General features: G+C 46.7%; 52 protein-coding genes, 1 tRNA gene, 2 pseudogenes and 1 riboswitch (2 of these 56 cut by a window edge). Of the genes and pseudogenes, 24 read left to right on the top strand and 31 right to left on the bottom strand.

Translation table 11 applies throughout. From position 1 onward, the window contains the following. On the top strand, positions 1-1,248 hold the 3' portion of the coding sequence (locus JCM14374_RS02785) for a butyryl-CoA:acetate CoA-transferase (protein WP_054693206.1). The gene continues 117 nt to the left of window position 1, outside the view; 1,248 of the gene's 1,365 nt are visible here — the last part of the coding sequence; its start codon lies off the left edge, out of view; it ends in the stop codon at positions 1,246-1,248. Positions 1,249-1,347: 99 nt separating this feature from the next. After that, positions 1,348-3,180, top strand: coding sequence for an acyl-CoA dehydrogenase family protein (locus JCM14374_RS02780; RefSeq protein WP_054693203.1), 1,833 nt, complete (start codon positions 1,348-1,350; stop codon positions 3,178-3,180). A 43-nt stretch (positions 3,181-3,223) separates the two neighbouring features. On the opposite strand, the gene JCM14374_RS13350 is transcribed toward JCM14374_RS02780, so the two are convergent. From JCM14374_RS13350 to JCM14374_RS02765, 4 genes are all read right to left on the bottom strand, one after another. Next, complete coding sequence (locus JCM14374_RS13350) at positions 3,224-3,373, bottom strand: hypothetical protein (protein WP_157048925.1); 150 nt, start codon at positions 3,371-3,373, stop codon at positions 3,224-3,226. 41 nt (positions 3,374-3,414) lie between these two features. Then, complete coding sequence (locus JCM14374_RS02775; protein ID WP_054693200.1) at positions 3,415-5,667, bottom strand: sigma 54-interacting transcriptional regulator; 2,253 nt, start codon at positions 5,665-5,667, stop codon at positions 3,415-3,417. Positions 5,668-5,831: 164 nt separating this feature from the next. Then, positions 5,832-8,465, bottom strand: coding sequence for an FAD-dependent oxidoreductase (locus JCM14374_RS15105; RefSeq protein WP_054693197.1), 2,634 nt, complete (start codon positions 8,463-8,465; stop codon positions 5,832-5,834). A 281-nt stretch (positions 8,466-8,746) separates the two neighbouring features. Further along, the gene (locus JCM14374_RS02765) at positions 8,747-10,351 is read right to left on the bottom strand and encodes an aldehyde dehydrogenase family protein (protein WP_054693194.1); all 1,605 of its coding nucleotides are present in this window, start codon (positions 10,349-10,351) and stop codon (positions 8,747-8,749) included. Between the two features lie 224 nt (positions 10,352-10,575). On the opposite strand from JCM14374_RS02765, the gene JCM14374_RS02760 reads away from it, so the two are divergent. Beyond that, positions 10,576-10,845 carry a type II toxin-antitoxin system Phd/YefM family antitoxin gene (locus JCM14374_RS02760; RefSeq protein ID WP_054693191.1) on the top strand — a complete coding sequence of 90 codons (270 nt, stop codon included), beginning with the start codon at positions 10,576-10,578 and terminating at the stop codon, positions 10,843-10,845. Beyond that, positions 10,832-11,137: a type II toxin-antitoxin system RelE/ParE family toxin gene (locus JCM14374_RS02755; RefSeq protein WP_054693188.1), complete on the top strand. Its 306-nt coding sequence runs from the start codon at positions 10,832-10,834 to the stop codon at positions 11,135-11,137. The genes JCM14374_RS02760 and JCM14374_RS02755 overlap by 14 nt, the downstream gene beginning before the upstream one ends. A gap of 174 nt (positions 11,138-11,311) precedes the next feature. On the opposite strand, the gene JCM14374_RS02750 is transcribed toward JCM14374_RS02755, so the two are convergent. Next, positions 11,312-11,902: a hypothetical protein gene (locus JCM14374_RS02750; protein WP_054693184.1), complete on the bottom strand. Its 591-nt coding sequence runs from the start codon at positions 11,900-11,902 to the stop codon at positions 11,312-11,314. After that, complete coding sequence (locus JCM14374_RS02745; protein ID WP_054693182.1) at positions 11,878-13,287, bottom strand: endonuclease MutS2; 1,410 nt, start codon at positions 13,285-13,287, stop codon at positions 11,878-11,880. The genes JCM14374_RS02750 and JCM14374_RS02745 overlap by 25 nt, the downstream gene beginning before the upstream one ends. 760 nt (positions 13,288-14,047) lie before the next feature. On the opposite strand from JCM14374_RS02745, the gene JCM14374_RS02740 reads away from it, so the two are divergent. The 4 genes from JCM14374_RS02740 (at position 14,048) to hydE (ending at position 17,441) form a co-directional block, all read left to right on the top strand. Then, positions 14,048-14,299 carry a TM1266 family iron-only hydrogenase system putative regulator gene (locus tag JCM14374_RS02740; protein WP_054693179.1) on the top strand — a complete coding sequence of 84 codons (252 nt, stop codon included), beginning with the start codon at positions 14,048-14,050 and terminating at the stop codon, positions 14,297-14,299. Between the two features lie 199 nt (positions 14,300-14,498). Further along, positions 14,499-15,992 (top strand): [FeFe] hydrogenase H-cluster radical SAM maturase HydG, encoded by a 1,494-nt coding sequence (gene hydG / locus JCM14374_RS02735; protein WP_157048924.1) that lies wholly within the window; start codon positions 14,499-14,501, stop codon positions 15,990-15,992. Positions 15,993-16,048: 56 nt separating this feature from the next. Then, a complete protein-coding gene (locus JCM14374_RS02730) occupies positions 16,049-16,354 on the top strand; it encodes a hypothetical protein (protein WP_054693175.1) in 306 nt (101 codons plus the stop codon). Beyond that, positions 16,338-17,441, top strand: a complete 1,104-nt coding sequence (hydE, locus tag JCM14374_RS02725) for a [FeFe] hydrogenase H-cluster radical SAM maturase HydE (RefSeq protein ID WP_054693172.1) — start codon at positions 16,338-16,340, stop codon at positions 17,439-17,441. Before JCM14374_RS02730 ends, hydE begins: the two co-directional genes overlap by 17 nt. Positions 17,442-17,446: 5 nt before the next feature. On the opposite strand, the gene JCM14374_RS02720 is transcribed toward hydE, so the two are convergent. The 18 genes and pseudogenes from JCM14374_RS02720 to JCM14374_RS02640 form a co-directional block, all read right to left on the bottom strand. After that, positions 17,447-17,944 (bottom strand): macro domain-containing protein, encoded by a 498-nt coding sequence (locus tag JCM14374_RS02720; RefSeq protein ID WP_054693169.1) that lies wholly within the window; start codon positions 17,942-17,944, stop codon positions 17,447-17,449. 311 nt (positions 17,945-18,255) lie between these two features. Next, positions 18,256-21,675: a bacterial Ig-like domain-containing protein gene (locus JCM14374_RS02715; RefSeq protein ID WP_054693166.1), complete on the bottom strand. Its 3,420-nt coding sequence runs from the start codon at positions 21,673-21,675 to the stop codon at positions 18,256-18,258. 5 nt (positions 21,676-21,680) lie between these two features. Then, entirely contained in the window at positions 21,681-22,592 is a 912-nt protein-coding gene (locus tag JCM14374_RS02710; RefSeq protein WP_054693163.1) for an S-layer homology domain-containing protein, read from the bottom strand. 292 nt (positions 22,593-22,884) lie between these two features. Then, a tRNA-Pro gene (locus tag JCM14374_RS02705) sits at positions 22,885-22,961 on the bottom strand. Between the two features lie 55 nt (positions 22,962-23,016). After that, positions 23,017-23,927: pseudogene (ligD, locus tag JCM14374_RS02700) on the bottom strand (non-homologous end-joining DNA ligase). 13 nt (positions 23,928-23,940) lie between these two features. Continuing rightward, complete coding sequence (gene ligD, locus JCM14374_RS02695; RefSeq protein ID WP_054693160.1) at positions 23,941-24,879, bottom strand: non-homologous end-joining DNA ligase; 939 nt, start codon at positions 24,877-24,879, stop codon at positions 23,941-23,943. Next, positions 24,879-25,337 carry a Ku protein gene (locus JCM14374_RS15100; RefSeq protein WP_278279220.1) on the bottom strand — a complete coding sequence of 153 codons (459 nt, stop codon included), beginning with the start codon at positions 25,335-25,337 and terminating at the stop codon, positions 24,879-24,881. Before JCM14374_RS15100 ends, ligD (JCM14374_RS02695) begins: the two co-directional genes overlap by 1 nt. A gap of 5 nt (positions 25,338-25,342) precedes the next feature. Then, positions 25,343-25,720 carry a non-homologous end joining protein Ku gene (ku, locus tag JCM14374_RS15095; RefSeq protein ID WP_278279219.1) on the bottom strand — a complete coding sequence of 126 codons (378 nt, stop codon included), beginning with the start codon at positions 25,718-25,720 and terminating at the stop codon, positions 25,343-25,345. A 21-nt stretch (positions 25,721-25,741) separates the two neighbouring features. Beyond that, positions 25,742-26,374: a DUF4013 domain-containing protein gene (locus JCM14374_RS02685; RefSeq protein WP_054693156.1), complete on the bottom strand. Its 633-nt coding sequence runs from the start codon at positions 26,372-26,374 to the stop codon at positions 25,742-25,744. A gap of 103 nt (positions 26,375-26,477) precedes the next feature. Then, positions 26,478-26,753, bottom strand: coding sequence for a hypothetical protein (locus JCM14374_RS02680; RefSeq protein WP_054693153.1), 276 nt, complete (start codon positions 26,751-26,753; stop codon positions 26,478-26,480). A gap of 37 nt (positions 26,754-26,790) precedes the next feature. After that, positions 26,791-27,078, bottom strand: a complete 288-nt coding sequence (locus tag JCM14374_RS02675; RefSeq protein WP_054693150.1) for a GIY-YIG nuclease family protein — start codon at positions 27,076-27,078, stop codon at positions 26,791-26,793. A gap of 133 nt (positions 27,079-27,211) precedes the next feature. Beyond that, positions 27,212-28,039, bottom strand: coding sequence for a pyruvate, water dikinase regulatory protein (locus JCM14374_RS02670; RefSeq protein ID WP_054693147.1), 828 nt, complete (start codon positions 28,037-28,039; stop codon positions 27,212-27,214). A gap of 632 nt (positions 28,040-28,671) precedes the next feature. Then, a complete protein-coding gene (locus JCM14374_RS02665) occupies positions 28,672-29,550 on the bottom strand; it encodes a B12-binding domain-containing radical SAM protein (RefSeq protein WP_054693144.1) in 879 nt (292 codons plus the stop codon). Positions 29,551-29,650: 100 nt separating this feature from the next. Then, positions 29,651-31,708 (bottom strand): transglycosylase domain-containing protein, encoded by a 2,058-nt coding sequence (locus tag JCM14374_RS02660; protein WP_054693139.1) that lies wholly within the window; start codon positions 31,706-31,708, stop codon positions 29,651-29,653. Between the two features lie 306 nt (positions 31,709-32,014). Further along, positions 32,015-32,254 carry a hypothetical protein gene (locus JCM14374_RS02655; RefSeq protein ID WP_054693136.1) on the bottom strand — a complete coding sequence of 80 codons (240 nt, stop codon included), beginning with the start codon at positions 32,252-32,254 and terminating at the stop codon, positions 32,015-32,017. 61 nt (positions 32,255-32,315) lie between these two features. After that, positions 32,316-33,014 carry a prenyltransferase/squalene oxidase repeat-containing protein gene (locus tag JCM14374_RS02650; protein ID WP_054693133.1) on the bottom strand — a complete coding sequence of 233 codons (699 nt, stop codon included), beginning with the start codon at positions 33,012-33,014 and terminating at the stop codon, positions 32,316-32,318. 16 nt (positions 33,015-33,030) lie between these two features. Further along, positions 33,031-34,116: a DUF4430 domain-containing protein gene (locus JCM14374_RS02645; protein ID WP_054693130.1), complete on the bottom strand. Its 1,086-nt coding sequence runs from the start codon at positions 34,114-34,116 to the stop codon at positions 33,031-33,033. Continuing rightward, the gene (locus JCM14374_RS02640) at positions 34,109-36,571 is read right to left on the bottom strand and encodes an S-layer homology domain-containing protein (RefSeq protein WP_054693127.1); all 2,463 of its coding nucleotides are present in this window, start codon (positions 36,569-36,571) and stop codon (positions 34,109-34,111) included. Before JCM14374_RS02640 ends, JCM14374_RS02645 begins: the two co-directional genes overlap by 8 nt. Positions 36,572-36,851: 280 nt before the next feature. Next, a riboswitch (cobalamin riboswitch) is annotated at positions 36,852-37,054 on the bottom strand. A 298-nt stretch (positions 37,055-37,352) separates the two neighbouring features. Between JCM14374_RS02640 and minD the strand changes: the two genes are divergently transcribed. The 6 genes from minD to JCM14374_RS15080 all read left to right on the top strand — a co-directional run bounded on the left by minD (position 37,353) and on the right by JCM14374_RS15080 (position 41,094). Then, positions 37,353-38,165: a septum site-determining protein MinD gene (minD, locus tag JCM14374_RS02635; protein ID WP_054693124.1), complete on the top strand. Its 813-nt coding sequence runs from the start codon at positions 37,353-37,355 to the stop codon at positions 38,163-38,165. A 14-nt stretch (positions 38,166-38,179) separates the two neighbouring features. Continuing rightward, positions 38,180-38,428: a cell division topological specificity factor MinE gene (minE, locus tag JCM14374_RS02630; RefSeq protein WP_054693121.1), complete on the top strand. Its 249-nt coding sequence runs from the start codon at positions 38,180-38,182 to the stop codon at positions 38,426-38,428. A gap of 8 nt (positions 38,429-38,436) precedes the next feature. Beyond that, positions 38,437-38,853, top strand: coding sequence for a septum site-determining protein MinC (locus JCM14374_RS15090; RefSeq protein ID WP_054693118.1), 417 nt, complete (start codon positions 38,437-38,439; stop codon positions 38,851-38,853). Positions 38,854-38,885: 32 nt separating this feature from the next. Next, positions 38,886-39,047 carry a hypothetical protein gene (locus JCM14374_RS15085; RefSeq protein ID WP_172674131.1) on the top strand — a complete coding sequence of 54 codons (162 nt, stop codon included), beginning with the start codon at positions 38,886-38,888 and terminating at the stop codon, positions 39,045-39,047. A 143-nt stretch (positions 39,048-39,190) separates the two neighbouring features. Continuing rightward, complete coding sequence (locus tag JCM14374_RS02620; RefSeq protein ID WP_278279218.1) at positions 39,191-40,717, top strand: CHASE2 domain-containing protein; 1,527 nt, start codon at positions 39,191-39,193, stop codon at positions 40,715-40,717. Continuing rightward, the gene (locus tag JCM14374_RS15080) at positions 40,690-41,094 is read left to right on the top strand and encodes an adenylate/guanylate cyclase domain-containing protein (protein ID WP_278279217.1); all 405 of its coding nucleotides are present in this window, start codon (positions 40,690-40,692) and stop codon (positions 41,092-41,094) included. The genes JCM14374_RS02620 and JCM14374_RS15080 overlap by 28 nt, the downstream gene beginning before the upstream one ends. Before the next feature lie 373 nt (positions 41,095-41,467). On the opposite strand, the gene JCM14374_RS02615 is transcribed toward JCM14374_RS15080, so the two are convergent. From JCM14374_RS02615 to JCM14374_RS16025, 4 genes are all read right to left on the bottom strand, one after another. Further along, positions 41,468-42,649 (bottom strand): hypothetical protein, encoded by a 1,182-nt coding sequence (locus JCM14374_RS02615; protein WP_054693115.1) that lies wholly within the window; start codon positions 42,647-42,649, stop codon positions 41,468-41,470. Continuing rightward, positions 42,622-44,967: an S-layer homology domain-containing protein gene (locus JCM14374_RS02610; RefSeq protein WP_054693112.1), complete on the bottom strand. Its 2,346-nt coding sequence runs from the start codon at positions 44,965-44,967 to the stop codon at positions 42,622-42,624. Before JCM14374_RS02610 ends, JCM14374_RS02615 begins: the two co-directional genes overlap by 28 nt. Positions 44,968-45,194: 227 nt before the next feature. Then, on the bottom strand, positions 45,195-46,247 hold the full coding sequence (locus JCM14374_RS16030; protein WP_172674130.1) for an AarF/UbiB family protein: 1,053 nt from the start codon (positions 46,245-46,247) through the stop codon (positions 45,195-45,197). Further along, positions 46,151-46,897: an AarF/UbiB family protein gene (locus JCM14374_RS16025; RefSeq protein ID WP_054693107.1), complete on the bottom strand. Its 747-nt coding sequence runs from the start codon at positions 46,895-46,897 to the stop codon at positions 46,151-46,153. Before JCM14374_RS16025 ends, JCM14374_RS16030 begins: the two co-directional genes overlap by 97 nt. A 237-nt stretch (positions 46,898-47,134) precedes the next feature. Here JCM14374_RS16025 and JCM14374_RS13945 point away from each other — a divergent pair, with 237 nt between their 5' ends. From JCM14374_RS13945 to JCM14374_RS02585, 4 genes are all read left to right on the top strand, one after another. Beyond that, the gene (locus JCM14374_RS13945) at positions 47,135-47,587 is read left to right on the top strand and encodes a hypothetical protein (RefSeq protein ID WP_207641567.1); all 453 of its coding nucleotides are present in this window, start codon (positions 47,135-47,137) and stop codon (positions 47,585-47,587) included. Next, positions 47,482-48,090 (top strand): ABC transporter substrate-binding protein, encoded by a 609-nt coding sequence (locus JCM14374_RS13940; RefSeq protein WP_207641566.1) that lies wholly within the window; start codon positions 47,482-47,484, stop codon positions 48,088-48,090. Before JCM14374_RS13945 ends, JCM14374_RS13940 begins: the two co-directional genes overlap by 106 nt. 149 nt (positions 48,091-48,239) lie before the next feature. Further along, on the top strand, positions 48,240-48,752 hold the full coding sequence (locus JCM14374_RS02590) for an ABC transporter permease (RefSeq protein WP_054693105.1): 513 nt from the start codon (positions 48,240-48,242) through the stop codon (positions 48,750-48,752). Between the two features lie 97 nt (positions 48,753-48,849). Further along, positions 48,850-49,539, top strand: a complete 690-nt coding sequence (locus JCM14374_RS02585) for an ABC transporter ATP-binding protein (protein ID WP_054693102.1) — start codon at positions 48,850-48,852, stop codon at positions 49,537-49,539. Here JCM14374_RS02585 and JCM14374_RS02580 read toward each other — a convergent pair. Beyond that, positions 49,528-50,166: a LysE family transporter gene (locus tag JCM14374_RS02580; RefSeq protein WP_054693099.1), complete on the bottom strand. Its 639-nt coding sequence runs from the start codon at positions 50,164-50,166 to the stop codon at positions 49,528-49,530. The two genes, JCM14374_RS02585 and JCM14374_RS02580, sit on opposite strands and share 12 nt — an antisense overlap. A gap of 140 nt (positions 50,167-50,306) precedes the next feature. Here JCM14374_RS02580 and JCM14374_RS02575 point away from each other — a divergent pair, with 140 nt between their 5' ends. From JCM14374_RS02575 to JCM14374_RS02565, 4 genes and pseudogenes are all read left to right on the top strand, one after another. Next, positions 50,307-51,023, top strand: a complete 717-nt coding sequence (locus JCM14374_RS02575; protein ID WP_054693096.1) for a PAS domain-containing protein — start codon at positions 50,307-50,309, stop codon at positions 51,021-51,023. After that, positions 50,975-51,106: pseudogene (locus JCM14374_RS15565) on the top strand (PAS domain-containing protein); the annotation flags it as partial. The gene JCM14374_RS02575 and the pseudogene JCM14374_RS15565, both read left to right, overlap by 49 nt. 48 nt (positions 51,107-51,154) lie before the next feature. Further along, positions 51,155-52,567: a diguanylate cyclase gene (locus JCM14374_RS02570; RefSeq protein WP_054693093.1), complete on the top strand. Its 1,413-nt coding sequence runs from the start codon at positions 51,155-51,157 to the stop codon at positions 52,565-52,567. Between the two features lie 28 nt (positions 52,568-52,595). Further along, positions 52,596-54,119, top strand: a complete 1,524-nt coding sequence (locus JCM14374_RS02565; RefSeq protein ID WP_054693090.1) for an oxygen-binding di-iron domain-containing protein — start codon at positions 52,596-52,598, stop codon at positions 54,117-54,119. A gap of 72 nt (positions 54,120-54,191) precedes the next feature. Here the strand turns inward: JCM14374_RS02565 and cax are convergent, their stop codons facing one another. Both cax and JCM14374_RS02555 read right to left on the bottom strand, forming a co-directional pair. After that, positions 54,192-55,190: a calcium/proton exchanger gene (gene cax / locus JCM14374_RS02560; protein ID WP_242848787.1), complete on the bottom strand. Its 999-nt coding sequence runs from the start codon at positions 55,188-55,190 to the stop codon at positions 54,192-54,194. A 65-nt stretch (positions 55,191-55,255) separates the two neighbouring features. Further along, entirely contained in the window at positions 55,256-55,858 is a 603-nt protein-coding gene (locus JCM14374_RS02555; protein WP_054693087.1) for a carbonic anhydrase, read from the bottom strand. Between the two features lie 207 nt (positions 55,859-56,065). On the opposite strand from JCM14374_RS02555, the gene JCM14374_RS02550 reads away from it, so the two are divergent. Together JCM14374_RS02550 and JCM14374_RS02545 are read left to right on the top strand one after the other, a co-directional pair. Next, the gene (locus JCM14374_RS02550; RefSeq protein ID WP_054693085.1) at positions 56,066-57,196 is read left to right on the top strand and encodes a [Fe-Fe] hydrogenase large subunit C-terminal domain-containing protein; all 1,131 of its coding nucleotides are present in this window, start codon (positions 56,066-56,068) and stop codon (positions 57,194-57,196) included. Continuing rightward, positions 57,124-57,671, top strand: the 5' portion of a protein-coding gene (locus tag JCM14374_RS02545) for a sensor histidine kinase (RefSeq protein WP_054693082.1). Its footprint extends 493 nt past the window's final position; the window shows 548 of its 1,041 coding nt (coding positions 1-548); its start codon is at positions 57,124-57,126; its stop codon lies beyond the right edge, outside the window. Before JCM14374_RS02550 ends, JCM14374_RS02545 begins: the two co-directional genes overlap by 73 nt.

Genomic DNA, 57,671 nt, shown 5'->3' with positions numbered 1-57,671 from the left:
GACGTAGATAAGGCTCTGGCTGCCAGAGCTGAAGAATTAGTGGATGTAAAGGTTAGAGGCGGTGTAACTCTATGGATGCCGGAAATTTTTAAGATCGAAAATCCCGGCGCACATTTTACCTGGAATTCATGGCATTGTACTGGTGTTGACCGTAAAATTCTCGATATGGGATGTGGATTTTACTCTCCTATCCGGTATTCAGAAGTCCCCAGGTATTATCGTGAAAACGTTGACCGTATTTCGGTAGCGTATTTCCAGGTTGCCCCCATGGATAAACATGGTTATTTTAACTATGGTCCCCAGGCCTCGCATCAAACCGCAGTATGTGAAAAATCCGATTATGTAGTAGTAGAAGTAAATGAAAAAATGCCAAGATGCCTGGGAGGTTATGAAGATTCCATTCATATATCACAGGTTGATTTTATTGTTGAAGGTTCCAATGCTGATCTGCCTCAGCTTGGATCAGCGCCTCCCACCGAGGTTGATTCAAAGGTGGCGCAATTAATTGTGGAAGAAATTCCTAATGGAGCATGTTTGCAGCTGGGAATCGGCGGGATGCCCAATGCAGTAGGTATGATGATCGCAGAATCAGATCTGAAGGATCTGGGTGTGCATACCGAGATGTATGTAGACGCGTTTGTTGATATATATAACGCTGGAAAAATAACCGGCGCGAGAAAATCGATAGATCGTTTCCGTCAATCCTTCGCGTTAGGCGCAGGCACTAACAAGTTATATGACTTTATAAATGATAATCCCGCTGTAGCTAGTTATCCGGTTGATTATACCAATGATCCCTATACAGTAGGCCGTATTGACAATTTTATGTCTATTAATAATGCGGTTGAAGTTGACCTTTTTGGGCAGGTTTGCGCGGAATCATCGGGTATTAAGCATATCAGCGGTACCGGTGGTCAGTTAGATTTTGTTATGGGCGCTTATCTTTCCAAAGGCGGCAAGAGCTTTATTTGTTTATCCTCAACCTATAACAAAGGCGGCCAGCCAGCATCCAGAATTGTGCCCACTTTAAAAAATGGCAGTATTGTAACTGACTCCCGCACCACAGCTCATTATATTGTAACTGAATACGGCAAGGTCTGTCTGAAAGGCAAGAGCACCTGGGAAAGGGCCGAAGGATTGATCGATATTGCTGATCCTCAATTCAGAGATGAATTGGTTAAACAGGCTGAAGCTATGAAAATCTGGAGAAGAACCAATAAACAGGATGCACAGAAGATAGCTTTGTAAAATTAGTCCTAATTGTTGTGTTTGGTGTCAATAGAGGATTTTCTTGACACTATGTCGTATTATCATTGATTAACAGATTAAGAAATGGAGGGAATAGTATTGCCGCATAATAATTATCTCTATCAGATGAGAGACATCAAATTCCAGATGAAAGAATGGCTGGACATGGAAAAACTTTTGTCCTGCGATGGTTACAAGGATTATTATGGAATTGATGATCTGGACGGTTTTCTGGATGTAAACTATAAGATTTGCCGAGATGTAATCTGCCCGGCCAATAAAGAAGCCGATGAAATTGGTTTCAAGCATGTCGGCGGCAACGAGCATGCCGTAGTCAGCCCTGATGTTTTCAAGACTGTTTATAATACGGTTTGCGAAGCTGGTCTTGGCCCGCAGTTCGGCGATCGTGAAGTTGAAGGCCGTATGCCTTTGGCCTGGTATGCTCCTATTTTAGAAATGCAGTCCGGGGCATCTCCGGCTATGGTTATGTTGTGGTGCCTGACTCAGGGCGCTACTACTGTTATCCAGTACAACGCTGCACAGAAGTTCAAGGATCTATACCTGCCCAAGATGTACTCTGGTGAATGGGGCGGTTCCATGTGCCTGACCGAACCCGGCGCAGGCTCCGAAGTCGGAGCGGTTTCCACCAAGTGCTTCCCCACCGATACCCCCGGCCTCTACAAAGTTAAAGGCCAGAAATGCTTTATCACCACTGGTGACAGTGACTGCGTTTCTAACATCATTCACCTGGTATTAGCCAAAACTCCGGACGGCAAACCCGGCACCGCCGGCATTAACTGCTTAATGGTTCCCAAATTCTGGGTTGATGATGACGGCAATATTACCAAATGGAATGATGTCACTACCGTAGGTATCGAACACAAGCTGGGCATTCACGGTTCCGCCACCTGCACCCTGGCATTTGGCGAAAATAACGACTGCTATGGCTGGATGATCGGCGAAGGTCCGGTAGACGGCCGCGGCAAAGGTATGGCTCAGATGTTCCAAATGATGAACGAAGAACGCATTAACACCGGTATCTTCTCCCTGGGTTGTATCGGGGCAGCTTACTATGCGGCTCTGGATTATGCCAAAGCGCGCGTACAGAGCCCGCACTCTTCCAATCCCAAGGGACCGAGCGTTAGGATCATCGAACATGAAGACGTCCGCCGCATGCTGATGCTGCAAAAGTCTATGATGGAAGCCTGCCGGGCGATGATCTACACCTCCTATTACTATATCGATATGTCCAAAGAAGCTTCCACGGAAGAAGAAAGAGAAGAAGCCGAAGACTTCTTCATGATCCAGAATCCGTTATGTAAAGCTTTTATATCCGATATGGCATGGCAGATGACAGCTGAAGCTATTCAGGTGCACGGAGGGTACGGTTTCATGGAAGAATACGCCCCCGCATCCCTGGCCCGCGACTGCAAGATCTACTCCTTGTGGGAAGGCACCAACTTTATCCAATCACAGGACTTCACCGGCCGCAAGTTCACTATGAAGAAGGGTGAACCTTTCGCCAAATGGATGGCTCAAATCGGCGATTTCATCGCTAACGAGAAGACTCCGGAATTCGCGGCTCAATTCGATTTGATGGCTGAAGCCTTTGCGGCTTTCAAAGAAATAGTCGATATGACCAATGGCTGGAGAGGCGATCAGCAAAAGCTGGTTCAATTATTTGCCACTCGCACAATGTATGCGGGCGCTATGACCCTGGGCGGCAAGCTTATCCTGTCGCAGGGCGTCCTAGCTGCCAAGAAGTTAGCTGAACTGGGCGAAGATCATTATGACGCCAATTTCTATAAGAGCAAAATTGCTACCGCCAAGTTCTTTGTCATGAATGTGGTTCCCAATATATTTGGAATTCTGAAGGCCATGAAGCTTGCCGACACCAGTGCGGTCGATATGCCTGAAGAATGCTTTATGTAAACTAATAAAAAACAGCCGGGTTAACAACCCGGCTGTTTTTTTATTATTGGAATTTAAGCCCGTATTTAGCCGCCTTACGAACTATGGTGGATTGGTTTACTTCTAATACCCTTGCAACCTGGTACGTAGAGTGATAACGGTTAAAGGCATTTTCTAATAATTCTCGTTCGGTAGTTTCCACCGCCTGCTTCAAAGGAACCAGTTCGCCAGGGTAAGCTGAAAAATCTACATTACTTAAGTAGGTTGCAGATCTCGCAAACTAATTATATTGTTAACACTTGTTATAACCAATCTTTCTATGAGGTTTTCCAGTTCCCTGACATTACCGGGCCAGGAGTAATCTAATAGTTTTTCCATTACACTATTATCTATTCTTTTATCCAAAGCATATTTATTATTATAAAAATTCAAAAAATAGTTTGCCAACATCGGGATATCCTCCAAACGTTCCCGTAAAGGAGGCACATTAATAGGTATTACATTCAAACGATAAAAAAGATCCAATCTAAATTGTTTATTGTCAATCATTTCCGCCAGGTTGCGATTGGTTCCGGCCAATATACGTATATCTACTTTAATAGGGGTCACTCCGCCTACCCGTACGATTTCCCTATCCTGCAAGGCCCTTAACAATTTAACCTGTAAGTTGAGCGGCAGCTCTCCGATTTCATCCAGGAATAAAACCCCGCCTTCAGCCAGCTCGAAAAATCCCATCTTGCCATCTTTATGCGCTCCGGTAAAAGCCCCGGCTTCATAACCAAATAGTTCGCTTTCCAGAAGGTTTTCAGGGATGGCGCCACAGTTTACCTTAATAAAGGGTCCGTTTTTCCTGTTGCTGCTGGAATGTATAAGACCGGCTATGAGTTCTTTGCCTACACCTGATTCCCCCTGTATAAGGACGGTTGAATCAACATTAGCTATTCTTAAAGCCAGGTTTACGACCTCTTTCATTTTGTCAGAATTAACCACCATATTATGTGAAGTGGCCAGTTTTAACTGCTGTAATTCCGTTTCATAAAACTGGCGCAGGCTTTCCATATGCTCCAGGCGGCGCTGCAAATCATTTAATTCCGTAATATCACGCACATTGGTAACCACCATTATAATATTACCCTCTTCATCAAAAATAGGGTTGCTGGTAACCAGGGCTTCTTTACCCGTTTTTGAAACCAGGGTTATGGTTACCGGTTCACGCTTCTGCAAAGCCAGCAGCGTGCCGGAACGAGAAAATATACCGTTAGCTACTAATTCCTCCATATTCTTCCCCACGCACTCGGCGGCATTAACACCCATAATACGTTCAAACCCTTTATTTAATCTGAGGGTGTTGGCTTCGCCATCGGTTACATAAAGACCGTCAAAAGAGGATTCTATAACCGCCTCCATTTCCCGTTCGCGCAACCCTTCCATCTGATCTAATTTGCGCTGCAGTTCATTTAACTCCGTTATATCACGCACATTGGTAACTACTAGGATGACATTGCCTTCTTCATCAAATATAGGTGTGCTTGTAACCAGGGCTTCCTTTCCGGTGCTGGCGACCAGACTGATGGTAACCCTCTCTTTCTTTTCCAATGCCAGCAGTGTACCGGAACGGGAAAAAACACCGTCCTCAACCAGTTCCGCCATATTTCGTCCTACACATTGTTCTTTATAAATACCCATTATTCGTTCAAAGCCCTTATTAAGTCTCAGGGTATTGGCAAAGCCGTCAGTAACATAAAGGCCGTCAAAAGAGGACTCAATAATAGCTTCCAACTCCCGGTTGAGCTGGCTGATATATTCTGATTCCCGCAGAACTTGTTCTAACTCAGATACGTCACGTAAAACCAGAACACGACCTACGATTTCCTGGTCTTTAACAACGTTCTTACAAAACGGCACAAAGGTAGATTCGCCCAACATTATTTTACTGGCGGTTATTAGTTCCGGGCTGTATAGAATTTCTACTATTTCGTGATTATTTATCACCTCGTCTATTTTTTGCCCTAACGCTTCCCCGGCATTTATCTTTAGAAAACGGCTGGCCCATTTATTAAACAGATTAATTATTCCATCTTTGTCAATGGCGATTACAGGTGTGGAAACCGCATCGATAATAGCAAAGGTTTCAGCCGTTCTATGTCTTTCCCGCATGGCATAACGCGCGTTAATTTCACCCCGGTCTATTAATCCGGCGATAGCACCGTCTTTAACGACTACCGATATAGTGTTTTGGTTATCTTCTGAATACGGAATATCTTGGTTGTAATCCATCATCTGCAGCGGGGGATAAAGCAGCTCGCCAAGTTTGGTTTGGGCGGAAAGCCCCTCCGCTAAAGCCACCATCAGCAGATCTTTGTTTACAATACCCAAAATATGACCGGAGTCATCAAGCAAAAGGGCTGCGTTTACTCTCTGGTCTAACAGAATCCGAGCCGCCTGACCGATAGTCTGGTCGCTGCGGAAGAGCAAAGGCATAGGATTCATAACTTCATGTGCCTTCATCCGCCTCACTCACCCCAAATTGATTTTTATTATATATTAACACAATTTTTCTCACTATTTCGACTATTATCATCAAACAGAAGGGGCTGTATATATTGCAAAAAGCACAATATAAACCGCCCCAGAATAAAGGTAATCCCTATTGTGTCATTACGAGCCGCAAGTTAATCAACCGGGTCGAACATGTCTTTGGGAGCACCGCACACCGGGCATTCGTCGGGAGGTTCGGGCCCTTCGTGAATATATCCGCACACCCGGCATTTCCAGCGTTTATAATGCTTTTTACCGCTTTTATCGCGGCCCAAATTACGCATAGATTCGCTGGCATCGACTTTAGGAGCTATAATTATTTCCCCTGTCAAAACACCGTCCTTAATGTAGCTGCGTTTGAAATATTTCTCTACGGGGTCATTCACCTCTACTACCCGGCACTGATCCAAAGGCAGGTTGACATCTCCTATGGAGAATATCTCCATGTCGAAGGCCACTAACATCGTAGACAAGACCGGAGGCTTATATTCCGCCCAGTCACCTGCGGCGGCTGCCCCCGCCGTGCGCCCCATCTCCAGTGAAACCGGCCATAACCCGATAAGGCGTTCACCAAACTGTGCGCCATCGCCTGCAGCAAAAATATTAGGGATGTTGGTGCGCATACTGCTGTCAACCACCACGCCCTGAGCAACTTCCAGACCCGCTTCCTTAGCCAGTTCAATATTGGGCTTAACCCCGGTAGAGAGAAGAACCAAGTCAGCAGGCAGTACTTCTCCACTGCTGAGTTTTACTCCCTCCACCTTTCCATTTCCTATAATCTCCTCGGTATCAACGCCCAGGCAGAGCTTGACTCCTTTATCTTCCATGAGCCGCTGCAAACGCAACGAAGCTGCTTCATCCAGTTGGCGGGGCATGATGCGGTTATTATGTTCAACCACCGCTGCGTTTACCCCGCAAGATACCATTTCCCATACAGCTTCTAAGCCTAAAACCCCGCCGCCGATAACTACCGCATTTTTCGCCTGTTTGATAGCTTCTTTCAATTGCAGCGCATCCTCCAGGCTGCGCAGGCTGAATACTCCCAGGTTTTCCGCGCCCTTGAAGGGCGGAATGTTGCTGCGGGCTCCTGCAGCCACGATCAGTTTGCTGTAGGGTATCAACTCACCCTGCTCGGTTTGAACCAGTTTAGCATCTTTATCTATCTTAACTGCTTTGGCATTGGTTTTAAGTTCTATCTTGTTTTCCGCATACCAGGATTCGTTAAAAACGTAGAGCCGCTGGTCCGGCAGATCCTCACTTAAAAAATCGGATAAGGCGGGACGGTAATAGGGGCGATACGCTTCTTCGGTCAGCATGATGATACTGCCGCTACGGTTGCGCTTGCGGATGGCCTGAGCCGCTGATAGTGCAGCAATTCCCCCTCCGATAATCACAAAACTATCATTAGTATCGTTTATGAATTCATCTTCCATGGACTCCCGTACAAAGTTCTCCCTGCCGACACCGCAAGCCGGACAAACGGCAGGCGGCTCAGACCCTATATGTATATGCCCGCAAATCAGACAGCGCCAGCGGGTTTGTGATTTATCGGCTTTCTTTTCCAATATAGCGCGGGCAAAATCCATTCCCAGGTTAAAAGCATCTTCCAGATTACGTTCTGAGGGTTTGAAATTAACCCGGTATCCGGGCATAACCTGCATACGCAAAGCCCGCAGGCGGTTTTCTATACCCGGTACCGCTTCACCGCTCCATCCATAGGAACCAAAAGCAAGCGCTACCTTGTCACCATGGGTAATCGGGGAAAGACGGTTCAACAGTTGCCATATGGGGGAAAGAGCGTCTCCATTAACCGTATTTGAACCTACCAGAAAACCGCTGGCGTCTATCAGGTCTTGCGCAACCCTATCCAGCAAATCGGGATCATCCAGCTTGTCCTCAATCAGTTTATAAGTCCTGACATCAAAATCGCCAATGCTCAGGATACCGTCAACCATAGCATCAGCCAATTTCTTAGTAAAACCATAAATGCTTAAATAGGCCAGGACAATCTTAGGTTTATCCGCCGCAGGCGCCGAACGTGCTGACCATTGCCGGTACAAATCCAAATAACGATCAATGTCCTGGCGAAGAACCGGGCCGTGACCGGGAGCCACCATATCCAGCGGCAGATCCTTTATTTTATCAAGAGCCTCCAGGACATAAGGCTTAAAAGGGCCGATGATTGCATCAAAATATTCTTTGTAATGCCCTGTAAAATTGCTTTCCATCAGGTCGTTAAAAAGCCTTTCATCAGGATAGTGGCTGCCAAATGAATCACAGGAGAATAATATCTTATCTTCCTGCAGATATGTATAGATAGTGTCAGGCCAGTGCAAAAACGGTGCGTTAATGAATCTCAGCGTTTTCCCGCCCAGATCCAATTCATCGCCGTCCTTAAGTTCCTGTGCATTAAACTTCCTGTTAGTGATTTCACGCAGAAATCCCAGGGCGGTAGGACTGGCTAAAATCGTTATATCCGGGGCCATTTCCAGGAGTTTGCCTACAGCTTCTGAATGATCAGGTTCAGTATGATTCATGATCAGATAATCGATCTCGGACAGATTGACCAGGCTTTTCACATTTTCAATATACTCATTAAAAAACTTGTCTTCACATACTTCAATCAAGGTGGTTTTTTGGCTGCCTTTTACGAGGTACGCATTATAACTGGTTCCATGCTCCGCAGTCATTACCAGGTCGAATATGCGCAGTTCAGGGTCGCGCACCCCTACCCAGTAAACCCCTTCCTTCATAGGAATTACTGCCATAGTATACCTCCTCTGCCATAGTTATTTTGCTTACGTAATGCAATGATATGCCAGAGATGGATAAATAACAAGCAGGAAATATTAAACTTTGTTCAATTAATTTGTTAAATTCATGCCCAGGAGGATAGGGCTGCCGCTTGAAATATCGAAGCCCGTATATTGGATAGAGAATTCAGCAGGAATATTTGATGTTAAGATATGGTAGTAATCTTCAAAATCTTGGTTTGCCTCACAGTTGAAAATATGTAATAGCCAGTACTAATCTCCGGCTATTTTTTTATTTATATCCTTAGAAATTTGGAGCGTCCGCTTTCCAGGGTGCGGAAAAAGACCTCTTTGCCCTGGTCGTTTACGACCACCAGCGAGCGGATGGAAAAAGACCGCAGGGCATCAGTTACGGAAAGGGTTCCTTCCGCAGAATTCTTGCGCCCGGTGAACGGCAGCTCGTCAGGACTGCGTCTGCACTGGGCATTCAGATTAATTCGCGATACATGATTAACTAATATATCTATTAAAGGCGCGGCATAATCCGGCGAAGAAGTGAAAACACTCGCCTGCTGCCCGTAATCGGAACTCACCAGGTAATCAACCACTTCTTCCATGCCTTTAAACGGGCTTACCGGTATTAAAGGACCAAATTGTTCAACCTGGTGGATTTTCATTTCTTTGTTTACCGGGTAGAGAACCGCGGGGTGGAATAGGTTATCCTGTACCCGGCCCCCGCCGGGATTAACGACTTTGGCTCCTTTCTGCAGGGCATCCTCTGCCAGTTCTGAAAGCCATTTGCATTTATCGGTTTCGGGCAAGGGAGTAATCCTTACCCCATCTTCCCAGGGCATGCCGCATTTCAGCTTATCAATTTCACCTGTGAATAAATCAAGGAACCTGTCCGCGAGAGATTCATGCACCCATATATGCTTTAAGGCCGTACATCTCTGGCCGTTAAATTCCAAAGCCCCGTCCGCACACTCCCGGGCCGCCAGTTCCAGGTCGGCATCCGGAAATATAAAGGCCGGATTCTTGGCTTCCAGCCCCAGGATCGTGCGCAGGCGGTGGCTGCCCTCATAGCTATCCGTTAAAATCCTGGCTACCCGGCTGCTGCCGGTAAAACCCAGGATGGTTACTTTCCCGCTGTCCATAATAGGACCTATGATAGTTTCGCCATCGCCATTTATTACATTTACCACTCCGGGAGGAAATGATTCTGAGAAGGCCTCCAGAAAAGGTATCAAACAGAGCGCTCCGTAGCGGGGCGGTTTTAATATAACAGTGTTACCCATCAGCAAGGCGGGAATTAGCATGGCGAAGGTTTCATTGAGCGGATAATTAAACGGCCCCATGCACAAACATATGCCCAATGGGCATCTTCTCACCTGGTATATGAAGTTTTCCGCGCGGGAAACGGCGCTGCTCTCCTGGTCCAGCTCCCTTAGTCTTTCTATGCTGTCCTGCAGGTATTTAAGGGTGCGCTTGAATTCATCCAGACACAATCTGAAGGGTTTGGCGATTTCCCACATTTCCAGCAAGGCGTATTTTCTTTCCATGGCCCGCATGCGCCAGGCAAAGGATTTTAGGGCTTCGATTCTTTCTTCAACCCTCATCTGCGGCCACTCGCCCATGCCGTTGCCATAGGCTCTTTCGGCAGCCGCCAATGCCTGCAAAGCCTCATCTTTCCCCAGCTCTGGATACCTGCCAATGGTAACGCCCCAGGCTTTTTCACCTTCTCTAAGGATGATTGGTGATACAACCTCGATGCCATTGCCCGGATAGGTTTTTATCTCCCCGGCAATCAGGTAATTCATGCCTTGCGGGTAAGGTTGGATTGCATATTCAGCCGGCACCAGATTAAGACCCGAATTTGTATTCTGAACCTTTGATAAAGCCATCGAAAAACTCCTCACTGGCAGTTTTTATGATTAGTATGTATAAGATGATATTATTTTATTTTAATTACCCAGGCAAGAAGCAGGTTAAACTATAACCATTTATGATGATGAACAACCATATATTAAGATAGATATATTTAAGTTGTGTATTTAAAATATCTGTGCTAAAAATAATATACAATAAGATCATATTTAAATCATAATTTTGCACAGGAGTGATAACAATGATAATTAAACCCACATCCGCATTAAGGACCGAACTGGGCGAGATAACCAAAATATGCAAAGAAAGGTCTGAGCCCGTTTATTTAACCAAAAATGGCGAGGGCGAGTTGGTCGTGATGAGTATTGCCGCTTTCGAAAGGAAAGAGGCCATGCTAAACCTGAGAGCTAAATTGCTGGATGCTGAACAGCAACGGTTAAGCGGCGCACCAACCTGTACTACTGATGATCTCAGAAAATTCGTCAAGGATTTGCACCATGAGCAAGTATAAAATAAGGGTATTGCAAATTGCTCGTGAGGATTTGGGTGAAATCTATTTTTACATCGCAAGCGATAATCCTCAGGCAGCCCTGAGCATGACCAACAAGATTATTGACAAAATTGATACTTTGGCAGAACTTCCGTTTCTAGGGAAAACCGTACCGGATAGCGAACTGGCCAAACGTGAATTCCGCATGCTTATTGTGGATAGCTACATCGTTTTTTATAAGGTTATTGACGAAGAAATTATTGTATACCGGGTGCTGCACGGTACGAGGGATTATTCCGACTTATTGAAATAATCCCTGTATGAGTAAGGGGTCTGTGGTTCTGAACACGCTTTAGTGTGATTGAATAATTATCTATAAATTCTGTGCAGCATAAACAGGGCAACACGGAGCGACCTCACGCTTGCTACCGCTTATACGGTGAAACGGCAGGCTTATTGTTTTCTGTTTTTCATTTTCCCCTGTTTGCTAGTCGCCTCTTTCTATATCCTCTTTCGGTTTTTCTACCCGCAGACCCTCCACATGCCTTTTGCTCATTATCTTGCGCTTTTTGCGGGTGTCCTTGCTTTCCAGGACAATATCCATATCGTAGTTTTCCGGGTACAGGTCCTCGCGGTCAACCTTTAACGTGAGGCGTTTGCTGTTGACGACATATTTCTTATCCATAACCAGGACCACCACATCGCCGCGCCCGTTTTCTTCTTCACAGACGATTCCGGTCCGCTGCATGGTGCTAATATAAACGCAGTCGCCTACTTTAAGATCTTTGGGTACGTATTTTTTGCGGCGTTCATAACGGGCCTTAACCTGCTGGTTCTGCTGGCTCTGCTGCTGTTCTTCTTGGTGAACTTTTATTTCTTCCTCATCCCGTAATGAAAATACAGACTGCGCAGATTCCAGGTCATAATTCTTATGCTGGCCATAGCTTATTTGATGGGCTCGTTCGATAATGTGCCGGTCCATACCCAGGCGCAGGGCAATAAGAAAGGCATTGCTTTCACCCGCTGTCCCAATCTGCAATCTGTACAGAGGTCTCAGGCTCTCCACATCAAAAGCCATCGACCATTTTCAAAACCGGGTGTGTGAGCGGCAAACTCCTTGATTTCTCCAAAGTGAGTCGTAGCCGCTATAGTCGCGCCTTTGGAGAAAACCTCTTCCAGGACCGCTATGGCAAAGCCCTTGCCTTCCGCCGGGTCGGTCCCCGCTCCCATTTCATCCATTACCACCAGGGTGTGCGGCCCGGCAAGTTCGATGATGCTCAGTATATTTTTGAGGTGAGCGGAAAAAGTGCTCAAGGATTGTTCTATGCTCTGGCCATCGCCGATGTCGGCCAATATGTCGTTGAAAACTGCGAACTCACTGTCTGTCTCAACGGGAACATGCAGGCCGCACTGTACCATCAAAGTCAATAAAGCTATGGTTTTCAAGGCCACGGTTTTGCCGCCGGTGTTGGGACCGGTAATTATTAAGGCGCGGTAGTCGGCTCCGATCTGAAAATCAAGCGGCACTGCGCTGCTTCCCAGCAGCGGGTGCCGGGCTTGTTTGATTATAATCCTGCCTTCATTATTTAAACGCACTGGTTTCATGTCCCGGCTGCGGCTGTATTTGGCTTTGGCGAACACAAAATCATAGTGGGCCATGGCCTGCATGTTAATTAAGATTTCCCGGCTGTACTCCCCCAACCTGGTACTGAGATAACTTAATATCCGGTAAACCTCATTGGCTTCTTCCATCTGCAGGATGTTTATCTCATCCTGCAGCCCGGCGATACTGTTCGGTTCCATAAAAACCGTGGAACCGGTGGAGGATGTGTCCAAAACCCGCCCAGGAAAAGATTTATGGTACTGTCTCTTCACCGGCACTACGTATCTGCCGTTTCGTGTGCTTATCACCGGGTCCTGCAAGATGCTGCCGTAGGTGCTGGAACGCAGAATATCGCCTAATTTCTGTTTGATGCGCTCCTCCTGAATTAAGAGTTGCCTTCTTATCCGGGCCAATTCATGGCTGGCGTGATCATCTACCTGTCCGTTTATAATGCTTTTCGCTATCTCGTCTCTTAATTCAGACAGTTCAAACATGGACCAGGCATAAGACGCTAGTTCGGGCAAAGAATTCTCCGTCTTGCTCATATAGCTGCGCAGTCGTTTGACAGAATCCAGGAAATTCTGGCAGGAAGTGAGTTCCTGCGGGGTTAAGACCATGGATTTTTCAGCCTTAATCATAATTTCATCCATTCCTTCCATGGAACTCAGCGGAATACTGGAGTTAATGTCCAGCATGGCACAGGCCTGGGTGGTTTCGCGCATCCAAGCATTAATGACATCCATATCAATAACCGGCTTAAGTTGCTCTAATTTCAGCCTGGCCTGTTCGCTCATAGCATATTTTTTTATTTCATCAATGACGGCTCCAAATTCGAGTATATTCATAGTATTCTGGTTCAACTTACTCCCTCCTAAAATATAACAAATACGCCCTCCGGACGACCTGCGTTATCAGTTAGATTGCCGCATCGCTAACGCTCCTCGCAATGACAAATCCGCGGTTTGTAATCCTTTATTGTGTCATTGCGAGCGCAGCGAAGCAATCTTTCCCCGTTTTCGCAGCAACAATAAGGCGTTGGCATTGCCGTTCAACGGTGATATCTAACACCCTGCCCGCGCTTCCGGACAGACTTATCCACAGCCATTCGGAAAGCATGCTTTCCTATACAAATAAATAAGCCGGGAAAGAACCTCTCCGGTAGTTTCCCAGCTAAAATAAGCTTAAGGCAAGGCACAAAATATATGCCCTACCATATATTCATACTATTTAAGGATAATCCGGTGTCGTTCCGAGTCTCAGCCCACAGCAAACCAGGCCTGCCGCCAAAGGATACGCCTGCTGCGGTTTTATAACTATAAAATTAAGGTCAGTTATTGAACAACCCCGGACATAAATACATCCTTTATCGTTTGATATGAATATTGTACTTCAAACCAAATGTAATATCAAGGCAGCCGGCGGGAAAACGCTTGCATACTATCTCAAAATGGTTTTATAATAATTTAAACTACTGGCCGGAAGGATAACTCTGACCGTCCAGATTTTAAAACCGTTACCCTGACAAATCGGGTCATCCTTATTTAAAGGGGCAAGGACATAGTGTACGATTATGATGCTTGCTCCAGGGAGTAAGCGTTTTTATTGGGAAGGAGGCTGGCAGTGGAAGAAAAAAGACTGGGTGTTATCGGTATCGTGATAGAGAACCGGGAAGCCGTCCCCAGGGTAAACCAGATACTCAGTGAATATGCCCATATGATAATCGGCCGGATGGGCCTCCCCTACAGGGAAAAAGAAGTGTCGGTCATTTCCCTTATCGTTGACGGAACAACCGATGAACTGGGGGCATTAACGGGGAAACTGGGCAAAATCCGCAGTGTAACCGTAAAAAGCGCTTTGACCAAATCGTTGTAAGAGGACGATTAGATGATTAGACACATATAGCCGCCGATTCGAATTGAATATTGGCCCTGATAATGAGGTGTTTTACTGAGTTAAAGGGGAGCAGGTATAAATGTATTTATGAGCCGCTTGCTCCTATTCAGGGCAGGCGGCTTATTTATTCCGGTACATAAAACTATTTTAAAAGTTATATTTAAGGAGGACGATTCTAATGGAAAATCTGGCGGTACAACAATGGATTGACAATGTAATCAAACCCGAGCAGATCGAAAGGTATTTGAACCACGGCAAGGACTTTATTGATGAGCCTTTTATTCAGGAGACCCTCTTGCAAACTCGCAACCCTGATAAAAATCGGGTGCGTGAAATTATGGCCAAATCTCTGGAATTAGAGCGTCTAAATCCTGATGAAACCGCTACCCTCTTGAACTGTACGGATGAAGACCTGTGGCAGGAGATGTATGCAACCGGCCTTAAAATCAAGCATAAGGTTTATGGGCGGCGCATCGTCTTTTTTGCCCCGCTTTATGTAAGCAATAACTGTGTAAACAGCTGTGTTTACTGCGGTTACCGCAAGGAGAATAAAGAGTCTGTCCGCCATCGCTTAAGCCCTGCGGAACTGGAAGAGGAAATCAAAGCCCTGGTATCCAAAGGTCACAAACGGTTGATTATGGTCTACGGCGAGCATCCCGATTCCGATGTTCATTATATAGCCGACACCCTGCGTATAGCTTATAACACCAAGGTTGGCAACGGGGAAATCCGCCGCGTCAATGTCAATGCCGCTCCGATGTCGATTGAGGATCTGAAAATCCTGCGCGATGTAGGCATCGGCACCTTCCAGGTGTTCCAGGAAACCTACCATCATGCCACCTATAAGAAGATGCATCCCCGCGGTCTGAAAGCCAATATGGGGTGGCGGCTCTACGCTTCGCACCGGGCTATGGAAGCGGGAGTGGACGATGTGGGTATAGGCGCATTGTTTGGCCTGGCTGACTGGAAATTCGAGGTTATGGGGCTTCTGGCCCATACCATTGACCTGGAACAGAAATTTGGCGGGGTGGGACCGCATACCATTTCTTTCCCGCGTATGCAGCCGGCGGTCAATACCCCCTTTGCGGAAAAGAGTCCCAACCTGGTAGACAATGACACTTTTAAAAAACTGGTTACCGTAATCCGCCTTTCAGTTCCTTATACGGGTATGATTTTAACCGCCCGGGAAAGCGCGGAAGTGCGCAACGATGTTATCAATGTAGGCTGCAGTCAGATCGATGCTGATTCAAACATAGGCGTAGGGGCCTATAGCAAAGATAAGGTAGAAGTCAACACCCAGCAGTTTGTATTGGGCGACCAGCGCAGCCTGGATGAAGCCATTCGGGATATGGCTAGAATGGGCTATATCACTTCCTTCTGCACGGCTGACTACCGCTGCGGACGCACCGGGGGCTGTTTTATGGGCATAGCCAAGAAGGGCAAGATTCACAACCTGTGCCAGCCCAACGCCATTCTCACTTTTAAAGAATACCTCCTGGATTACGCCAGCGAAGAGACCAGACAGGCCGCTTCCTATTTGATAGATAAAGAGTTTGAAGCCCTGCCCAATGACAACATTAAGCAAACGGTAAAATCATGCTGGAGCGTATTGAAGCCGGGGAACGGGATTTGTTTTTGTAAAAAAACAGCCGGATTAACACAGAATAAATAATGTAGCACTGCATCATAACTGGCTTATGATGAAAACAGTCAATGGGAGCGAAGGATATGGATAGTATAGCAACAATCTGCAGAGAACAGCAGGGTCTGGGTATGGAAGCAGTAATCAAATCATGTCACCAGGCTTTGATAGATAAGTACCCGGGGCTGCAGCTGCGCTGGTCCCGGGTGTATGGCAAGCGCTGGTCGCATGTTTACGGTGAAGGCAACGCATCATCCCTCAACAAGCAGCGCGTAGAATTAGGACCAAACTGGGGTTTGTATATTGATAATCCTGAAGCTGTTAACGAAACTGAACTGAATTCCATTATCCAGGCCTTGAAAGCGGGGTGGCCCGGTGAGTGCAGCCGTTAATACCATTTCGTTGTCAGATAATGGCGGAAACCTTTCATGGCCGCCTTTACAGGCTGAACGTGAAGCTCTAAGCAATGTTCTGGCCAGTCAGGATGAAGATCTGTTTGCAGTTCTTCTGGACAAAGCCGAAGAATGCCGGGCAACGGTTTTGGGGAATAAGGTTTACCCGCGCGGTTTAATTGAATTCAGCAACCTGTGCCAATGTGACTGTTATTATTGCGGTTTGCGCCATTCCAATACCAGGCTGGGCCGCTACCGGCTTACGGCTGACGAAATAGTTGCTCTGGCGCGGGAAGCCTGGGAAAAGGGGTACCAGTCACTGGCCTTGCAATCTGGGGAATTAAAGAGCAGCCGGGAGGTTAAGTTCGTCAGCGAGGTCATAAAACGGATTAAGGATATAACCGCCCATGATGGCTCGCAGGGTCTGGGAATCACCTTGAGCATCGGCGAGCTTGCCTATCAACAGTACCAGCAGCTTTTTGACGCCGGTGCGCACCGCTACCTGCTGCGTATTGAGACCTCTGATCCCAAACTATTTAACCAGCTGCATCCCCCGGGACAGAGCTTTCAAAAACGGTTGGAATGTTTGCAGGCTCTAAAGGATATAGGCTACCAGGTCGGAACCGGGGTGATGGTCGGCTTGCCGGGGCAGACTTACGAGCAGTTGGCTGCTGATCTGCTGTTTTTTGTGGAGAGGGATATAGATATGCTGGGCCTCGGGCCTTATATCCCCCACCCTGACACACCGCTGGCTTCAGGTCCGGAAACAGTTATCGCAAATCCTTATAAAACCACTTTAAAGATGATGGCCCTGGCGCGGTTGCTGATGCCTTATATAAACATGGTTTGTTCTACTGCCTTACAGACCATAAGTGCAGACGGCCTGGCCATGGGGATAAAGGCAGGGGCCAATGTGGTTATGCCGGTAATGACCCCGGAAGAAAACCGCTCAGATTATTCCCTCTACGCGGCCAAGAAATATTCCAGTTTTGAACAGCTCCGGCATGAAATAAATGCTGCCGGGTATGAACTGGTCCTGGGCGAATGGGGTGATTCTCCGCATTATTTCCGGCGGCGTCAGCTTTAATGTTATTATTCAGGCAGCTTTTCAGAAAGCGCAAACGTCTCTTTGTCGAATACAACAAGGAAGACAGTCATATCGCTGTTCATTAAAAAGCTGCTGATGGTTGAGACAGCTATCGCCAGGGCTTCAGCCTTGGGATAACCATATATTCCGCTTGAAATCAGAGGAAACGCAATGGACTTGCATCCGTTTTGCTGTGCAAGAATCAGCGAGTTAATGTAGCACAAACGGAGCAGTTCCGCTTCACCATGTTTTCCATCTTTATAAACCGGCCCGGCAGTATGGATAACATATTGGGCAGGCAGGTTAAAACCGCCCGTTATGACGGCTTCTCCGGTCTTTATCGGCCCTAGTTCATCACAGGCTTGTTGCAGTTGAGCAGCCCCTGCGGCTTTAAAAATCGCGCCGCAAACTCCGCCGCCCATTTGCAGAGCAGTATTAGCGGCATTCACAATAACGTCAACCTGCATTTTGGTAATGTCATTCCTGATTATCTCCAACGGCATATTTGCACCACCCTAAACCTATTATACTTAAGTTTATTCAGCCTCAAAATCTATAAATAAAAAAGCCCCCGATATTCAAGGGCTTGACATTTCATTATATTTTATTTAAGGTCATGTCAGATGCTACCTGACCACGACTCTCCGTTGATTGAGTGGGAACTTAGTGTTGGTGCCTCCGGCTCTGTCCCGGAGGTCTTCTCTTTTTCTGATAGGGTTCATATATCAAAATAGCAGGCTTTTCACCCGCTATTAACCTATAGTCATGCTTGTTCGTATCCTTTTGGAGAAAAACAGTTTTTAGGCGCATTTTGCTAAGGCATACGCGAATATTCAATAGCCATATCTACAAGCTTGGAATTTTCAAAGAAGTCTGCGTAAATAACTTGAATATGGTTGCTGCCGGAAGTGTCCTGAAATTGACTCTTAAGAACGCTTCCCATATCCGGGTTTACTCTGTTGCTAAGATCTTTTGTGCTTCGGTAATCAATCAGGTGATTAGTAATATATCTCTGTATGACATCTGTTGTCATCTCCCTGATTTTCCCCTTCACGTCGAAGCCTACAGTCTTGGCGGCATCGAATACCCAGCCGGGGACATTCTTTAGTAGCTCATCGGTTAAAATTACCGGTAATTTCTCATGCAATCTGGTTGGTATTATTTTCGCAACATCGCCCCCATTAGTGGTCAATGTATACCATAAAGTGAACGGTTTGTTTACAGCTGCAGCTGCATTGTAGTTTCTAACCTGATCGGTTATCATCGTGTCTTTATCAGTCGAATTTGAATATTGAAAACCTTCTTTGTCATTCTGGGAATACATACCTAATTCATTATATGTCCAGAAATATTTATTATCGTCGTTGGACATTTCATTGGCATCTTTACCCATCAAAAGAATCACCTTGGATGACGGATTATCGCCCACTACTTGTTGATAGGTTTTATTAAATGGATTACCTGACTCCGGTTTGTAGGCATAACTACCAAGCTTTGTCTTAACAGCATCGGCAAAGGAATCCCAATCGTAACCGGCAAAGTGAGACATCTCAACAACGACAACTTCCCCATTTGTGGTGGCGCAGAAATTTGCTATCGAGTCCAGTACTTCGTTCATATTCACCCCGACAAGGAAATGGTGAGTACAAGCGCCGCCCGCTTTCAGATATACGCGCAAGTCGAACCAGCGGATGCCGGCATTGAGCTGCTGGGTGATATTATAGTCTTGGCACCTGGACAAATCTTTAATCTCATCGAATAAGAAATTTACCATTGGGTCCTTTATGCTTGAATCGACCCCGATCGTATAACTTTTATTCACAATTGGAATGTGAATTGTAAAATTACAATTCTCAACAATTGAGTCAAATGCGTCTTGTGCTGTGGCGTAAATAATGTTAATCGCATCACTACGCAATTTTCCAATCGGATCGTATTTAATAATATCAAGATCAACGGGGGCAAATTCGTTTTTAAAATCCCAGGTTCCGGTATCGTGGGTGGCGGGGAAAGTAATCCCGCGCAGAGTCTTGGTTTTCAATTCAGGTGTGCTGGACATCCAGTTGCGGTAGAATTCTTTTTTGAACAAATACCATCTTTCCCATTCACCTGCGTTGGTCAAATGTATGACCGCGGCTTCATCCCCTGAACCCCTGGCTGATAGGTAACTTCCCCAAGCCGATTTTACTAGTATTGCGTCGGTTGCCTTTACCGGCGCTGTTGAGGTTGGGTCTGCCGGGTTGATAATTTTCCATCTTTCCCAGGGACCGAGGCTTCTCATTGTCTGGATAGCGGCGCCTTGTCCCCATGGGTCCCGCGCTGAAAGATAGTTATTCCAGTATAAGGAACAAAATGCCACCGTATCGTTATATTTAACTACACCGCCGGCACCAAGGTGCAAAGGATTTACAATCTCCCAGTTTTCCCATTCCCCCAAATCACTCATCAGCTTTACGTCTCGCTTATCATTTCCGCTGCGTCCCGAAAGGTAGTTATAAAAATTACCGGATTTCAAGCTGATGATGTCGCCAAAATGTATTTCGGAGCTGCTGCAGATCGGGCGCCCGTATCCCTCGGGTGCTACCAACCATCTTTCCCACATATCAGTATTGCCTATCAACTCGACATGTGAATAGTCATCCCTGCCGCTGGCCGAGAGGCATTTTGCAAAATCCACTGATTTAAACAAAGCTACGGCCCCAGGCTTGACCATAGCGGTAGAACCGGTATTATCGGGATCAATAATTATGAATCTCTCCCACGGCCCGGCATCGCTCATTACCTGGACATTGACGGTATAGTCCCGGCCTGAGATGTAATTACCCCAATACTTCGATTTCAGCAGCACCGTATCGTTATATTTCACTTCCCCGCGGTAATCCCGGTCGTCATTTTTAATGATTTGCCATACTTCCCATTGCCCAATATTTTTCATTAATTCTACGTTAGTCTTATTACTACCACTTCGCCCTGAGATGTAATTGCGCCAGTGGGCTGATTGCATGGTTATGTAATCACCGTAGCGGATGTTTTGCACAGTGGGTGTGTCCCCGGGAAGCCCGACGGGCTCTTCAATGGAAACTGTGTATGTTGTCGTTTTTCCTCCGACAGTGATGGTTAATACCTGGTCATATGCTGTTTCCGAGCTATTAAAGCCGGTTATGTTTGCTTCGGTTATTGGTAGTATGACTGTTGTGTTAGTATCGCTGTACGTCCCGGTTACCTGTAAACCGGTGATATCCAGGCTATCTCCTGCCGAATAAAGAAGTTTGTTTGCCGGAACGGTTATTGCTATGCTATCAGGTACCGGCAAAACTGTGATATTATATGCTGCTGTTTTTCCTCCGGCAGTGATTGTCAATACCTGATCAACAGCTGGTTTTAAGCTGTCAAAACCGGTTATGTTGTCTTCACTGATTGGTAATATTGCTGTACAATTAGTATCATTGTAAGTCCCGGTTACCTGTAAACCGGTGATATCCAAGCTATCTCCAACCAAATAAAATATTTTTGTTGCCGGAGTTGTTATTGCTATACTATCAGGTGCCGGCATAACTGTAATGTTATATGTTGCTGTTTTTCCTCCAACTGTGATTGTTAATACCTGATCAACTGCTGGTTTTGAACTATCAAATCCGGTTATGTTAGCTTCAGTAATTGGTAGTATGGTTATAGCATTAGCATTACTGTAAGTTCCGGTTACTTGTAAACCTGTGATATCCAGGTGATCACCTACCGAGTAAATGAGTTTAGCTGCCGGAATGGTTATAGTTATGCTAGCAAATACTGAATGCGTTTCTTCTGATGTGGTGTGAGTCCCCTTACCGGGCGTAACCGTCGATGTATCCAATATCTTACCCGCAATAGACGCAGTAACTCCGTGTCCTAGAACAAGCTCGGCAACCTGTTGTTGGATAGCTACACCGGCAGCATTTACCTCTGCTTTACTAACTTTGCCTTCACCATTGACTTGGGCAGAAGCACCTGCAATGAAGTTTACAATTGTAGCTTCTTTTAGCACATTAATCATAGTACCGGCAGCTTGAGCAGATGTTTCCAGGGTGATATTTCCGTTCACCAATTCAATATCTGCTTTTGCATCAACGTACACTTTAAAATCGCCGGCAAATTGCAGTGCCGAATTGCCAGTAAACGTGGGAGATATTTGAACAACATCAAAGCCTTTGCCTGACAGGTTATTTTCTTCCAACCTGGCATCAGATTCAAGGGTCACCTTTCCTACACGGATGTACCTTCAGCTATGATTCTAGGGGCCTCACCAAAATCTTTATCAACCAGCACTTCATTCAGATTGGAATTATGTATAATTACCGAATTGGCACCGCCGCCTCTTATTAATGTCCTGCCGGTAACGTTTACGTTGTCAAGTTGGACATTACCATCCCCTACTCCGGCTGTAAGTATAAGATTGCCTTCAATTTTGGCATTTCTGATATTCACACCCGGAGAACTTACAGTCACGTTTCCCTTAATAGATGCTGAATCCTTTTCAGGTCCATAAGTACCTGCAACATTATATACTGTACCGAGCGCCTGATATAAAACCGTTACAGCTTCTGCCCTGCTAATATTACTCAGAGGCCGAATAGTATTGTCGGGATATCCTTGAAAGCAATTTTCTGTAACTGCCGAATTGAGATATTCCTTCCCCCATAGTGGTATATTGTCCGCATCTTGGTATCCATTGATTTTTGCAACAGCTTCATAATTTTTTAACTTCAGTACCGAGGAAAGTATTTTTGCTACCTCTATCCTGGTTATGGGGTTATCAGGTTTAAAGGTGCCATCTTCGTAACCTGATATATAACCGGCTGTTGTTGCTTTTTCTACATCACCTGCATACCATGCCTGTGAAGAAACATCTGAAAAAGCAGTTGCATTCTTAGCAGTCAATCCCAGTGCCAGGTTTAGTACCGCAACAAATTCGGCTCTGGTAATTTTATTATCCGGCTTAAAGGTAGCGTCTTCATAACCACGTATAAAACCTTTTTCCAACCATTTGTTCACCTGCGCGGCAGCCCAATGCCCTGTAATATCTGATGTTTGAGCAAAAACCGGCATAGCAATCGAAATCAGCATTAATATTACCACTAGCAAAATATTTACCAGGGTATTTTTTCTTGCCTTCAAGTTAACCCTCCTAATAGTTATCTCTCCGTAAGAAACCTTTCTTTTATTTTATATGCTTTTAACCCATAATTGATAGTCATCGTACTATATTAGCTAGTTATTTTGTCGAATTTAATCCAAATTCTGCGGTTAAGAAACCCTTCGTTTTGCTTTTGGGTCTAATTCTCCTTCTATCGCTATTTTGTAACTATGTCGGTTTCTCAAATATTGTTTTCCAGAAAACGGGAAGAGGCTGTCCCAAATCCGAAAATGAATTTAAGGTCAGCCTCTTAAAAAGTTCAAAAGAAATAACTGGTCGGGATGACAGGATTTGAACCTGCGGCCTCCTGGTCCCGAACCAGGCGCTCTACCAAGCTGAGCCACATCCCGACACGCACATAATATTTTAGCATCGACCGGGCTTGAAAGCAATAGGCTGTTCTTGCTATCTGCATAATCCTAATGTTTTGAAGGCACCTTCCAAATCCTGAGGTTCGTTTAGAACCTGGGCGAATAAATCCCCTGTCTTATCCAGCCTGGCAAATATGTTGCTGATAGTGAAATCCGTTGGTTTGATTTTATCGATTTCTTCCCAATTTATAGGTGCAGAAACCGGAGCACCGGCCCGGGGCCGTACACTGTAAGGGGCGCACAGGGTTTTGCCCAGCACGTTCTGCATGAAATCCACGTAAACCTTAGACCCGCGTTTTTTAACATTACGTTCGATTGTAGCGATTTTAGGCAATAACAGGCATGCCATTCCGGCAATTTTGCCGGAAAACTCCCGCAGTTCTGCATAAGTGTACTGATTAACCAAAGGCAGGTAAATATGCAAGCCCTCGGCTCCCGATGTCTTCAAGTATGATTTCAGTTTCAACTCATCCAGGATTTGTTTTAGCAGTTTGGCGATAGCAACTACTTGTTCAAAGGTGCTGCCTTCGGATGGGTCGAGGTCGAAAACGACATAATCCGGGCAGTCAATAGTGCCGGGGCGGGAAAACCAGGGGTGGATTTCAATCACCGCCTGGTTAGCCAGCATACCAGATCAGCTTTATGCCGAACCATGATAAGATGCTTTTCGGCGCCTTCTTCAAATTTCCATGGCATGGTTTTAATCCACTCCGGCATATATTCGGGGGCATTCTTTTGGTAAAATGATTTGCCCTTTATTCCGTCAGGATAGCGGGTAAAAACCAGGGGCCGGTCATGCAGGTGAGGCAGTATATACGGAGCTATCCTGGCATAATAATCGATGAGATCACCTTTGGTATAGTCATCATCAGGCCATAAGATCTTATCCAAATTGCTTATCGCAAGCTGTTTTCCTTCTATATTTACCCGGGTATGAGTTGCCATAATATTTTTCCTCCTAGATAGTGCATTCTGCGGGAGTAAGAACTGCAAATTCTTTAATTACCGGCGACCTTAGACTCATTTCCTCGGTCCATTCCTGAAACTCTATCCTTGCCCCCAAGCGAGGTTCAACGAAATAGCCGCCGGCAGGAGGGCGGGTAAGGTTGTCAAAAGGTGATTTATCGCAGCGCAGGGGAGGAAGCCCTGAACTTAATATTTCCTGTTGTTCAGAGTTCAAACCGCTGCCGGCCCTGCCGACAAAAATGAACCGGTCATCCTGGTAAACCCCGAGCAGGAGTGCATTCACCACCTGGCCGCGCAGGGTATAGCCTCCAATAAGGCAATTCTGTTTAAGCCGGCATTTGATTTTCAGCCAGTCCCGGTGCTTTTTCCCGGCTATGTAGCGGCTTTGCCTGTGTTTGGCCACAATCCCTTCCAGCCCCATGGCGCAAACGCTGTTAAATAAGGCTACACCCTGTGGAAAATCTTCTACGAGCTGCAAAAAATCCTGATTCGTTACTTTTTGCCGCAATTTTTCCTGGCGGTATTCCAAAGGTCTGTCCAGCAGCAATTCATTGTCTATGCTTAGAAGGTCGAAAACCATGTAATTTACAGGCAACATATACTGCAGATGTTCTATGGTTTTAGCCTGACTGGCCTGGTCACGGCGCATCACGGTCGGGAAACTGGGGCGTCCTCCTTTAAGAACCACAATTTCACCATCCAATATTGCCTGCCTGGCTTTTACCAGCTGCGGCAGTTTCTGCAGTTCCGGGTATTGCAGAGTACGTTCATGCCCGCGTTTGTTAATCAGTTTAACGCTATCCCCTTCTAAAACCGCCAGCATACGCACGCCATCCCATTTAAACTGATAGAGGAAATCCGCATTGTCAAATGCCGCAGGATGACTAACCGGTTCCATTACCTGGAGCAGCTTCTCTGATGCTGATATCATCAACCCACCCCGGCCTTGGCCTTTTTACGCCGCGCGCCTTTCTTGCTTTCTGGTCCTTTTCCGGCCCGGTTTTCTTCGGCTAATTGCACGCTGGCCCTCAAGGCTTCCATTAAATCCACTACTTTGCCCGGCTCTTCGGCTCTAACCGGCGAAACCAGTTCCTGACCGCTGACCTTGGCCTCGATCAATTCCCATAAAGCTTTGCGATATTCATCTTCATAACGCGAGGGGTCAAAATCAACGGAAAGGTTTTGGATCAGGCTCACCGCCATCTTGATTTCATTCTCATGCAGCTTTTCCGGGGCCAGTCCGGCATTAAGCCCGGCGGGAGAGCGTATTTCATCCGGATAAAATATGGTTTCCATGAGCAGGCGGCGTTCTTTTACTCTGAGTGCCGCCAGCGACTGGCGGCTGCGAATCATAACCCGGGCAATGGCAATTTTTCCGGTCTGCCGCATAGCCTCTACAATGAGAGCATAGGCTTTTTCACCCCCCGGCGCCGTTCAAGATAGTATGATTTGTCAAAGTAAACCGGATCAACCTGAGCCAAATCCACAAAATCGAGGATGTCTATGGTTTTGGTATTTTCTGCGGGGATGCGGGCCAAATCCTCATCGTCGATCACTACATAACTGCCTTTTTGATATTCGTACCCGCGCACGATTTCTTCGTTTTTGACTTCGCGCTGGCAGTTGCTGCAAAACTTATGATAATTAATAGGGTTCATACATTCCCGGTGCAGGTAGTGAAATTTTAAATCCTTATTTTCTGCAGCCACGTACATGCTGACCGGTATATTAACCAGCCCGAAACTTACCGCGCCTTTCCACAGGGTTTTCATAAGCTTTTCCCCTTTCCGCATTTATTTATAGCTTCCATTCTCGGCGGGGAAAATATTCAGGCTGGTTATAGAGCATTTGCTACCGCAAAATGTGGCCCAGAATATTAAAAAAACCAGGGTGGAATAAAAAATCAGAAAGGCGCCAATGAAAGCGAGATATGGAAGGGCTAAAATAATGGCCAGGCCGATTGACAGGGCCAGTATCTCACAAACATAAACTACCAGATAAGATTCTATTATCCGGCCCAGCTGCTTGAGCAGTTCGTTTATGCGAAAGGCATCCGCGGCTTCATGATGCGCGGCATATGCGGCCAGGGATAAGGGCGCTATTAATCCCACTATCAGGGCAATTATAGCCGTCAGAATAGTGCCTAAAACGGGGATAACGCCCAGGGCTATGCCAAGACCGATCGGAACCAGCATGTAAATCAGAAGAATAGCAAATGCGGATAAACCTTCGAAGAGATAATCCCGCCAGTCATGCCAATCGGGAAGTGAATTCCATCCCCGCATTCCACTACGCAGGCACGCTATCCCATATCCTAAAACCAGCAGGTTCATACCCGGTATCAAACATATCAATGATCCTATAAGCATTTTTTGCACCCAGTTATGGTCTTGAAACGGGTATTGTAAATGTTGTTTCAGATCCATAAAGTTAATCCCTCCCCCGTTATATAAATATTGCGGCTGGGAAGGGATTATATCTTTAAAATATGCTTGTTTATAACATTGTATTTTGTTTTACTTATTACCTCTAGCTTCGGCTGTAATTCCCCGAGTCATGTTTTACTCCATGTTGTCTTTGAATATCTGCCGCCTGTGCATGCCAGATTTGAAGCCTATCTCTAACCTGGCTGGAATCAGCATGGTCAACTATCAAGACTTCATTTTCACTCAGCTGCACCCCGATGTTATAATCACCGGTGCGGGGGTCGGCGCTGGCTAAAACACCTTCATATTGCTCCTTGCTGTAAAGCCCGCCTTTGAGAAAATCACTTTTGCTAACTATGCTGCCTTTGCGATTGTCCACGTTCTTTCCTCCTTATTAAAATGTTGTTGCCTTATTCTTACCCTGAATCAGCTCTCTTTATGTAAGAACCTGGCGCTGCTTTAATAGAGGAAGCTATGATTTCTTCTTTTTGCGGCCGTTTTAATTTTTTTATTTCACTTTCTCTTTTCATGGCTTCGCTTAAGGTGGGCCATTCTTCAAGATATATGATCTGCACCGGGAGACGGGCTCTGGTATACCGGGCAGCTTTGCCCTGCTGGTGTTCTTTCAGTCTGCGTTCCCAATCCAGGGTGGCGCCGGTATAATATGTTCCATCACCGCAGAGCAGTATGTAAGTGTAGGCCATCAGGTTTTACCTCCTGGTTTTTTCCTCAAAAATCGATGGCTGCGCTCGCTTGCAATCGTCACATTTAATCCGCCCAAGGTTCTTATCTCATAAATAAAGGGGAGGCTTAGCCTCCCCTTTAAAACCAATTTGGTTAGAAGCGATGGTGAGTAACCCTTAAAGGAAGATTAAACTTGTGGGTAATCGTGTTGCCCACCTCTTCAATACCATCCAGGGTCACATCAATGACCAGACATTTTAAGCGGGCATAAATACGATAGGCGTTATCCAGTTCTTCCGCCACCATCTCGTCCAGGCTGCTGATATTTTTCGGCAGATCGAAGCTGCGATACCTTTCCTTACGCAGTTCTAAAAGTGTCTCCATGTCAATAGTCAGCCCCACCATGGAAACCTTTTCTTTAAGATCCAATATCTCTTGTGGGATTTCGGTATCAATATTTATGGGATAATTGGCCACCTTAATACCCAGGTTGGCTAAATGCATAGAAAGCGGCGTTTTGGAAGTACTGGGCAGTCCCAATATAATTAGATCAGCTTCATGAATCGTGTCCAGGTTTTGACCATTGTCGTGTTCTATAGTGAACTCGATAGCTTTCATGCGATTGAAATACTGGTCGTCCAATTGATGAGTCAAGCCAGCGATGTTTTCAGGGTGCAAGCCAGTCTTGGTTTCGATGGCCGCAAAAAGCGGCTGCATCACATTAATAGCCATAACATTATTTTCGCGGGCCAGTTGATCGAGGAGAGTACACAGCTCCGGTTTTACGATAGTGTAAATTACGATAGCGTCCTCTTCGATAGCCTGATCTATTATTTTCCTAACCTGTTCCTCCTTGGTTACCCGGGAAAACCTGGTGATGCTACGTTCTACCCTAAATTGCAATACTGATGCAACCGCAATCTTCTCAGCGGTCTCACCTACTGAATCCGATACTGCGAAAATGTGCAGCTTTTCTGTCATGAAATCATCCCCCTCTCTTCTGCACTGCGATAAGGTCCCGTGCATCCATGTTTATTGACCTTTATGCTTAATTCTATTCTACAAGTCCCTGGGATTTTCCTCTTTTAAATTTAATAACAACTTTCGCTGCATGCGCTTTATTTATTATACAAGGCAAAATGCAGCTGGACTTAAGGCAAAGATAACGCTTGATTCCGCCGTATATCAACTATAGGAATTTAACCGTATATATGGTTTTTAATCATAACGCTTTAAGCTCGCCTTGCCTTCATGGCTTGAAAAAGCGTTAATCTTAACGTTAAATGAAGGCCATTAAAATGTAATATAAAATATCCTTTAGGTATAAAATATATAACAGTATTTATCAGCCGAGTAAACTGCAGCAAAAAATATTACCCTTGCTATATAAATATGATATTATTAGTTAGGGGATATTTTGAGGTGATAGTATGGATACAGGAACCGTTTTTATTCTGATTCTAATCATCTGTTTGGGTGTAGCGCTGGTGGCCGCTATTATAGGTGTATTTGTTTTTAACGGCTTCCACTGGTGGGATAAATTATAAAAACCGCTTCACTAAACACCATGCCGCTTGAGGTATGGTGTTTTTTATTTAACAGAAATAGTATGTTTATAACCCTCGCATCTGTTCACTTCTCAAATAACGGCGGTCTCGGCTCGCTAAAACCTCTTCTACCGCGGCCAGCATCTTTTCCCGGTCTTTTTGCAGGGTGCCGGTTACCGGCAGGTAATTGGAGGCATGAGAACCTACAAATTTTAGATTATCTATGGTTATATTTTCAAAAATCCACTTCATCTCTTCCAGGGTTTCAAATGCATCTAAGATTTCGAACTCGCCATGCTTAACTTTTCTATAAAGAGCGGTACCAGGTACGGGAGTCACGGTAAGTGCAGCCAGATACTGAGGTTTCATTTCATTAATAATATGAGCCGTAGCCAGGGCATGCTCATATGATCGCTCCCCTTTTCCGGCCAGACCCAGCAAAACCATGGCGGAAAGGTTTATGCCCACATTGACCAGGTTTTGCCCGGCCTGCAGCATCTCCTCATATCCAACCCCTTTATTAACCTCATGCAGCAGCCGGTCATCTCCGGTTTCCACGCCCAGATAGGCCTTGGTTAATCCCGCCGCGCGCAGGGCTCCTAATTCAGACATGCTTTTACTCAAGGTGCTTTTTGGACCCACATAGCTGCCCACATGCCTTAATGAAGGAAAGGCGCCGTAAAGCAAGGCCAGGATTTCGAGTAAGATGTCGGTATCTATTGCGATGGCGTCCCCATCACAGAGAAAAACCTTTTCCAGATCACCATAATACTTTTTGGCCATCGTAATATCAGTTTTTATCTCTTCCAGGCTGCGCACCCGGTATTTTTTATCTTTATACATGCCGCAAAACGTGCAGCCATTATGGGAACAACCTATGGTAACCTGTAAAAGATAGCTTTTAGCTTCACTGAAAGGACGAAAAATATTGCCCTCATATCTCACCTGGTTCAACTCCTCAAGTAATGTTTTTCTCAAGTTTAACCCAGTAAGTTAAGGGCGTAAATTTCTTTTTAATCATCACGATTTATTTGGCATGTATTATTTAAAAGCCCTGGGGACCTTTTTGATCCGGGGTCGTTTTGGGTTCCAAACCCTGGTTGGGGTGCGGCCCGCTCATATTGCCCGCCGGTGTTAAATACATATTTTCATTTTTTACATCAGCCTGGGGTTCCAGGGGGGGGACAGCCGCATTTTCCTCGTTGTCTGTATCTGGTGTTTGATCCGGCCCTTCTTCAGGAACGGTTTTTTCTTCTTCTTCGTTTTCTGCCGGGGTTTCTTCCACAACCGGAGCCGGTTTTTCCTCAAATACGTAATTATAGAACAGGGAGTTCATGTAATCGCGCCAAACCGGAGCGGAAACGCTCCCCCCATAAGTCGACCATCCTGTAACTACAGCTCCGCTGCTGTTGCCCGCCCAAACCGCAGTGCATAATTCCCGAGTATAGCCCACGTACCACAGGTCACGGCTGTCAGAAGTAGTACCGGTTTTGCCTCCGCTGGGCAGAGCTATGCGTGCGGCCGTCCCGGTGCCGTACTTAACCACCGACTGAAGGATATCATCCATTACCCGGTTGGCATCATCACTTAAAACTCGCCAGGTTTTGGTATTCTTCATCCAAATGTTCTTTCCCGAAGCGTCTTCTATCTTTTCGATAGCATAATACTGGTGATACCACCCTCCGTCAGCAAAGACCGCGAACGCTGCCGCCATCTGCAGGGGTGATATACCTTCACTCATACCGCCCAGGGCTAAAGCCAGGTGCTTATCCTCCGGCTTAACGGTGGTAATGCCGAAACTCTCCAAATAAGATACGGCCGTATCCAGACCCAAAAGGTTCAAGATCTCCACAGAGGCTACATTGTACGAGTTTACAAGCGCCTCCCAAACTGAAACCTGCGCCGGGGCGGGTTTCAGGTTTTTGGGGGTATAATTTCCGAAGTTGCGGGGTTTGTTGTTAATTTCCGTATCGGCTTCAATGATCCCCTTATCTATAGCCGCCGCATAATAGAGGGGTTTAATGGCACTGCCGGGCTGGCGGGCAAGTACCGCCATATTAAGCTGGTTCTTGGAAAAATCTACGCCTCCCACCATGGCTCTAATCGCACCTGTGGATGGTTCAATCGATACCAGGGCCATGTCTTGCGCGGTTATACCCTGTTTGGCCAGCGAGCGCGCATGGTTTGCTACGGCAGCTTCCGCTCTTTCCTGCATGCGGCTGTCGACCGTGCTGTATATCTTCAAACCCGCCTGGTACAATGCTTTTTTCCCCAGCATCTCTTCAAGCTGATTGCGTAAATAGATTGTAAAATAGGGATGTACATCGGTGTCAGGATCATATGGTTTGATATTCAAAGGCTGCTTTTTAATGTTTTCGCCTTCAGCAGCCCCTATTATCCCCTGTTCCACCAGCACATCGACAACCGTTTCCTGCCGTTCTTTCATACCAGTATAGTTTCGTTCCGGAGCATAGTATTCAGGAGACTGAATCAGCCCAACCAGCATGCATATCTCAGCCTGGTTCAAGTTGATTACATCCTTGCCAAAATACGATTGCGCCGCACAGGGTAATCCCGAGCATCCCCGCCCCATATATATTTCATTCATATACATATTTAGAATAGCATCCTTGCCATACTTTTCCTCAATAGCCGTAGCCAGAAAAACCTCCTTAATTTTACGGGTATAGGTTTTCTCCTGGCTGAGAAACAGCGTGCGCGCCAGCTGCTGGGTGATAGTGCTGCCGCCTTCTGCTTTATTGCCTGCCTGCAGGTTTTTAATAATGGCGCGTCCTATACCGCGCGCGTCCAAACCGGAGTGTTCATAAAATCGTTTATCTTCTACGGCTACGACGGCCTGCTCCATCAAAGCCGGAAAACTGTCACTGTAAACCCGCTGATAACCCAGACGGGTCATTACCTGTCCGTCACTATAATAAATTACGCTTTGGCTGCGAGGCTGGTATTCCCATTGGTTTATCCCGGTGGCATAAAGCATAACCCGAGGCATAGTTTCGGTAAGCGAGGCTCCAATAAAAAATGAAACTACGAATATCAGCAGGCCCACTGCCGCCAGAGCCAGCCCGTTAAATAACTTTTTCATAAAAGTCCTCCCAGGGTCTACTATTACGGTTTTGCGTCACAATCATTATTTCCTATTATTATTAAGCTAAAACAACCGGATTCTTTCATAGTATATTACATATTTACCTTAATAATCGGCAGAATAAGGTCAATTATGCGCGAAAACATCTTGTTGCTTATATAAATCATGTCTCATTCAATCGCAGGTCAGCAACAACCGCTTTATGGTAAAATTGGGTCTGTACTTGTGAAAGTCGGTTGGGGATATTGGGAGGACGTGATAAAAGATGAGTATAAGACGTCTAAGGGTGGGCCTATTTGGTGATTACCTGACCGGTTTTTTCTTCATCAAACGCTGGTAAACGTTCTCTTTGTCCATAAAATCCCCCAGGGCCAGCAAAGCCTGCTGGGTAGCCATAATGTTGCTCTTTCCCCCATTTATGTGTGAAAAGGCACCGTCCGGACGCTGGTATTTTAGTAACGCATCTGCCGGGCCCCCGCCTTTTTTCTTCCATTCTGAGCCTCCCGGGTCAATCCCCAGACTTATTAAGGCCTGTATAACCATAGCTGTGGATTCGCAATTTTCGGTACCCCAGCTGGCAAACCCCCCGCTGGCACATTGATGCTCACGCAGAAAGTCCAGAGATTTCTTGATATAAACATCGGTCTTTTTTCGCCCCGCAGAGTGAAAATGCTATTAAGGCCGCGCAGGTTACATCTATATCTGATTCTTTGGCCCCTTTTAGATAATTATAACCGCCATCTGGATTCTGCGCTGATTTCAGCCAGGCCAGGGCAGCCTCACGGTTCCACCCTGCGTTTCCTGCAACTTGCAGGGCAATAATGGACCAAATATGAGCGTTGACCAGAGATTCTCCTCCATACCGCAGATCATCAGGAAATTTACCGCTTTTCAGTTGAGCGTTTTTTATGGTGTTCGGTAAATTAAGACCTGCGAAAGCAGACGGGTCCTGTCCCGCGACTTTTAAAACCAGTATCAGGCGGGCGGCATCGGTAGTAATATTCAGATCCGCCTGATCACCTTTGGCAATATTTCTCTTAAGACCCGCCAAAGCCTCTTTACCCCGCCACTCTGAACTCATTACATCCAGTCCATTGCCGCAGAGGGCGATAGCGCTCCATCCCATTATCTCGCTGGCTTCTTGCTGGCCATGATACTTTTGCAGGCAGTTCAAAGCCTTTTGCTGTACTTCCGCGTAGTAATTGCTGTCTGCTGATGCAGAAGTAATAGAGACTGAAAATATACAAATGAGAAGCATTACCGCAGTATAGAGAATCCATCCCCCATACTTTTTCCTGCGCATTGTCGCTCTCCTTTCGCTATTCACCTTGCAGAGGCAGGGGGGTATTGCCCCCATCATCTATTATAACCCCCCAGGCCAGGGCAGGAGGAATCTGCTCTTGTGCAAACAAATCCACGGCCTTTTCCAGCCCGTCTTTGTCCCAACCTATTATCAGCCACAGTGGATTGGGATCACCCAATCCACTGGCAGCAGCCGCAATACATGCACTACCTTCGCGATACAGATCTCTGCCCGGGTTCATAGCGCAATCCAGCCCCTTTATGCCTTCATCGCTAACCCTGCAAAACATACCGGCGCGGGCGGAGTTTCGCCACAAATCCTGCAGGCAAGGCAGCTCTTTAAGTTCACTCCAACGTCCTATGATAATTGTAGGCGAAGAACGTTTTTTTAGCATCTCATTATTAACCATCTTCAAAACAATATTCGCCCCGGTTTGCTGTTCAATAAACTCCTTTAGCCTGCCGGCAGGTTCTTCACTGGCATGGCTGGCTGCAATTACCCCGCCTTTGCTGAAGGGCCAGGGATAAGCCCCCAGGATAGCCGGGGAAAAAACACTGGCGCTCCAGTCATGGAAATCCCACCATACAGTATCGCCGGGCTGCAAATGCAGGTCGCCTGAACCAACCGCCGATAAACAACCGTTATGATATAAAAACCAGTCCTGTTTGTTCTTATTCCAGGCACTTTTGCCGGTGTACCCGGAACTTATGCCATTGATGGTCTGAACAAAGCCCCCTCCATAAGCGGTTTTGACCTGCAGTTCCTGTTTAGTAATATCGAGAGCGCTCTTACCCTTTCCCAATTCCAATTGTTTGTCATAAATCACTGTTTGCCCAAAACTGCTGGTTACAACCAGGCGAACCATATTGACCTGGCCGGTTGGGGGCGTAATTTTTTGGGGCTCTGAGAGTTCACGCTTCTTTTCTCCCGCAGCAGCGATACCTGCATTTGTATGATCTGAGGCCGCCTTCTGTTCTGCAACCGGCCGATGCGATTTCTCATAACCGGCCTCCTGCTGACCCGACGGCGGCTCCGAATAACCACATCCGCCCAGGAACAGCAGCAATCCCAGCAGTATTATTAAAAGATTTCTTTTATTCACTCTCCAGCATCCTCGCAATTATCACCGCTGCCTCGGCTCTGGTCAATTTTTTATCTCCGCCAAAGCTGCCATCCTTGTAGCCCTGCATCAAGCCTTGATTGGCTGCCAGGGCAACTCCTGCATGGGCCCAGGCGGGTATAGCGTCTTTATCGGTAAATACCGTCTCTTTCAGCCGCTTTGGGGATGTTTCACGTGAAACCATTCCTGCCAGCAAACAAGCACATTCAAAACGGTTAATGGTTTCATCAGGGCGCAAACTTCCGTCGGGATACCCGGCTATCAAGCCTTTTTGCCGGGCCTTGTTCATCAGCGATACTTTACCTGTCTGCCATTCAGCCGGTATATCCTTATAGTCTTCATTAAATTTCGCCCGGAACAGGATAGCGATCATTTCCGCCCGGCTGATCGGCCGTGCAGGTTCAAACCCCTTGTCGGTTCCGCATAAGATCTTCATTGCAGCCAGCTTTTCAATAGACTGTTTGGCCCAGGCAAACTTGGCGCCGACGTCGGCAAAAATTGAACTTTTCGGTTCAGATTCAACGCTTTGTTTTTTCTGAGCCGGCGTATTCTGTACTGACGCTTGTTTTTCCACAACCGCATAGGTGGAAAAGTGTGTGGTATTAAATACTGCCCTTCCCTGCTCCACATCAATAACCGCGGGAAAGGTAACCCATTTTTTGCTGCCCGTATCATAGTAAGCCGGAGCCAATTGATTTATGTCCATTTTAGCCGCAACGGGAAAACGAATTACTATTGTCACCGCCTGATCGAACTGAGTCCCATCCGGTCCGAAATCATATAAAGCGGAAACCGTCTTAAACCCCTCCGCAGCTATGGCATCGTTATTAGGTTTCTCTTGAATACTAATTTTAAGTGTATTTTTTAAAGCCTTTTCCGGCAGCATGAGTATTATCTCTTTTTCCTGGTCAAAGATGGTTTTAGCCTGGGTTTGCGCCTCTTCGCTTATTTGCACCTTATTCGCTTCCAGTTCCTTTTGCAACAAACCAGCCCTTTCATCCGTCATCCTGTTTTGGGCATTCAGCAATAAAGTACCTTCCTTTTGGGAATTTATTTTAGAAAGCGCATCGCCCAGCAGGGCTGTAACCTGTTCCTTATTCTGTTGCTCCATTTTGGCTTCATCTTTATTTTCTGAGGATAAACCCACTGCAGCGCCCAGGTCCTGGCCCCCGTTCATTGTATAAACCCATTCCACCCGATCCCCATGCTGCAGAATCATATTATCAGCGCCGGTACCCGGAAAGCTTCCGTTTACCTTGAACAACCAGCCGCTCAGGGGATAACCGGGTTGTTTTTCACTAAGGCCGCCGATGCTTTTTACGTATCCTCCTGTTGCCACATAACTGATGGCATTATTATCCAAGGTTTTCTTCAGGGCATCTAAAACCGTGCTGGTATTCTGCCATGAATATGCGGTCGCAGGCAATATAATTCCGGTGCTGGAGTCTCCCGTTACCGAGAAGGTAGCATTATAAACCGCACCTGTGTTGGGGTTTGTGCCAGGGTCAGAAGGATTGGCGGACTGACCATTTGCGGCCGGCAGTTGGTTCTGATACTTGGAATTCCCCCTTACCAGGTCAGAAATAGCCAGCAGGGCATTGTATGTTGTCATGTTGTTAGGATTTTTTTGCGCATCCCAGGCGGCGTAAAATGGTCCGCTGTCAAGCTGGTAGGCCAGCAAGGCATCAACCATATTCCCTTTCCAGCCTTCGGTTGCAGACTGCGGGTTTTTACCCAGGGCTTTCAGAGCTTCTATGACTGCCGCAGTTGAATCCGGGCTGCCGCTGCCCCAGCTTTCAAAAAGGCCCGAATCCATCTGCTGGGTTTTTAAGTAGGTCAGGGCTTTATTTATTGCATCACCAGCTGTACCCTGGGTCTGATAAGGCGCCAGGGCGATTATGGCATGAGCGGTGGAATCAACATCTACCCCCCAGCCGCTTTCATCGAAACCCCCGCCCGCATCCTGGTGCGAACATATATACTCAATGGCTTTATTGCGGTCAAATAGAGCAGAATAGCCGTTCTTTGCGGCAAAATCCAGGGCGATTAACGGCCATATAGTCTGGTTAAGACTCGTATTGCCCGGGGTGTTAAAATCTCCTCCGGACTGCTGCATTACCTGCAGGTTATAGACATAGCCGGAAACGGTCGCGTTATCCTTGGCGGCAGCAATGCTGCCCAGCAGGGTACGCGCATAATCACTGGCCGATGATGGGGTGGCTCCGGAATATTTGGCAAAACAATCCACCCCCGCCTGTCTTAGACCCAGGGCTTCCCAATCATCCAATGCAGATTTCTGGTTATAGTAACCCTTCAGAGCGTTGAGAGCGGTCTGAAGCTGTGTGCTATCCGCGGCCTGAACTGATTGCGGAATTAAGAACGAAAACAAGATCATTATTACAAGTAACGATACTTTATATTTATAATTTCGATTCAATTTCTTCCCCCCCATATATGGTTTGCCTGTAAAACACTTGTCCCACGAGCGAAAACCCAACCTGTGAAAATCACTGCTAATCTGTGTCAGGGGGACGGTTCTCTTGACACAATTAAGATTTAAAGGGTGTCAAGAGAACCGTCCCCCTGACACGCTGACACGCGGCCAATTTATTCATAACTATTAAAACCAAAAAAGCCCGGCCCTCATTCCGGCCGGACTTGCAGCAGGCAGATCTTCCCCACCATAGCTAACGCCTCCCTTCTTATCCCCAGAAGCAGGTCTAACATTCCTGCCGGCAGGTCTCCTGGCTTAAGATCATCCTAATCCCCGCGCCTTCCCATCCCTTTCACCGATAAAACCGGACAGTGGCTTTGAGCAGGTTTCGTCCCTAATACAGTAAGGGGAACTGCAGCGGATTCACACCGCTTTCCCTTTTAGCCTGACTATACACAGACAGGCACCGGCAGAATAACATTTATTAAATTACTTCATTTCACACTTGACTGGATGCAATTTCATAACTTGCAAGCAACTTGACATTTGTGTCAATCGCGTAAATTATATCCGTTTATCAGTTTATTAGTTATTTAAGATTTTTTCAAGCTAGGCGCAATTTGCAAAAAAGATACCTTTTCAACGCGACGCGCTTTGTTTTGCCAAAATTAGCATTTATTCTAACATCAATATGATTTAAAATAAGATTGGTGTCCGTATATGTCTATGAGACATTGGCGGAATTGTAATAAATATAAATAACAATAGGGAGGGCCAGTACTGAATGGGAAAGAAAAAGGAAGAAGCCCAGGTTATAGTTGTGACTTCGGGTAAAGGCGGGGTGGGGAAAACAACCACCGTTGCCAATGTAGCATCATCTCTGGCCAGGATGGGCTATAAAATAGTAGTAATGGATCTTGACATCGGACTTAAAAAACTCGATCTCATTCTTGGCCTGGAAAACCGGGTTATCTATGATATAGTTCAGGTAATTGAAGGAGAATGCACCCTTAAACAGGCCCTGGTAAAGGATAAGCGTTTTCCTGAGCTTTATATGCTGCCGGCCGCGCAAACCCGCAACAAGGATGATGTTACCCCGGAACAGGTGAAAAGTGTTTGCGCCCAGTTAAAACCTGATTTTGACTACATAATAATCGATTGTCCCGCCGGCATTGAACAGGGTTTTCGCAATGCCATCGCCGCAGCCGATCAAGCGATAGTAATTACCAATCCTGAAGTCTCCGCCGTTAGAGACGCCGACCGCATCATAGGCATGTTGGAATCGGCTGATTTCAAGGATATCAAGCTGGTAGTAAACCGCATCCGCCCCGATATGGTGAAAAAAGGCGACATGCTAAGCGTAGAGGACCTTATGGAACATCTCTGTATTGAACTCCTGGGTGTGGTGCCTGAAGATAAAAGTGTAGTGGTTTCTACCAACAAAGGCGAACCCATCATCCTCAACGAACATTCTCTGGCCTCTACAGCATTTAATAACATTTCCCGCCGTCTTACCGGTGAAAATGTGGAAATGCTCAGTTTGAACGATGAATCCTTCTGGCAGAAACTTCGCCGCAGCCTTTTTTCGGGCCGCTAAGGGAGGGGTAAGTGGTGTTAGAGATATTTAGAAAAATATTTGCCAATGAATCCTCCAGCCGCAATGAAGCCAACAGCCGCCTGCGCCTGGTTTTAACCCATGACCGTCTGGGTTCTTCGCCCCAGCTTATGGAAACCTTAAAGGAAGAGATTATGCAGGTTATAGCCCGGCACGTAGAAATAGAAGGACAGCCTGAAGTTCGCCTGGTCACCGAAGGCAGGCATGCGGCGCTCGATATTAACATACCTATTAAAGGCAGGTAATTGTGTAAATGATCACCATCAAAGGATTGAATGACAGCCTGGTCTTTGTTTTTAACCAGGGTGATTATACAGATTACTTATCTTTTCTGCAGGAAAAATTTCAAACATCCAAACAAATGTTCAGTGGTTCCAGGGTAATATTTCAGGGCCGGGGATTGGCAAAACTGTCAAGGGAGGAAATAAGCTCACTGCAGCGTCTCTGCCTCGATAATGATATGATTTTGAACAATACTCCCCCGCCGGTTGACAAGCCTGTCCGTCAACATCATTCGAGTGACGGCAAAGATCTGATCGTTCGCCGCAATATACGCAGCGGCCAGAAGGTACATTCTGAAGGGTCTGTGGTTATATGGGGAGATGTGCATGAAAGCGCTGAGATAACCGCCGCCCGCGATATTATAGTCCTGGGTAAGCTGGGAGCATAGCCCACGCCGGCTGTTACGGAGATGAAAACAGTGTGGTTTTTGCCTTAAATCTCAGCCCCAGCCAGATACGCATCGCCAATAAGATATCACGCGCCGCCGGTGACGACACCAGAAGACCACGTCCGGAACTGGCATACCTTGAAAACGGCAATATCTGCGTAAGGGAATATACTTCCCAGGATCGCCTGCTTTAGGTCATTTTAAAATAAGCTGCCTGCGTCAACTTTAGCAAACAGACGGTATAATTGGCGATGGAGCAAGAACGGTTAAGATGTGAATGTGTGTCAACCGTGTAATTTGAGACATTAATTCATCATATGGGGGGATGAAAATTTCCATGCATAGCAAAGGAAATTCGGAAAAAAGCCCAAAAACAATCTCCGGGGGAAAGGACTGGCGCAAATGGCTCTTGCCCTTAATATTGGTGGTGGTTGTGCAGGGCCTGTCCATGCTGGGGGTTTTTTCACGGCTTGAGAACTCTTTATATGACTACTGGTTTAAGCAGCGGGGTAAAGTCAACCCGGGGGAAAATGTAGTAATTCTAGCGGTGGATGACAGCTCGGTTGAGCGCATCGGTCCCCTGGCCTGGCCCCGTTCGATCCATGCTCACCTGTTGGAACTGCTGAAGGATGCTAAAGTAGTATGTTTCGACCTTACCTTTGCCTCAGAACAAAGTCCCGAAACCGATAAGGCTTTGGGAGACGCTATAGCCAAACATGGTCGGGTAATATTATCATGTAAATTTACCTTTGAAAAAGACAAAAACGGCGAACAGGTGCAGTCATTAGAAATGCCCATAGGTTCGTTAATTGACAGTCGTCCCTCTTTAGGATTTGTCAATATGGCCACAGATGATGACAATGTCGTGCGCCGGCCTACTCTAGTGGATGTGAATTACGCGGGCAGCCCCCTGCCCAGTTTGGCCACAGCTATAGTTATGACCGCCGAAGATATTCCCTATGATAAACTGATACTTAAACCAGGATGGCTTGAAGTGGGCAAACATAAAATACCCATCGATAATGAAAACCGCGCTCTGGCTACCTTCTACGGTCCCATGCACACCATTAAAACCATCAGCTACGCCGATGTAATCGAAGGCAAAGTCAAACCTGAATATTTTAAGGATAAAATTATCCTGATCGGACCTGAAACCGCTGAAGACCATGACAATTACGGCACACCCTGTACTGCCAGCAACATGGTTAATGACGGATTGCTTCCTACCCCGGGCGTAGAAATTCATGCTTCTATTGTTAAGAGCATGATTACCGACAGCTGGTACCGGGAAGTTAGCCCCTGGCTGAATTTCTTGCTGCTTTTTGGTCTGGTGCTTATAACCTTCATAAGCGTTAGCGGACGCGGAGCCTGGGTGGGTCTTTTCGGAACCCTGATTGCAGCCGCCGCGGCTCTGGGGGGAGCATACCTGGCCTGGCACGCTCACTGGTGGCTGTATGGAATAACCCCGCTAATCGCGGTGTTTTTGACTTATGCCGGGACTACCGCCTATGACTTCATCCAGGCGGAAATGGAGAAGCGCAAGACCAGGGCCATGTTCTCCCGTTATGTGTCACCGGATGTCGTGGACCAGTTAATGCAGGATCCTGACAGTATAGAGTTAGGCGGCAAAAAACAGGTCGTAACCATCATGTTTGCTGATATACGCGGTTTTACCGCCTATAGCGAGAACAAAGACCCGGTTGATGTCATTAACCGCCTGAACGATTATCTAACTTTCATGACCCGCACCATCCAGAAACACGGCGGCACCCTGGATAAATACCTGGGCGACGGCCTGATGGCCTTTTTTGGCGCGCTATTTATTACGAGGACCATGTGGAACGGGCCGTACAAACAGCTATAGAAATTCAGACCGGAATAAAGGAACTGAATGATAATTGGGCAAAAAAGGAGGGCGCTTCTCCCTTGCTGGTAGCGGTAGGCATTAATACCGGGCCGGCGGTGGTGGGCAACGTTGGCAGCCCGGAACGCATGGACTATACCCTCATAGGCGAAGATGTAAACCTGGCTTCCCGTACCGAGGCTCTGACCAAACTATTCCAGACCCTGGTGCTGGTTTCTGAGCGATCATACGATGCCCTGCCGGAAGGAGAAATTAAAAATCGGCTGAAATATGTGGGCGAGGAACTGGTTAAAGGTTTCACCAATCCGATTAAGGTTTACGCCATCGCCGATATGGATCTCTTCTTTGAGAAATCCAAAGATAAAGGATTTAAGTAAATTCCAAAGGGGATATAATGACAGGTATTAGTAACAGCATGGTTGTTCCAAACGGCGATTCTTGATTGTGTCATTGCGAGCGCAGCGAAGCAATCTTCACGGATATTTAACCCATTACGATCAATTAACAGCGTTAGGCCGGGAAAGATTGCCGCGTCGCTGACGCTCCTCGCAGCGACAAGTACATAGTTTTTATAATAATGACAGGGCGGTAAGGCTGCCGCTCGCGATGACAGTTAACCTTGCCCCGCGTATTCTCCGGACATCCTTATCCACAGGCGTCTGCAGCATGCTTATGTAATAGAAAACGCCCTCCCGCTTTTAAAGCGGAAGGGCGTTTTCTTAACTTATGTGTCGGTCGTATTAGATCTTTTTAATTGTAATAATAGCCAATTAGTGGCAGGCTGCTCTCACTAACCGGGTTGGCTGGAGACCCTGCCGTCTGCGTCATCAGATTATACCATGCGGAATTTGCGTCCTTGTAATAGAGGTAGCCATAATGCCCAAAATGAATGAAGAAATCACTGCTATAATAACTGCTGTTTACATTTACCGCTACGTTGTCTATCAGGACTGAATGAGCGCCAACACAGGACGGACTTATGATTGGATCTCCTCCTGGTGATGAGGGTCCTGGCGATATCGGATTTACAGTAATATCAGCTCCGGTTACATTGTCTGTTACGCATATAGAGACTACTGAACCGAATCCCACATATGCCGAGGAATAAGTCACTTCGCCCGAACCGTTATACAAACGAGCCTCCAACGTATAGCTGCCATCAGGTACCACCAGGGTGTAAGGCATGCTGGTAGTTCCGGCCGGGACTACCAATGAAGTCAAGCTCCATTCGTTGCCTCCGCCCATATTAATCGCCTTAACAATAAGCCTGTTATCACCGCTCAGGCCAGATGGCAAGGTAACTGTACCTTGTACTGACCTGCCGCCGGTAAGAACCGTCATATTGGCATTGGCAAACCCGGTTACGCCATCAGCAGTTATATTGGTTGCACATGCGGCTGAATATACGGTTTCTGATACACTCTTGAACAAACCGCTCTGTAGATAACCCTGGTTCTTGCAATAGTCGCCATTATAAATGTTATAACCCAGCTTATAGGACTGTCCGTTTTGCAGCCGCATCGCGTAGGACGCTGAAGAACTGCCTGACGGTATAACCACATCCTGCGATTTCAGAACAACAACCGGATTCGAAGGATACAAAGCTCCTACCCCAATAGTAAGGTCCTGGGTCGCTGTTTGCCCTGACGGCAGGCTGATAGTACCTTTTACCCAGGGTCCGCCAGGTATGAATGTCAGGTTGATACCGGTTAAATCTGTATTACCTGCAGTGAACACCTGGGCGCTGGCATAATCATTTACCATGGTCCCTCCGCTGCCGTAGTAGCCGGTATCCACATATTCATAATTATTCAGGAAGTTCTGGTCGAAAATCCGGTAATAAGCCCTGGTATTTTGTCCGGCATCAGCGCTCACCCGGTAGTTGGCGGACGGATTAGCCGGCGTTAAAGATACGACGGTAGCGGTAGGCATATAACCAGATGTTGTCTCAGTATAAATGTATACCGAGATGGATCATTCACCCCGCTGGGCAGCGTTACCGTTCCTGTTATCCACCTTCCCTGCACCATGGTTACGTTGACGTTGTCAGTGTTGCCGCTGGTGAGGTTTATACCATTCACCCCGGTGCTCCGATAGGGTGGACCAGTGTAGCTGCTCGAGCAACTGACATTGCAGAATAGAGAATAATTGGAGCCTCTGGGAGCCTTAATGGAATATGATACCGAACTGCTGCCTGCGGGAACGGTAAGGACTGTATTAGCATAATAATCGTACCCGTCCGTGCTTTGCCCGTCTATCCACAGCTTCAGCGGCACACCTCCCACACCGGCTGGTGCTGGCAGATATACCGCGCCTGATACGGTCTGGGTAGCCACGTCCTGCAAGACCTTCTGGCCGCCGTTTTCAGCCAGGAAATAGGTTCCCACAGAATAACCATAACTGGTATCATTGTATAGATTTATAATCAGATTTTGCGGCTCGGAAAAGACCTTGGCCAGATGCCTGGTGCGTTCATTGATTCCTTTGCTGGCTATTTCTTGCCATCCATTAGTTGAAAACTTACCCCATAGTTGATACTTGGTAGCGGTAACCCCGGTCGGAGGCTTCACCCAGAAGTCCTGGGTCAGGACCATGCTCTGGTTTTGATAGACCACGCTGGTCACATCCGTTAAACCCCAGGCGCCTGCTGGCAGGTAGGAAAATGAACTGCTGCTGCTACTGCTACTACTGTTGTTTTCACTGCTGCTCCCGTTGCTCCCGCTGCTCCCGCCGCTGCTGCCGGATGTGCCGGTATTTGAACCGGCTCCGATATTTGTCAGGGCCTGGTTTACAGCATTAGTTACGGAAACGACATTTGTATCCGTTTGGGGAGTTAGGGCCTGGTTGGTTTCTATAGCCTGCACCCTTTCCTGCACCCAATCCTGGTTCTGCACCCACTCGTTCCTTTCCTGCTGGCTCATGGGCACGGGCGGAGTGGGAGGCGTTCCCTGAGAAGTAACCGCACTGCTCTGACCCGGATTCAACGATTGGGTTTGGCCGCCGGCTGTTATTTCCGCCTCACCTTCCAGCAAACTGGTGCTATTACCATTGTCATCCACGGCATTGCTCCAGATACTGCCCCTGATAGCCGCCACGCCCCAGGGCATATCCACTTTCACTTTGACTTTCTTCTTTTCAGCCGTCTGGTACCAGGGCTGTTCTTTATCCGCAGCAGCAAATAAACGAAGGGCCGCGTCTTTCAGACTGGCCAGTTTGTTTGCCATATTCAAGCTGGTTTTCTTCTCCTCCGGCTGGGGTGTATTTACCGTACCGGATGTGGAAGCCAGGGCGCCAAATAATTTGCCGTATTTCAGTTCCACTTCCAACAGCTCGACCCCCACGCCGGGATTGCCATCCTTCTTGATATAGTTTTTACCCTGGCTGGTTTTGAGTACAAGGATAGTGTTGCTCTTGAGCAGAAGCCCGCTTCCATCGGCAAATGCCAGTTCGGCTTCTCCGTTGCTGCCGGTTTTCACGGTATCTCCAGCGCTTAAAGCGACCGCAGAAGTAACCTTGTCTTCTTTGCCGCTACCGGATTTAATCAGAAAAACATCGCCTTTTTTGACCTTGAGGCTGGCGTTAAGCGATGCCCGGCTTAAATCTGGCTCACGGGTTAGCAGAACCGCCACTGCCCTGGCCAGGTCGCCTCGCAAAAAGTCCTGGTCGGGATAAATACTATTCCCATCCTTGCCGGGTATTATCATTCCTGCCGCCAAAGCTGTAGCCATTGCGCCTGAAGCCCAGTGTTTGCTGTCCATATCCTTTAATGCCGGCAAAGCCGCCTCGCTTTTCTGTTTGGACAGGCGCATAAACAAGCTAATCCCTTCAGCGCGGCTAAGTTTCTTTTCCGGTAGGAAGCTGCCGTCGGGATAGCCCTTCAAGTAGCCCGCCTCGCTGGCGGCAGCAATGTAACCAGCAGCCCAGTGGTCTGCCGGAACGTCCTTAAATTGTCCGGTTTTCTTTCCGGCAGCGTTAAGCCCTGCTGTTTTTACCAGTAAAGTAGCAGCCTGAGCCCGGGTCAAGCCTTCCTTCGGATGAAAGCCGCCGTCGGGAAAACCTTTAATGAGATCTTTTCCAGCCATATAATTTATGTATATAGCATTGGCATCAGCAGACGTTACATCCTTAAAGCTGGCAGCTGCTTCGCCGCTGGCCTGACTGGCATCCTGGGCGGCATAAGCTGTGCCGCAAACAGCCAGAAGCATGACCAGCATAAGAAAAAAACACACTTTCCACCTTGTTTGCTTCATCAACAACCCACCTTTAGAAAATAGACTTCGTCCACACCATCAAAAAATATTTTTCTATCACCCCTTTCGCTAATTGGGCCAGACTAATATCCCCTACAGATTTTTTTGCCGCCCAGACCGCAAATCACTGCCGCATATTAAGACTTTGACCCATTTTGTTCCATTATAACAGTTTTTAATGATGTTGACGTGTAGTTGAAACATCATTTTGACTTTTTCATTAATAATTATTTTTTCCCTAATGACCCGATAAAGAAAATAACAAGGCTGAGTAAGGCCAGTCCAAAACCTGCTACTCCTAAAAAAGCATACTCCGATACCCTGTCAGAGTGATTGGCTTGAATAATTAAGGCTGAGCCTATAAGCACCCCGGTTAAAATAAAACTCAAACTCAAGCGGCTGATAAGCTGGGTTAATTTGCGGCTGGCACGGGGGGTAAAATCCACCTGGATAGTCATCTGCAATCTTCCTTCGCCGGTATTCTTAATCAAGCGATTAAAATTGGCCGGCATCTCACCCAGGGGTTTTATATCCTGGTAATAGCGCCGCTTAATATAGCGCGCCACGTTTTCAGGTTTGAGCCGTTCACTGTATACCTTGCTGGCCAGGGGGGCAGCCACCTCGGTAAAATTAAAACTGGGGTCCAGCTTTTTCCCCAGGCCTTCTACAGTTATCAGGGCTTTCATCAAGGAAGTCATGTAAGCGGGCATACGCAGCTGGTAACGGTAGGCCAATTCCATCATTTCGGCGCGCAGGGTCTTCATGTCCAACCCGCCTATACTGCTGGAGGAAACCCTTTCAATCAGATCGGCAAAATCTTCATGGAAATCTTCCATATTATCCAGGTTCTCGATAATCCCCATATCGTAAAGCACGGCCATAGCTCTGTAAGTATCGCGTTTATTTATGCTGACCAGTAATTCGCCCACATAAACCAGCCGACTTTCACTCAGATAGCCGATTTCTCCGAAATCAATAAAAGCGATGTGGTTTTCATCTACGGCCAAAATATTGCCTGGATGGGGATCAGCCTGAAAAAAGCCGTGCAGCATTATTTGCGATAGAAAAGCCTCAGTTCCCAGTTTGGAGACTTGTCCCCGGTCCCATCCCCGTTCATCCATAGCCTTAACATCGCTAAGTTTTATTCCGGGAATATACTCCTCCACCAGCACCCGGGGAGTACTTACCTCCCGGTATACCCGGGGAATGATAACCCGCTTGTCTTTGGCAAAGTTATTATAAACCCTTTCAGTATTTCGGGCCTCACGTTCATAGTCCAATTCCCGCAGCAAGTTTTGGCATAGTCCTCTACCATGCCCAGGAGTCCCAACCGGCGAGCTTCAGGGGAACGTGTCTCCGAAACATGTGCCAACCCTTTAATTATCTCCAGGTCGCTCTTAACGTTTTCAACTATTCCCGGTCTTTGAATCTTGACGATAACCTTTTCCCCGCCTTTCAGGCGGGCCTGGTGCACCTGTCCAATGGACGCGGCAGCCAGCGGTTCGGGATTAAATTCTGCAAAAACCTCCTCCGGTTTGCCTATTTCCTGACTGAGAACCCGGACGATCTCCTCATATGACACAGGATCAACCTTGTCCTGAAGTTTTTCCAGTTCTTCAATATATACCGGCGGCAGTATATCCGGCCTGGTACTTAAAACCTGACCTAATTTTACGAAGGTTGGACCAAGTTCAACCAGGGCCTCGCGCAGATTGCGGGCCAGAAGTTGATCGGCGGGCTGTTTGATGCCCGGGTTGGTTCGCCACGATACCGGAGCCAGGTTGTCCAAACCAAAACGATGAATAAAATAGTCCAGCCCGTGTTTAGCAAAGGTCCCGACAATCTGCCGCCTGCGGCGAATATACCTGGCTGCCACCATGAACTCATTGTATCCCCCCTTATAAAGTATATAATGCCGTTTTTCTGCCAACCCTCCATGTCCAGAGGATACAAGCACTTATGAAAACAGCTTTAAAACGACTAAAGATACGGGATATCCATTTTAATCCCCAACATATTATCTTACCCTACAGTTAAAATATCGATGTTAATCTGCAGCTATTTTCTAATAACCAATAAATTTGTTGATTAAACATCACCCGGTTATTATATAATAACCATGAAAAGCCTGGTAACGCACTCAATTTTTTATGGAGGAGGTAAGGAAATGAAGAAGCCTTTTACTATTCTGTTGATTTTAATGCTTTTAGCCCTGAGCGGCTGCGCAAAATCCGCTGATAAGGCAAAACCAGCTCCGACAGCGCCTAAAGCCCCTGCCATCTCGGAAGTTACCCTGCTAAACCCGGTAGGGCCGTTAGTCGTCCCCGTGGCCGGTCTGGCTGCCGGCAAAGTAGACACAGGCAAATTAAAGGTTAAGGTGCAGTACTGGAAAAACAACGACGAGGTCATCGGACTTTTGTCGTCAAAGAAAGCTGATTTCGCGGTATTACCGGTTACCATGGCCGCCAACATCGATGCCAGCGGGGTTAAGCTCAGCATGCTGGGAGTACACGAGTGGAAGGTTTTCTATATGGTGGCCCCCAGTGCGGAAGTTTTAAAAACTGGGAATCGCTGCGCAATCAGGAGTTATATATCCCGGTTGGCAAGAGCAGCACGGTAGACTTACTGCTTCGTTCCGCGATAGAATCCCATGGCATGAAACCGGACCAGGATGTCAAGATCGTTTATGCTCCTCCCCAGGAGATTGTGACCCTTTTCCAGAGCGGCAAGGTTAAATTCGCGGCTTTGCCTGAACCTTACGTTACTTTGGCCATAAAAGGCGGCCAGGGCCAAATAGTGCTGGATTTCCAGAAATACTGGGCTGAGGTTGCCAAAGGAGCTGAGCGCATCCCGGTAGCTGGATTATTCGTGCGCCGTGATTTCTATGAAAAATATCCGGCTGAAAGCAATAAAGTAGCCGAAGCCCTGGGAGCCTCGACCGACTGGTCCAAAAACCATGTGGACCAGGCCCTGCAGCTATCCAGCCAGACCCTGCCCATTCCCGCACCAGTAATGAAAACCGCTCTGACAAGGATACAATTTGATTATATCAGCAGTAAAGCCTGTCAGGATGAAGTTTTGACTTACCTCAAAAAAATGCAGGAACTTTATCCGGAGGCTTAAAAAAACTGCCTGACAAAGGTTTTTACGCCCAATGAAATCATGGATACGATCTGGCGGGCATAAGCATTTTCCTTTTAATCTGGCAAGCCGCTTATTATGGGATAAAAACCGTTATAATACTGCCTGCTCCCCTGGGGGTATTAAAACTGATGCTAAATCTGTTGGGCAGCCCGCTGGTAATGCAGGCTGCCCTGCAGACGGTTTGGAAGGTGTTTTTAGCCCTGGGCCTGGTCCTGGTCCTGGGTATATTTCTGGGATTGCTATTAGGTTTATCAACCAGATTTTATGAGATGACGCGTCCTATCATCATGATAATCCAGGCCGTACCTGTGGTTTCCTGGCTTTCTCTGGTCATTTTCTCCTGGGGCATAGGATGGCGCGGCCCGGTATTTATCGCTTTTCTTTCCCTCATTCCCATGGCCCTGCTCACAACCGTTTCCGGGGTGAAAAACCTGGATCGCAGGCTCCTGGAAATGGCGCGGGTATATAAAGTACCTCAATCCAGGATAATTAAAGACATATACCTGGGAGCGTTAATTCCTTTCATAATTGCCATTGTCGAGGTCTGTATAGGCCAGGCCTGGAAGGTAATACTGGTGCTGAATACCTCTGCGGCGACAGCGGTTTGGGCGTGGAAATCCTCTCCGCCCGTTATGACGTAAATATTCCCAAAGTATATGCTCTGACTCTGATAGCAGTATTATTAGGAATTATCACCGAACGCCTTATAAAACAAGCGGTAGGAAGGATGTCGCAAAGATGGCAGCCCGCATAGAATTAAGAAATCTCTGCAAGTCTTTTCACAGCCTTCAGGTTCTGCATGATTGGAACCTGACCGTCAACGAAGCGGAAAAGGTGGTATTGCTCGGCCCTTCTGGTTCTGGCAAAACTACCTTTCTAAGGCTTTTGGCAGGTTTGGAAACCCCGACATCAGGAAGTATTTCTATGAACCGTCAGCGTATATCCTTTGTTTTTCAAGAACCGCGCCTGATTCCCTGGCGCAGCGTAAAGGATAATCTTTTGTTTGTTAATCCGCAGGCTGATGTAACCAGCATCCTGACCAACCTTCAGTTAAGCGGTTTTGAAGACTATCTTCCCGGTGAGTTGAGCGGAGGGATGCGTCAGAGAGTAAACCTAGCCCGGGCACTGATAAGTGAACCCGACCTGCTTATACTTGATGAAGCCTTTACTTCACTAGATTTGCCCACCAAATTAAAGATCAGCACTGATCTCTTGGACCAATGGAAATTGAATAAATTTACCCTGCTGGCGGTAACCCATGATTTAAAGGAGGCCCTATACCTGGCTGACCGCATCCTCGTATTGTCATCCTCTCCGGCCCGCATCCTCTACGATTTTAAAATTGAACTCGGGGATAAGCGTTCCTTCTCTGATCCAGAGCTATTAGCCCTGGAATCCCACCTGCTGGAAATAATTTCAGGTATTTAAGGCTCCTCTCAAAAAATACCCCCCCAATCCCAGCAGGAAAACACCACATAAGGCCAGGACGATTTTATAGACCAGAGGCGGTATTATATTTCTGCCTGCGGATATGGCGAAAGACACCAGTGAGTACCAGCCTAAATCAGCCATTATATGACCGCTGTAAAAAACCCCAACATTTAAAAATGAAGTTTTCAAGGCTTCGCCCAGGTAGGTCAGGCCAATACTGGCCCACCAGATGATCCAATAAGGATTGGAAAGACTGATCAAGAAACCGGCTGCCACCGGGTGCAGCTTAATCCCCGGCGCAGCGGATGTATCGGTCTGTTTAAGAGACAGCTTTCCTGAACGTAAATCCAGAAGAATCGTTGTTCCCATATATAAAAGAAATAACCCGCCGATAATAGAGACTACCCTGGTTACCGATGCCCTGGCAAGATATAGCGATAATCCGGCCAATAACGCCAGAATAAGCATTAGTTCCAATACAGCGTGCCCGAGAACAATCAGCGGACCTGCCCTAAATCCTCTTTGCGCGCTTTCCGCGATGGTAACTGTAAGCAGCGGCCCCGGGGTCATGGCTCCGGTAAGACCAACCACAAATGCGCTTATAAATAATCCGCCAACCTCCATCAATGTCACTCCAGGTTTAAAAATAGATAAAAATGTTAAGACAAAAATATTTTAGGATTAAAATGTCTGTTATAATATATCATATGATAGATAGATAGATAAACTATCGTGCTCGTGGTTGATGTGAGGGGGGGATAAAATTGAAAGATCAAACTCATGTTCTGCCGTTGCCCGCGGAACCACCCACCGCCTATGAACATTTATTCTGGAAGGCTTACGATATTATCCTCTTTTTAGATTACCCTGATGGCCGAATAATAGACGCCAACCCGGCAGCTTTAAAGGCCTACGACTATACCCGTGAAGAGATTCTGGCTTTAAATATCGGCGATCTCAGCGATCCCGCCGCCCTTGATCACCTGGATGAAGAAATGCGCAAAGCGTGTATGGGGGGAATACGGCTGGAAACCGTGCATCGTCGCAAGGACGGCACGCTTTTCCCGGTAGAACTTCATTCTATCGGGGTTTATCATAATAATAAATACATATTACAAAGCATTATCCGTGATATCAGTGCCAATAAGGAAATTGAAAAACTGAATCAGTTTCAGTTGGAAGAGCTTCAGGCCAGCTATGAACAGATCGAAGCCATGAACCGGGAATTGGAAGATTATCATGAACAATTAATGATAACACACGAAATGGTCAAAGAGAGGCAAGAGAAGTTGGAACTGGCCCTGTGGGGGGCTGCCGAAGGTTTATGGGAATGGAACATGTCCAGTGGTGAAATCGAGTTAGACATGAGTTCAGCCAATTTTATCGAGACCGGCTCCGATAATAAAATAAAGTTTAAGGATCTCCAGGAGCTATTGCCAATATCCATCCGGCCGACCGGGCCCAATTCACCGAGGGGATAAGGCTGCATCTTCAGGGTATCAACCCTTATTTTGAAGAAGAATACCGTTTTAAAAATGGGATTAACAAATGGGTATGGGTTTTAATTAAAGGCAAGGTAGTTAAGACCGATAGCAACGGCATCGCCTTGAGTATGGCCGGCACCCTGCGGGATATTTCTGACTACAAACAGAGCGAGTTGGAAATGGCCGCCATATTGGGTGCAATTTCCGAACATGTAGTATATCAAGACCTGGAACATAATATTATCTGGGTCAACCAGGCGGCCGCTGATTCACTGGGGCTTGAAATCCCACAGCTTATCGGACGTAAGTGTTACCGTCTCTGGCATAACCTTGAGATGCCCTGTGATAACTGCCCGCTTACATCAGCTCATAACAGCGGCCAACCGGAAAGCGGCATCATAACTTCCCCTGACGGGCGGGTATGGAATATCAAGGCTTATCCGGTTAAAGGCAGCAGTGATGAAATTACCGGCATGGTGGAAATAACCACTGATATTACCATCCAGCAGCAAAACCAGGAGAAAATACGTTCTCTCAGTATTTACGACAGTTTAACGGGTGTTTATAACCGTTCTTTTTTCGAAACTGAACTTAAGCGCCTGGATAGAAGGGATAGTCTCCCTATCAGTATAATTATGGGTGATGTAAATGGTTTAAAACTGGTCAATGATTCCGCCGGACATGAAGCAGGCAATGAAATATTAAAGTGCATCAGCCAGTATATGCGCAAAGCCTGTCGCCCAGATGATATAGTAGCCCGCTGGGGAGGGGATGAATTCGTAATATTATTGCCGGGAACCGGGCAGGAAAACACCGCCGAGATATGTGATAAAATCCACCATTATTGCGAAGAATCAGGTCCGGGCGCTTTTCAACCCAGCATATCACTTGGCAGTGCCACCAAAATAAAACCTGAACAGGATATATATAGCGTGCTCAGGCAGGCGGAAAATAATATGTTCATGACCAAACTCTTAAAAAGCCAGAGTCAGCGCAACTCGGTTTTCTCATCCCTGAAGGCCACCCTGTACGAACGCACTCATGAAACCATAGAACATGCCCAGCGTATGCAAGCCATCGCCATGAAATTCGGCAAACACCTGGGTCTGCCCGCCCATGAAATTGACCGCCTGATTCTTTTAGCCAATCTTCACGATATTGGCAAAATTGCTATTTCTGATGATATTCTCACCAAGCCCGGCTCTTTGAATCATCAGGAATGGGAGAGCATTAAAAAGCATCCTGAAATCGGCTATCGTATCATACTCGCCACCCATGAACTTATATCTATAGCTGACGATATCCTGGCCCACCACGAAAAATGGGACGGAAGCGGATATCCCCGCGGTCTCAGTCAATATTCCATTCCTAAATTAGCCAGGATTATAGCTATTATTGATGCTTACGATGTTATGACCAACAACCGCCCGTATAAAAAGGCCATGTCTAGAGAAAAGGCTCTGCTGGAACTGAGAAAATACGCAGGAACCCAGTTCGATCCCGAACTGGTAGAACGGTTTACCAAAATAATGTCTGAATAATAGTCAATATAATACGGGGAGGATGGGTATGAACGCGTTAAAAATAAAGGAGGATATATACTGGGTAGGGGTTTTAGACCCGGAGCTAAGGGTCTTTGACATTATCATGCGTACCGAACAAGGGACCAGTTATAACGCCTATGTAATCAAAGGGAAAGAAAAAACTGCCCTGCTGGAGACAGTCAAAGCCAAGTTCTTTGATGAGTATATAGCACGGGTTAAAGAAATAGTTGACCTTGAGGAAATTGATTACCTGGTTCTAAACCACACCGAACCCGACCACACCGGATCTGTGGAAAGACTTCTGCAGCTTATTCCTGATCTTACTGTGGCAGCTCACCCCAATACCCTGGAGTTTCTCTCTGAAATCTGCAATTGCGATTTTTCCCGTAAGCCAGTGGGGGACAAACGCGAACTAGATTTGGGAGGCAAGACATTGCATTTTATCAGCGCCCTGCTTCTGCACTGGCCCGACACAATTTATACATATGTAAAAGAAGACCAGGTGCTTTTCACCTGCGATTCGTTCGGCTGTCATTATGCTGATCCTCGCCTTTTTAACGATCTGATAACTGAAGATATAACCCCGGCTTATAAATACTATTTTGACATGATCATGCGGCCTTTCCGTCCTCACGTCCTGAAGGCCCTGGATAAGCTTGAGAATTATCACCTGGATGTTATATGCCCCGGGCATGGTCCTATTCTGCGAAGCAATCTTCCCCGCTACCTGAATCTTTATCGCCGGTGGTCCACACCCCCGGCAGATGAGGACCCTCGTACGAAAATAGTTATGGCCTATGTCAGCGCCTACGGATATACAGAAATGATAGCCCGGGCTGTTGAGGAAGGATTAAGAGATGCAGGCGATTTTAATGTTGTATGCTGTAACCTGCAGGATACCCCAGCGGAAAAGGTTATAAAGGAAACTGATACGGCCTGCGGGTTGTTAATAGGTTCACCTACTATCAATAAAGACACCCTCCCCCCTGTATGGGAATTCCTGAGCAAACTTTCCCCTATCATACACAAGGGGATGATAGCATCCGCTTTTGGCGCCTACGGCTGGAGCGGGGAGGCGGTTCCTAATATAGAAAAGCGCCTGGTCATGCTGCGCATGCACGTTCTGCCCGGCTTGCGGATTCGCTTCAAACCTTCTCCCGCACAACTAGAACAGGCCAAAGCTTTCGGCTGTAAATTCGGCCAGGCGGTGCTCAGGCGCAACCAAACTTCACTGGATGATGAGTTTATAGATATTACTCCTGACCGACTGAAAGAGGGCGTGGGTGAGTTTACGCGCGAATACGCCAGCCAGGATGTTGTTGTGCACTGGAACCCTGAACGCTGCATGCATGATACTCATTGTTTCATTGCGCTTCCCCAGGTATTCAATCCGGAAGCCCGCCCCTGGGTCAAGATGGATGGAGCCTCTGCGGCCGATATAATCAAAGCCATCGACCGCTGCCCCTCCGGCGCGCTCAAATACTCCATTCCTCCCGGTTCCAAGCTTGATATGGCAAAAATAACCGGGCCCGGACTTATGATTAAATAACCGCATTTCTGAACAGGGCGGGTATAAGCTTCATATAAGCTTATAACTTATAAAAAGAAGAAGCTACAGCCATTATGAAGTAGGCGGCCACCAGCATAGCTCCCTCCAGCCAGTTGGACTCGCGTCGTGGCTGATAAACTGAGCACTCAATACCGCCAGGGCTACGGCCACAATTTCGTAATAGTTAAAAAGCATATCCATTGGGCGAGCGAACAGAAAACTTAAGAAAATTAGTATGGGTGTGACCAGCAGCGCTATCTGAGTACTTGAGCCCACCGCAATCTCAAAGGCCAGGTCCATTTTATCGCGATAAGCCATCAAGACCGCAGCAAAATGCTCAGCCGCATTGCCGATTACGGGAATTATAATAATACCGATAAAGAACTTCGACCATCCTAAAGCTTCGGTAACTGGTTCAATGCCGCTTACCAGGAATTCACTTTCAAAAGCTATAAAAACAGTGCTTACAGCCAGCAGGATCAGTGATTTGGTTTTACTCCAACGGGCTTCTTCAGTGACTTCACATAAATCTGTTTTTAGCCTTGCCGCATACAATAGGCCAGCCAGGTAAAGCAGAAGCAGCACCCCAGAAACCGCCAGGCTGAATTCTTCCAGAACATGGTGATCTTTATTGGTCTGAAAGAAAACCGCCGGTATTATCAAAGCTATAGCCGCCAGGAACATAAGGCTGGTCTGGTTGTTGATATGTATGCGGTTAAACCTCTGCGGGCCGTTCTTTATTCCCCCCGCCAAAATCGACAGGCCAAGAACCAACAGAATGTTGCCCAGGATGCTGCCGGCGATAGAAGCCTTTACCACTTCAAACAACCCGGCTTGCAGGGCAAAAATAGTTATCAACAGTTCTGTGGCATTGCCAAAAGTCGCGTTCAAGAGGCCCCCTACCCTTTCCCCGGTGTAACAGGCCAGGTTCTCTGTAGCTTCCCCCATAATTCCCGCCAGGGGAATAATTGAAATGCAAGCGGCAAAAAACATGGCGATCTCATTGCCGGTGTACTTAAAATAAACACTGAACAATACGGCTGGTAAGAGATAATAAAGGAAATTCCCCAATTATCTAACCCCCTTGAAATATAATAAGACTTCTTTTTATTCTAATTATTTAGGCTGTTTTCTTGTTATTCCATAAACTCAACCAAGCCGGACCGCAGGTGGTATTTCGCAGCGGCTACAGTCAGTTTGCCTTCATGCATTAATTCCCGCACTACCGGGCTTTGTTTTATCTCTGCTATCACAGCCAGAATGTTCTCATCTTCAGCTTTTTGATAAAGGTCATTGCCGCTGGCCCCGCTTGCCTTGGCCTTATCAACTGAAGGCTGAATCTTTTTCACGATCGCGCCAATAGAACCCGGCGCCTCACCGCCATCAACAGTGGCCTTAACCGCTCCGCACTGTTCATGGCCCAGAACTACCAGCAACGGGGTCTGCAGGTGTTCGACCCCGTATTCCACACTGCCCAGAGCTGCTTCATCCATAATGTTCCCGGCCACTCTCACCACAAAAATATCGCCCAATGCCTGGTCGAAAATTACTTCAGGAGGGACCCTTGAATCTGAGCACCCCACGATTACCGCAAAGGGATGCTGCCCATTGGTACTCAATTCTAATCGTCTGCCTTCCCCCAGGTCATGCTGCGCTGTTTGACCTGAAATGTAGCGGCGATTTCCGTCTTCCAAGCGTTTTTTAGCTTCTGCTGCTGATATACTTGTCCCCTGATGCAAAACTAATACCTCCGCAAATAATTAGATATATTATTGTTCTGGAAATAGCGCGGCATTTCCTGCAAGATCCAGGTTTTTATTATCAGGTTGAATAAATTAAATTTACCAATTTTCCATGGTATTTTATTCAAATAAAAGAGGATATTTTAGAGAAGATGTTGAAATAAATTTATTTAATATTTTATTAAACCTGATTCGAGGGAGGGTTTGTCTCTGAATTCAAGAACCTTTGTTCAGGTTATCGGCATCAGAGAAGCCTATTGCATAAACTGTCACCAGTGCATTGCGGTATGTCCGGTTAAGGTATGCAGTGATGGCAGCGGTGAAGTCGTCAAATTCAATAATCAACTCTGTATCGGCTGCGGCCGGTGTGTAGAAGCCTGCGTTAAAAGCCACGGCGGTATAGTGGAAAAGAGCGCCCGCTTTCCCATAGACGATACCCCTCAGTTTATAAAAGATATCGCGGAGCACAATATTATTGCTCTAGTTGCGCCCTCTGCCCAATGTAATTTTGAACTGAATAAACTGATTACCGCATTGCGTATGCTGGGATTAGCTGCTGTTTATGATGTGTCACTGGGCGCTGAGATAACTGTTGCCTGTTATCATGAGGCTATCAAATCAGGAAAAGCCAAGACCCCATTAATCGGGCAATCCTGCCCCGCTATAGTCAAATATATTGAACTGCATCATCCCAACCTGATTGAACACCTGGCGCCTACAGGCAGCCCGGTTTATGACCTGGCGGTTTATGTAAAAAGCCTGCACCCCGACAGCGAGCTGGCCTTTATTTCGCCGTGTCTGGCCAAGCGCAGAGAATTCCAGGACAGCGGCATCATAAAGTATAACGTCCTTTATCAATCCTTAAACGAAATATTTGAATCTCACAACATAGTGCTGGATGAGCTTGAAGACGGCCACTTTGACCATGCGGTACAGGCTGGTTTAGCAGCAGGCTTTTCCACCCCCGGTGGATTAAAAGACTGTTACTTGCATAAGTATTCCGATATTAAATCCAGCCAGATTGCCAGGGTTGAAGGGCCAATTGTATATGAAAAATTTTTTCAGGATTTAGAGAGGGCTATTCGTAAAAACCGCCCTGGTCTGCCTTTGATAGTTGACGTACTTAGCTGTGAAAATGGCTGTAATATGGGACCGGGATGTATCAACCACCGCAAAGCCATGGATTACATTGAAAGCTCTATAAACCATCGTTCCGAGGAGCTCTGGCCGATCCGAACAATAATCAATTACTGCAGGATTTTTTGCATGAGATTTTACAAAACCATGATTTTTCCTACCATAAATATCAGAATCTATCCCACCGTTACAATCTGAGAATCCCTTCTGAAGAAGAATTAATCGCCATTTATCACCGCATGCATAAAAACGACGAAAAAGACTTCCGTAATTGTGCAGCCTGTGGTTATCATTCCTGTTTTTATATGGCTATCGCCATTTACAACGGGTTAAACAAGGTTGAAAACTGCCACCTCTACCAGGAAAAAGAGCTGAGGTACGAACAGGAAGCCTTGAATCAGATGGTCGAAGAACTGGAGCAATTAAACCAGCAATTACAGGCGGAATTTAACGAACGCAAGCATCAGGAACAGCTTCTGGTCCAAAACTCCAAATTGGCCGCCATGGGAGAAATGATTGGTATGATTGCTCACCAATGGCGTCAGCCGCTTTCTTCGATCAGCACCCTGGCAGGCAATCTCCAGGTTTTGATTGATCTCGAGATGTATGATCAATCACAATTTAAATCCTTGCTGAACGAAATAAACCAGCATTCCCAGTATCTTTCCAATAC

The sequence above is a fragment of the Syntrophomonas palmitatica JCM 14374 genome (assembly GCF_001311885.1).
In the GTDB taxonomy this organism is placed as follows: Bacteria; Bacillota; Syntrophomonadia; order Syntrophomonadales; family Syntrophomonadaceae; genus Syntrophomonas_A; species Syntrophomonas_A palmitatica.
The sequence above is the reverse complement of the archived record's forward strand: the minus strand, read 5'-3'. Positions and strand labels throughout refer to the sequence as shown.

Coding starts and splice junctions, on each gene's coding strand:
- JCM14374_RS02775 (WP_054693200.1), bottom strand. CDS start 5,667: ATGAAGGCACATGAAGTTATGAATCCTATGCCTTTGCTCTTCCGCAGC.
- JCM14374_RS15105 (WP_054693197.1), bottom strand. CDS start 8,465: ATGGCAGTAATTCCTATGAAGGAAGGGGTTTACTGGGTAGGGGTGCGC.
- JCM14374_RS02615 (WP_054693115.1), bottom strand. CDS start 42,649: ATGCCTACCGCTACCGTCGTATCTTTAACGCCGGCTAATCCGTCCGCC.
- JCM14374_RS02685 (WP_054693156.1), bottom strand. CDS start 26,374: ATGGATCTGAAACAACATTTACAATACCCGTTTCAAGACCATAACTGG.
- minD (WP_054693124.1), top strand. CDS start 37,353: ATGGGAAAGAAAAAGGAAGAAGCCCAGGTTATAGTTGTGACTTCGGGT.
- JCM14374_RS02755 (WP_054693188.1), top strand. CDS start 10,832: ATGAGCAAGTATAAAATAAGGGTATTGCAAATTGCTCGTGAGGATTTG.
- JCM14374_RS02720 (WP_054693169.1), bottom strand. CDS start 17,944: ATGCCGTTGGAGATAATCAGGAATGACATTACCAAAATGCAGGTTGAC.
- JCM14374_RS15090 (WP_054693118.1), top strand. CDS start 38,437: ATGATCACCATCAAAGGATTGAATGACAGCCTGGTCTTTGTTTTTAAC.
- JCM14374_RS02750 (WP_054693184.1), bottom strand. CDS start 11,902: ATGGCTTTTGATGTGGAGAGCCTGAGACCTCTGTACAGATTGCAGATT.
- JCM14374_RS02650 (WP_054693133.1), bottom strand. CDS start 33,014: ATGCGCAGGAAAAAGTATGGGGGATGGATTCTCTATACTGCGGTAATG.
- JCM14374_RS13945 (WP_207641567.1), top strand. CDS start 47,135: ATGAAGAAGCCTTTTACTATTCTGTTGATTTTAATGCTTTTAGCCCTG.
- JCM14374_RS15100 (WP_278279220.1), bottom strand. CDS start 25,337: ATGCGGCAGACCGGAAAAATTGCCATTGCCCGGGTTATGATTCGCAGC.
- JCM14374_RS02765 (WP_054693194.1), bottom strand. CDS start 10,351: ATGGCTTTATCAAAGGTTCAGAATACAAATTCGGGTCTTAATCTGGTG.
- JCM14374_RS02760 (WP_054693191.1), top strand. CDS start 10,576: ATGATAATTAAACCCACATCCGCATTAAGGACCGAACTGGGCGAGATA.
- JCM14374_RS02610 (WP_054693112.1), bottom strand. CDS start 44,967: ATGAAGCAAACAAGGTGGAAAGTGTGTTTTTTTCTTATGCTGGTCATG.
- JCM14374_RS02590 (WP_054693105.1), top strand. CDS start 48,240: ATGCTAAATCTGTTGGGCAGCCCGCTGGTAATGCAGGCTGCCCTGCAG.
- JCM14374_RS02585 (WP_054693102.1), top strand. CDS start 48,850: ATGGCAGCCCGCATAGAATTAAGAAATCTCTGCAAGTCTTTTCACAGC.
- ku (WP_278279219.1), bottom strand. CDS start 25,720: ATGAAAACCCTGTGGAAAGGCGCGGTAAGTTTCGGGCTGGTTAATATA.
- JCM14374_RS02675 (WP_054693150.1), bottom strand. CDS start 27,078: ATGGCCTACACTTACATACTGCTCTGCGGTGATGGAACATATTATACC.
- JCM14374_RS02660 (WP_054693139.1), bottom strand. CDS start 31,708: ATGAAAAAGTTATTTAACGGGCTGGCTCTGGCGGCAGTGGGCCTGCTG.
- JCM14374_RS02580 (WP_054693099.1), bottom strand. CDS start 50,166: ATGGAGGTTGGCGGATTATTTATAAGCGCATTTGTGGTTGGTCTTACC.
- JCM14374_RS02620 (WP_278279218.1), top strand. CDS start 39,191: ATGCATAGCAAAGGAAATTCGGAAAAAAGCCCAAAAACAATCTCCGGG.
- ligD (WP_054693160.1), bottom strand. CDS start 24,879: ATGATATCAGCATCAGAGAAGCTGCTCCAGGTAATGGAACCGGTTAGT.
- JCM14374_RS02670 (WP_054693147.1), bottom strand. CDS start 28,039: ATGACAGAAAAGCTGCACATTTTCGCAGTATCGGATTCAGTAGGTGAG.
- JCM14374_RS02730 (WP_054693175.1), top strand. CDS start 16,049: ATGGATAGTATAGCAACAATCTGCAGAGAACAGCAGGGTCTGGGTATG.
- JCM14374_RS02565 (WP_054693090.1), top strand. CDS start 52,596: ATGAACGCGTTAAAAATAAAGGAGGATATATACTGGGTAGGGGTTTTA.
- hydG (WP_157048924.1), top strand. CDS start 14,499: ATGGAAAATCTGGCGGTACAACAATGGATTGACAATGTAATCAAACCC.
- JCM14374_RS02570 (WP_054693093.1), top strand. CDS start 51,155: ATGGCCGGCACCCTGCGGGATATTTCTGACTACAAACAGAGCGAGTTG.
- JCM14374_RS02655 (WP_054693136.1), bottom strand. CDS start 32,254: ATGGTTATACAGGCCTTAATAAGTCTGGGGATTGACCCGGGAGGCTCA.